53 protein-coding genes and 1 riboswitch (2 of these 54 only partly in view) are annotated in these 57,671 nt (G+C 45.5%); of the genes, 37 read left to right on the top strand and 16 right to left on the bottom strand.

Features of this window, described 5'->3' with window-relative positions:
* Positions 1-477, top strand: partial view of a multiple monosaccharide ABC transporter ATP-binding protein gene (mmsA, locus tag HFD99_RS07680; protein ID WP_019686346.1) — the 3' portion only. 1,074 nt of this gene lie to the left of the window's left edge; only the last 477 of its 1,551 coding nucleotides appear in the window; the start codon falls outside the window, past its left edge; the stop codon is at positions 475-477.
* The gene (mmsB, locus tag HFD99_RS07675) at positions 461-1,624 is read left to right on the top strand and encodes a multiple monosaccharide ABC transporter permease (RefSeq protein ID WP_016821349.1); all 1,164 of its coding nucleotides are present in this window, start codon (positions 461-463) and stop codon (positions 1,622-1,624) included. Before mmsA ends, mmsB begins: the two co-directional genes overlap by 17 nt.
* A gap of 104 nt (positions 1,625-1,728) precedes the next feature.
* On the opposite strand, the gene HFD99_RS07670 is transcribed toward mmsB, so the two are convergent.
* Complete coding sequence (locus HFD99_RS07670) at positions 1,729-2,634, bottom strand: glucose 1-dehydrogenase (protein WP_016821348.1); 906 nt, start codon at positions 2,632-2,634, stop codon at positions 1,729-1,731.
* A 79-nt stretch (positions 2,635-2,713) separates the two neighbouring features.
* On the bottom strand, positions 2,714-3,466 hold the full coding sequence (locus tag HFD99_RS07665; protein WP_031463033.1) for an MBL fold metallo-hydrolase: 753 nt from the start codon (positions 3,464-3,466) through the stop codon (positions 2,714-2,716).
* A 159-nt stretch (positions 3,467-3,625) separates the two neighbouring features.
* Here HFD99_RS07665 and HFD99_RS07660 point away from each other — a divergent pair, with 159 nt between their 5' ends.
* On the top strand, positions 3,626-4,051 hold the full coding sequence (locus tag HFD99_RS07660; RefSeq protein ID WP_123796852.1) for an Lrp/AsnC family transcriptional regulator: 426 nt from the start codon (positions 3,626-3,628) through the stop codon (positions 4,049-4,051).
* A 63-nt stretch (positions 4,052-4,114) separates the two neighbouring features.
* On the opposite strand, the gene HFD99_RS07655 is transcribed toward HFD99_RS07660, so the two are convergent.
* Complete coding sequence (locus HFD99_RS07655) at positions 4,115-4,591, bottom strand: GNAT family N-acetyltransferase (RefSeq protein ID WP_123796974.1); 477 nt, start codon at positions 4,589-4,591, stop codon at positions 4,115-4,117.
* Positions 4,592-4,722: 131 nt separating this feature from the next.
* Here HFD99_RS07655 and HFD99_RS07650 point away from each other — a divergent pair, with 131 nt between their 5' ends.
* Entirely contained in the window at positions 4,723-5,655 is a 933-nt protein-coding gene (locus HFD99_RS07650; RefSeq protein ID WP_123796853.1) for an EcsC family protein, read from the top strand.
* Between the two features lie 40 nt (positions 5,656-5,695).
* Here HFD99_RS07650 and HFD99_RS07645 read toward each other — a convergent pair whose 3' ends face one another.
* Entirely contained in the window at positions 5,696-6,964 is a 1,269-nt protein-coding gene (locus tag HFD99_RS07645; protein WP_123796854.1) for an MFS transporter, read from the bottom strand.
* 207 nt (positions 6,965-7,171) lie between these two features.
* Positions 7,172-7,858 (bottom strand): hypothetical protein, encoded by a 687-nt coding sequence (locus HFD99_RS07640; RefSeq protein ID WP_167440850.1) that lies wholly within the window; start codon positions 7,856-7,858, stop codon positions 7,172-7,174.
* 285 nt (positions 7,859-8,143) lie between these two features.
* Here HFD99_RS07640 and HFD99_RS07635 point away from each other — a divergent pair, with 285 nt between their 5' ends.
* From HFD99_RS07635 to HFD99_RS07615, 5 genes are all read left to right on the top strand, one after another.
* Positions 8,144-9,913, top strand: coding sequence for an acid phosphatase (locus HFD99_RS07635; RefSeq protein ID WP_123796975.1), 1,770 nt, complete (start codon positions 8,144-8,146; stop codon positions 9,911-9,913).
* Positions 9,914-10,191: 278 nt separating this feature from the next.
* Complete coding sequence (locus tag HFD99_RS07630; protein WP_017426394.1) at positions 10,192-11,598, top strand: sucrose-specific PTS transporter subunit IIBC; 1,407 nt, start codon at positions 10,192-10,194, stop codon at positions 11,596-11,598.
* Between the two features lie 29 nt (positions 11,599-11,627).
* The gene (gene bglX, locus HFD99_RS07625; protein WP_025364216.1) at positions 11,628-13,886 is read left to right on the top strand and encodes a beta-glucosidase BglX; all 2,259 of its coding nucleotides are present in this window, start codon (positions 11,628-11,630) and stop codon (positions 13,884-13,886) included.
* On the top strand, positions 13,879-15,270 hold the full coding sequence (locus HFD99_RS07620) for a glycoside hydrolase family 32 protein (protein WP_167440849.1): 1,392 nt from the start codon (positions 13,879-13,881) through the stop codon (positions 15,268-15,270). The genes bglX and HFD99_RS07620 overlap by 8 nt, the downstream gene beginning before the upstream one ends.
* Positions 15,271-15,484: 214 nt before the next feature.
* Positions 15,485-16,318: an AraC family transcriptional regulator gene (locus tag HFD99_RS07615; RefSeq protein ID WP_019686358.1), complete on the top strand. Its 834-nt coding sequence runs from the start codon at positions 15,485-15,487 to the stop codon at positions 16,316-16,318.
* Between the two features lie 134 nt (positions 16,319-16,452).
* Here HFD99_RS07615 and queF read toward each other — a convergent pair whose 3' ends face one another.
* The 6 genes from queF to HFD99_RS07585 form a co-directional block, all read right to left on the bottom strand.
* Positions 16,453-16,950 (bottom strand): preQ(1) synthase, encoded by a 498-nt coding sequence (queF, locus tag HFD99_RS07610; protein ID WP_017426398.1) that lies wholly within the window; start codon positions 16,948-16,950, stop codon positions 16,453-16,455.
* Between the two features lie 442 nt (positions 16,951-17,392).
* Entirely contained in the window at positions 17,393-18,271 is an 879-nt protein-coding gene (queE, locus tag HFD99_RS07605) for a 7-carboxy-7-deazaguanine synthase QueE (protein WP_123796855.1), read from the bottom strand.
* A complete protein-coding gene (queD, locus tag HFD99_RS07600; RefSeq protein ID WP_016821333.1) occupies positions 18,264-18,755 on the bottom strand; it encodes a 6-carboxytetrahydropterin synthase QueD in 492 nt (163 codons plus the stop codon). Before queD ends, queE begins: the two co-directional genes overlap by 8 nt.
* Positions 18,748-19,431, bottom strand: a complete 684-nt coding sequence (gene queC, locus HFD99_RS07595; RefSeq protein ID WP_016821332.1) for a 7-cyano-7-deazaguanine synthase QueC — start codon at positions 19,429-19,431, stop codon at positions 18,748-18,750. Before queC ends, queD begins: the two co-directional genes overlap by 8 nt.
* A gap of 135 nt (positions 19,432-19,566) precedes the next feature.
* Positions 19,567-19,610, bottom strand: a riboswitch (PreQ1 riboswitch).
* A gap of 85 nt (positions 19,611-19,695) precedes the next feature.
* Positions 19,696-20,400, bottom strand: coding sequence for an AIM24 family protein (locus HFD99_RS07590; protein ID WP_017426401.1), 705 nt, complete (start codon positions 20,398-20,400; stop codon positions 19,696-19,698).
* Between the two features lie 25 nt (positions 20,401-20,425).
* Positions 20,426-20,866 carry a hypothetical protein gene (locus HFD99_RS07585; RefSeq protein ID WP_017426402.1) on the bottom strand — a complete coding sequence of 147 codons (441 nt, stop codon included), beginning with the start codon at positions 20,864-20,866 and terminating at the stop codon, positions 20,426-20,428.
* Between the two features lie 309 nt (positions 20,867-21,175).
* Here HFD99_RS07585 and HFD99_RS07580 point away from each other — a divergent pair, with 309 nt between their 5' ends.
* From HFD99_RS07580 to HFD99_RS07570, 3 genes are all read left to right on the top strand, one after another.
* Positions 21,176-21,331, top strand: coding sequence for a hypothetical protein (locus HFD99_RS07580; protein WP_164964686.1), 156 nt, complete (start codon positions 21,176-21,178; stop codon positions 21,329-21,331).
* 223 nt (positions 21,332-21,554) lie between these two features.
* A complete protein-coding gene (locus tag HFD99_RS07575) occupies positions 21,555-22,322 on the top strand; it encodes a hypothetical protein (protein ID WP_016821328.1) in 768 nt (255 codons plus the stop codon).
* Between the two features lie 71 nt (positions 22,323-22,393).
* Positions 22,394-23,377, top strand: coding sequence for a helix-turn-helix transcriptional regulator (locus tag HFD99_RS07570; RefSeq protein WP_123796856.1), 984 nt, complete (start codon positions 22,394-22,396; stop codon positions 23,375-23,377).
* A 41-nt stretch (positions 23,378-23,418) separates the two neighbouring features.
* Here the strand turns inward: HFD99_RS07570 and HFD99_RS07565 are convergent, their stop codons facing one another.
* From HFD99_RS07565 to HFD99_RS07550, 4 genes are all read right to left on the bottom strand, one after another.
* Positions 23,419-24,090 (bottom strand): 3'-5' exonuclease, encoded by a 672-nt coding sequence (locus tag HFD99_RS07565; RefSeq protein WP_016821326.1) that lies wholly within the window; start codon positions 24,088-24,090, stop codon positions 23,419-23,421.
* A gap of 244 nt (positions 24,091-24,334) precedes the next feature.
* Positions 24,335-26,233, bottom strand: a complete 1,899-nt coding sequence (locus HFD99_RS07560) for a 5'-nucleotidase C-terminal domain-containing protein (protein WP_167440848.1) — start codon at positions 26,231-26,233, stop codon at positions 24,335-24,337.
* 194 nt (positions 26,234-26,427) lie between these two features.
* Entirely contained in the window at positions 26,428-26,853 is a 426-nt protein-coding gene (locus HFD99_RS07555; RefSeq protein ID WP_017426406.1) for an ImmA/IrrE family metallo-endopeptidase, read from the bottom strand.
* An 11-nt stretch (positions 26,854-26,864) separates the two neighbouring features.
* Positions 26,865-27,338 (bottom strand): helix-turn-helix domain-containing protein, encoded by a 474-nt coding sequence (locus tag HFD99_RS07550; protein ID WP_013369769.1) that lies wholly within the window; start codon positions 27,336-27,338, stop codon positions 26,865-26,867.
* 275 nt (positions 27,339-27,613) lie between these two features.
* On the opposite strand from HFD99_RS07550, the gene HFD99_RS07545 reads away from it, so the two are divergent.
* From HFD99_RS07545 to HFD99_RS07440, 23 genes are all read left to right on the top strand, one after another.
* Positions 27,614-28,090 (top strand): ArpU family phage packaging/lysis transcriptional regulator, encoded by a 477-nt coding sequence (locus HFD99_RS07545; protein ID WP_017426408.1) that lies wholly within the window; start codon positions 27,614-27,616, stop codon positions 28,088-28,090.
* A gap of 118 nt (positions 28,091-28,208) precedes the next feature.
* The gene (gene ant(6), locus HFD99_RS07540) at positions 28,209-29,063 is read left to right on the top strand and encodes an aminoglycoside 6-adenylyltransferase (protein WP_123796858.1); all 855 of its coding nucleotides are present in this window, start codon (positions 28,209-28,211) and stop codon (positions 29,061-29,063) included.
* A 344-nt stretch (positions 29,064-29,407) separates the two neighbouring features.
* Entirely contained in the window at positions 29,408-30,376 is a 969-nt protein-coding gene (locus HFD99_RS07535) for a hypothetical protein (RefSeq protein WP_017426411.1), read from the top strand.
* Between the two features lie 10 nt (positions 30,377-30,386).
* Positions 30,387-30,605: a hypothetical protein gene (locus HFD99_RS07530; RefSeq protein WP_016821321.1), complete on the top strand. Its 219-nt coding sequence runs from the start codon at positions 30,387-30,389 to the stop codon at positions 30,603-30,605.
* Positions 30,606-30,607: 2 nt separating this feature from the next.
* Complete coding sequence (locus HFD99_RS07525; protein ID WP_031463044.1) at positions 30,608-32,074, top strand: phage tail sheath family protein; 1,467 nt, start codon at positions 30,608-30,610, stop codon at positions 32,072-32,074.
* A 122-nt stretch (positions 32,075-32,196) separates the two neighbouring features.
* Positions 32,197-32,604, top strand: a complete 408-nt coding sequence (locus tag HFD99_RS07520; RefSeq protein ID WP_016821317.1) for a phage tail tube protein — start codon at positions 32,197-32,199, stop codon at positions 32,602-32,604.
* Between the two features lie 100 nt (positions 32,605-32,704).
* The gene (locus HFD99_RS07515; RefSeq protein ID WP_016821316.1) at positions 32,705-33,139 is read left to right on the top strand and encodes a phage tail assembly chaperone; all 435 of its coding nucleotides are present in this window, start codon (positions 32,705-32,707) and stop codon (positions 33,137-33,139) included.
* Between the two features lie 23 nt (positions 33,140-33,162).
* Positions 33,163-33,294: a hypothetical protein gene (locus HFD99_RS25920; RefSeq protein WP_016821314.1), complete on the top strand. Its 132-nt coding sequence runs from the start codon at positions 33,163-33,165 to the stop codon at positions 33,292-33,294.
* A gap of 21 nt (positions 33,295-33,315) precedes the next feature.
* A complete protein-coding gene (locus HFD99_RS07510) occupies positions 33,316-35,037 on the top strand; it encodes a hypothetical protein (protein WP_039276888.1) in 1,722 nt (573 codons plus the stop codon).
* 36 nt (positions 35,038-35,073) lie between these two features.
* The gene (locus HFD99_RS07505; RefSeq protein WP_025364227.1) at positions 35,074-35,715 is read left to right on the top strand and encodes a LysM peptidoglycan-binding domain-containing protein; all 642 of its coding nucleotides are present in this window, start codon (positions 35,074-35,076) and stop codon (positions 35,713-35,715) included.
* Positions 35,712-36,689 carry an XkdQ/YqbQ family protein gene (locus tag HFD99_RS07500; protein ID WP_045244110.1) on the top strand — a complete coding sequence of 326 codons (978 nt, stop codon included), beginning with the start codon at positions 35,712-35,714 and terminating at the stop codon, positions 36,687-36,689. The genes HFD99_RS07505 and HFD99_RS07500 overlap by 4 nt, the downstream gene beginning before the upstream one ends.
* The gene (locus HFD99_RS07495; protein WP_045244109.1) at positions 36,682-37,089 is read left to right on the top strand and encodes a hypothetical protein; all 408 of its coding nucleotides are present in this window, start codon (positions 36,682-36,684) and stop codon (positions 37,087-37,089) included. Before HFD99_RS07500 ends, HFD99_RS07495 begins: the two co-directional genes overlap by 8 nt.
* Entirely contained in the window at positions 37,076-37,546 is a 471-nt protein-coding gene (locus tag HFD99_RS07490; protein WP_016821304.1) for a DUF2634 domain-containing protein, read from the top strand. Before HFD99_RS07495 ends, HFD99_RS07490 begins: the two co-directional genes overlap by 14 nt.
* Entirely contained in the window at positions 37,546-38,697 is a 1,152-nt protein-coding gene (locus HFD99_RS07485) for a baseplate J/gp47 family protein (RefSeq protein ID WP_045244108.1), read from the top strand. The genes HFD99_RS07490 and HFD99_RS07485 overlap by 1 nt, the downstream gene beginning before the upstream one ends.
* Positions 38,690-39,364 carry a putative phage tail protein gene (locus tag HFD99_RS07480; protein ID WP_045244107.1) on the top strand — a complete coding sequence of 225 codons (675 nt, stop codon included), beginning with the start codon at positions 38,690-38,692 and terminating at the stop codon, positions 39,362-39,364. Before HFD99_RS07485 ends, HFD99_RS07480 begins: the two co-directional genes overlap by 8 nt.
* Position 39,365: 1 nt before the next feature.
* Positions 39,366-42,053 carry a hypothetical protein gene (locus HFD99_RS07475; protein WP_123796859.1) on the top strand — a complete coding sequence of 896 codons (2,688 nt, stop codon included), beginning with the start codon at positions 39,366-39,368 and terminating at the stop codon, positions 42,051-42,053.
* A gap of 14 nt (positions 42,054-42,067) precedes the next feature.
* A complete protein-coding gene (locus tag HFD99_RS07470; protein ID WP_045244105.1) occupies positions 42,068-42,616 on the top strand; it encodes a hypothetical protein in 549 nt (182 codons plus the stop codon).
* A gap of 59 nt (positions 42,617-42,675) precedes the next feature.
* Entirely contained in the window at positions 42,676-42,942 is a 267-nt protein-coding gene (locus HFD99_RS07465; RefSeq protein WP_017426422.1) for a hypothetical protein, read from the top strand.
* A 41-nt stretch (positions 42,943-42,983) separates the two neighbouring features.
* Positions 42,984-43,772, top strand: a complete 789-nt coding sequence (locus tag HFD99_RS07460) for a putative phage tail protein (protein ID WP_017426423.1) — start codon at positions 42,984-42,986, stop codon at positions 43,770-43,772.
* Between the two features lie 42 nt (positions 43,773-43,814).
* Positions 43,815-44,204 (top strand): phage tail-collar fiber domain-containing protein, encoded by a 390-nt coding sequence (locus tag HFD99_RS07455; RefSeq protein ID WP_017426424.1) that lies wholly within the window; start codon positions 43,815-43,817, stop codon positions 44,202-44,204.
* A gap of 15 nt (positions 44,205-44,219) precedes the next feature.
* Positions 44,220-45,098 carry a tail fiber protein gene (locus HFD99_RS07450; protein WP_045244103.1) on the top strand — a complete coding sequence of 293 codons (879 nt, stop codon included), beginning with the start codon at positions 44,220-44,222 and terminating at the stop codon, positions 45,096-45,098.
* Positions 45,099-45,207: 109 nt separating this feature from the next.
* Entirely contained in the window at positions 45,208-45,654 is a 447-nt protein-coding gene (locus HFD99_RS07445) for a phage holin family protein (RefSeq protein ID WP_016821295.1), read from the top strand.
* A gap of 154 nt (positions 45,655-45,808) precedes the next feature.
* The gene (locus HFD99_RS07440) at positions 45,809-46,774 is read left to right on the top strand and encodes a glycoside hydrolase family 25 protein (RefSeq protein WP_017426428.1); all 966 of its coding nucleotides are present in this window, start codon (positions 45,809-45,811) and stop codon (positions 46,772-46,774) included.
* Positions 46,775-46,954: 180 nt separating this feature from the next.
* Here HFD99_RS07440 and HFD99_RS07435 read toward each other — a convergent pair whose 3' ends face one another.
* Positions 46,955-51,445 carry a non-ribosomal peptide synthetase gene (locus tag HFD99_RS07435; protein ID WP_123796860.1) on the bottom strand — a complete coding sequence of 1,497 codons (4,491 nt, stop codon included), beginning with the start codon at positions 51,443-51,445 and terminating at the stop codon, positions 46,955-46,957.
* 584 nt (positions 51,446-52,029) lie between these two features.
* Here HFD99_RS07435 and HFD99_RS07430 point away from each other — a divergent pair.
* Together HFD99_RS07430 and uvrA are read left to right on the top strand one after the other, a co-directional pair.
* Complete coding sequence (locus tag HFD99_RS07430; protein ID WP_225164853.1) at positions 52,030-55,125, top strand: cyclic peptide export ABC transporter; 3,096 nt, start codon at positions 52,030-52,032, stop codon at positions 55,123-55,125.
* 39 nt (positions 55,126-55,164) lie between these two features.
* Positions 55,165-57,671, top strand: partial view of an excinuclease ABC subunit UvrA gene (gene uvrA / locus HFD99_RS07425; protein WP_123796862.1) — the 5' portion only. It continues 409 nt past the right edge of the window; only the first 2,507 of its 2,916 coding nucleotides appear in the window; the start codon lies at positions 55,165-55,167; the stop codon falls past the right edge of the window.

Raw genomic sequence — 57,671 nt, 5'->3', positions numbered from 1 at the left:
GATGATATCAAGCGCAATATTTCGCTGACCGGTCTGAACAAGCTGGCAAAGGGAGCTGTAGTTAATGAGCAGGAGGAAGTCGTCGTTGCAGAGGAAATGAAAAAAAGCATGAACATCAAAGCGCCAAGTATTTTGCAGAAAACGGGCAATCTGAGTGGCGGCAATCAGCAGAAGGTAGTACTGAGCAAATGGATTTTTGCCGGACCGGATATTCTGATTCTGGATGAGCCGACGCGCGGCATAGATGTGGGTGCCAAATACGAAATTTATACGATTATTCATCGTCTTGCCGCTGAAGGCAAGGGGGTACTGGTTATTTCGTCCGAGCTGCCAGAGGTACTAGGCTTGTGTGACCGGATTTATGTTATGAATGCCGGGCGGATCACCGGAGAGGTTAGCCGTGAGGACGCTTCGCAGGAAACGTTGATGAGATATATGACCAAGTCAGGAGGCGTGAAGCATGGAAACCATAACTAAACTATTTAAAAATAACATCCGCCAATATGGCATGATGATTGCGCTGGTCGTCATTATGATCTTGTTTGAGGTGCTGACAGGCGGCTTGCTATTGAAGCCGATTAATATTACCAATCTGATTCTGCAAAATAGCTACATTCTCGTACTGGCGATCGGGATGGTGCTGGTTATCATCACTGGACATATTGACTTGTCCGTCGGCTCCATAGCCGCTTTTGTCGGTGCGGTTGCCGCCATTATGATGGTCGATTGGCAGCTTCCAGCGTGGGTCGCTGTGATTGCAGCTTTGCTGGTCGGAGCGTTAATTGGGGCATGGCAAGGGTTCTGGGTCGCTTATGTACGGATTCCGGCATTTATCGTTACCTTGGCGGGAATGCTGCTCTTCCGCGGATTAACAATGATCGTGCTGGAAGGCCAATCGATCTCTCCTTTTCCGGGGGGATTCCAGAAAATCAGTTCAGGCTTCCTGCCGGATTTTTCATCTACCGGTTATAACCTGGTATCCATCATTGTCGGCATTGCACTTACGGTATGGTTTATCGTGAACGAAATTCGCGAACGCCGCTCTCAGCTTAAATATGGATTTGAGGTTCCGTCACAGGTGTTATTTGTACTCAAATTGATCGTGGTGGCTGCTGTGATTAATCTGTTCACCTTCATGCTCGCGAGCTATGCGGGGATTCCGAACATTCTCGTCCTGCTGTTCATCCTGATCGTGGTATACTCCTTCGTCATGAACCGCACGGTTATGGGGCGCCATGTGTATGCGCTGGGTGGAAATGAAAAGGCAGCGGGCCTGTCTGGTGTCAAAACGAAAAAAGTAACATTCTGGGTATTTGTCAACATGGGCGTACTGGCTGCTATTTCTGGTCTCATCTTTGCTGCACGTCTGAATGCGGCTACGCCGAGAGCAGGTACGAACTTTGAGCTGGATGCCATCGCAGCCTGCTTTATCGGTGGAGCTTCGGCGTCGGGCGGGATCGGAACGGTTTTTGGAGCCATTATCGGTGGCTTGGTTATGGGCGTATTGAATAACGGTATGTCTCTGATCGGTCTCGGTATTGACTGGCAGCAAGGGATCAAGGGCTTGGTACTGCTGCTGGCGGTTGCCTTCGATATTTACAACAAAAACAAAAGATCAGTTTAAGCTTATATTCAACATTGTAAAATAAGCAAACCTCCAGTCCCACTTGAAACTGTGGATGCTGGAGGTTTTTGCTTTGTTAGGTTTATGGCTATTAGCTAACCCAACTAAGTCGTCACCATTTGTCCGCCGTTCACATGCAGCGTCTGGCCGGTAATGTAGGAGCCATCATCTGAAGCCAACAGCACATAGGCCGGAGCCAATTCATAAGGCTGCCCGGCACGCTTCATCGGCGTATTGCTGCCAAAGGTGCGAATGACTTCAGTTGACTGTGTGGCCGGATTCAGCGGAGTCCAGATCGGACCGGGAGCAATGGCATTCACGCGAATACCCTGATCGACCAGATTATTAGCCAAAGCGCGCGTGAAGCTGACAATGGCTCCTTTGGTAGCTGAATAATCAATCATATTTTTTTGCCCAACATAGGCTGTAACCGATGCCGTATTGACGATGCTGGCCCCAGCCCGCATATACGGCAAGGCTTCTGTAGTCATATGGAAGAAGGAAATAATATTCGTATCAAACGTATCACGTAGCTGCTGTTCACTGATATCCAAATAGGATTCGCGCACAAACTGGATCCCCATATTATTAATGAGGATATCAATACGACCGAAGGTTTCCATCGTTTTTTGAACAACCAGACAGCAGTTGCTTCTAAGCCTTAGATCACCTGGAATTAGCAAGCAACGTCGGCCAAGCCGGTGAATGACATCACGGGTCTCCATCGCATCTCGATGCTCATCGAGATAGGCAATGACCACATCGGCCCCTTCCTTGGCAAATGCGACTGCAACCGCGCGACCAATGCCACTGTCCCCGCCGCTAATAATCGCCACCCGATCCTGAAGCTTTCCCGTACCGATATACTTTGGATTATCAAAGATAGGGCGTGGAACCACCAGGTATTCCAACCCCGGCTGTCTATATTGATGCTGGGGAGGAAAAGCAATCGGAACTTCTTTACATTGGGTTTCTGTACCATAATAAGGATGCTGATATTGCCAATTCATTGAATAATCCCTTCTTTTAGGCGTTTTGAAATCCAATATATTCGAAATAGGCGCAAACGGTGAATCGGGAGTTATCGCCTTATGTCGAAATCGTCGCTCCATCTGCCGGAATATGGACACGCTTCTCCAGACCTTCACGATGGATATGTTCCGTAAGCTCGGAGCGAGTCAGTACACAATGGTTGATGGCTTCCATATGGACAGCAACGACTTGGGTGTAAGGGGCATGCTGTGCAACAACTGTTACATCTTGGGCAGTCATAATAATGGGATCACCCACTGTAAACCGCGCTCCTCCAGCGTTCACGATCGTCCAGTCAGGACGGTATTTATCCAGTGCTTCCGCGACTTCACTGCACCAAATGGTATCCCCGGCCACGTAGACGACAGGCTCACCTGGAGCCTGAAATACAAAGCCGGATACGGGTCCCATCTGTTCCCCGATTTCTCCGGTACCGTGATGTCCAGCAGTACGGTTGATCTCAATTTCTCCCACAGAAACAGCCACTGAAATCGGAGTAACCTGTGTAAAACCGTCAGCCATGATTTGTTCTTCATTTCCGGGCTGGCAGAAGACGGGAAGCTGTTTGTCCAGCCAGCGTACTGCTGCCGGGTCCCAATGATCCAGATGCAAATGCGTGACGATGACAACGTCAGGCTGTCCAAGCGTTTGCCATTGTGGTGGCAAGGGAACCAGCGGATTGCGGAGAGTGTTTTCCGTATTGGGCACCGGCGGATTTATCCCAGCATCACTCAGCATCGGATCAATCAGAAATTTTACTCCAGCGTATTCGATCCATAAGGTTGCGTTGCGGATTAGTGTGATTTTCATATATGGAAGCTCCTTTGATCGTAAATGTTTTTTTGACCGAGTGTATTTTCGGCCGTTCTTTGTTTCTGCTACAATCATATCTGACGCAAGCAGATGCAGGCTACGGCCTGCTGAAAGGAAAACCAGCATTCTCGTTTCATCATGAAAGGAAAAATAACTATGGAACTATTCGTACCTGATGAGACCGACCTGCGTATTCTTCATCATTTAATTGAAGACAGCTCTTTAACGCATAAGGAGATCGGTCAGCTAGTTCATTTGACAGGCCAAGCAGTAGGGGCGCGTGTTCGAAAAATGCAGGATGCAGGCATTATTGAGGGCTATACACTACGCTGGAACCCGGAGAAAATTGGGCAGACGATTCATGCCTTTATTACGGTTTTTCTGAATTCAGGAACGACTCACAGTGCTTTTCAGACTTTTGCACGGGAGCATTCCTCTATTGTCGAAATCCATCGGGTAAGTGGGGAGGGCTGTTATTGGATGCGGGTGCGCATGTCATCACAGTCAGAGTTAAATGCTATGCTGGATGAACTTACGAAGTTTGGTAACTACAAATTGAGCTTTTCCATTGGCGAAATTTAATGATAAAAGCTTTCGGCATTTTGTGCCGAAAGCTTTTGTTTACGAGGGCTATTGAAGTCAGCGTTATAGGCTCATTTTAAAAATATGCTGCAAGCCGTGTTGTCCCATTTTAGTGTTACCTTCATCGATAAAGCCGCATTTGAGATATAGACTTTGGGCAGAAAGATTACGGGCATTGACGCCTAGTACAATCTCGCGAATATGTGGAAAGTGTGTAGAGATGAACTGTGGTAGCAGAAGCAGTCCTTGTTTAGCGAACCCTTGTCCCTGATCTGCATAATGAATAGAAAACGCACGCAGCAGCAGTGCCTCAGAAGTATTCGTATAGTCTGCTAATTCATCTCCATCGTATAAAATGAAAAATCCAACCGGCCTTCCAGTAGCCGTAATCACGACAGGATGGCGGTGTGGATCTTCCTTGGCCAGTGCCAGCATTTCAGCTGGCATTCCAGTAAATTGCTTCTGCTCCTCGGGCAAATAAAAGGTATGTAAAATCGCATCATGCTCACAATGGTAAGGGACAAGCACTACATTATTCATCATTACACTCCGATCTGTACAAATTTTAACTTACTATACATCTCGTTTGCTAAAAAAAGAAACCTGAACTCGCCTTACTTACGTATTATCCATACATAAACTAGCATAGTCAAAAGGAGACGTCTACGCTTATGAAGCCGCTTATAGAATATCGGGAAAGTCAGGATGTATTGCACCAAGAGCTGAAGCAGATTGAAAAGTGGGAGAAGGAGCAGAAGGATATTTTTTTCTGGGAAAAAATCGGCAGATGGCCCTTTATGCTGTTGGATCGGCTGACGCCCAAAATCATTAAGGACAAGCTGGAGCAGCTGCTTAACGAGATGGGTAGCTTCATTCAAAATGGTGGCAAATATTTGGTGAAAGAAGAAACAGTCCTGAGTAAGCTGAACAAGATGGCCCGTGAATATATGATTCAGCAAAATGGTGCAGCTTCCGCCTCGGATACGGAGAATCAGCCCCATTCCGGGGAAAATGCAGATGCAGAACATAGCGCCGAATCCACGTGGGATTTGAAGCAGGCGGCTGAGCTTCCGCTAACGATCATGGATCAGACTGCGGACGATATGACGTCGGGACGCATTACCTTTGCCACCGCTCAGGGAGCAACCACGGGAATTGGCGGTGTGTTTACAATTGCAGCGGATATCCCTATTTTGCTTGGCTTGTCACTCAAGGTGCTTCAGGAAATCGCTTTGTGTTATGGATTTAACCCCCATGATAAGCAGGAGCGCATTTTTATTATTAAATGTATGCAATTCGCTTCATCTGATATTGTGGGGAAGAAAGCTGTATTAGAGGAACTGGCCTTGTTCGATGATCCTTCACGTCAGGCACAGGTTTTTTCCCAGATGCAGGGTTGGAAAGAGGTCATTAACACCTATCGTGATCAGTTTGGATGGAAAAAGCTGCTGCAAATGGTCCCGATTGCGGGCATTTTGTTTGGCTCCATTGCCAATCGAAGCGCTATTAGTGACGTAGCTGAAGCAGGGAAAATGCTATATCGGAAGCGTCGTATTTTGATGCGTTTGGCAGAAGAAGAGAATGAATTGAAACCTTTGCTATAAAGGTGTGCAGCGGCCTAGTTGGCCGCCGCATGTCAGCTTATTACACTTCGGCTCCATTTTCTTCCGCCCAGCGATTCAGGGTTTTGTCTGTAGGAAGTAAGAAGGTTAAAATGCCGAGCAGTGGCAAAAAGCCGCACAGGAACATAATGTTGGTGATGCCTACTTTGTCGATCCAGTTGCCGAGCACGAGTGCACCCACACCGCCAAGGCCAAAGGCCAGGCCCGTAATGAGACCGGACACCGTCCCGATTTTGCCAGGCACGAGCATCTGTGCATATACGACTGTGACCGAAAAGCTGGACAACATAATAAATCCAATAATTGCCAGCAGGATCGCCGTCCAGAATTGGTTGGCATAAGGCAGCAGCAGCGCCAATGGTGCAGCTAATACCATGGACAAAAAAATCATATTGCGCTTGCCAAAACGGTCTGCCAGCGGACCACCAAAGAAGGTACCTAGCGCTCCAGCCCCGAGGAACAGGAAAATGTACAGCTGTGCATCCGCCAATGGCATTTTAAATACTTCCATCAGGTAAAACGAATAGTAGCTTCCCACCGAGGTCGAATACCACGAACGGACAAATACCAGCAGAATGAGGACAATCATGGCAAACATAATGCGGCTGCGCACTTCGGGCTTCATGCGGCGTGTCGCCACTTTTTTGCGTGCAATGCCTTCTGTACGCAGGACGTTACCGTACCAGCGGGCAATGAATGATTGCACTACAATCCCGGCTGCCGCAATACCTGTGAACCAGATGGCGCCAAATTGCCCCAACGGGATAAAAATCCAGCTTGTGAGCATCGGTGCCAGCGATTGGCCTGCATTGCCGCCAACCTGGAAAATGGATTGTGCCAATCCCCGGCGTGATCCTGCCGCCATATGGGACACGCGCGAGCCTTCCGGGTGAAAGGCAGCTGAGCCCAGACCTACGAAGATGACTGCGATTAGCACCGCTTTATAATCGGCAGCATAGGCGAGCAGCAGCATGCCGGTCAGCGTAAAGCCCATACCGATGGGAAGGATAGCGGGCGTAGGTCGTTTGTCCGAAAACAAGCCAATGACAGGCTGCATGATCGAAGCTGTAAAGTTGATGGCGAATGAAATCCAGCCGATCTGCGTGTAGCTCAGGCTCATAGATTCCTTCAGGATCGGAAAGATCGCTGGAATGACCGATTGAATCGAGTCATTGAACAGATGGACGAAACTGATCGCAATCAGAATCGCAAAAACGGTACCTTTCGCTTGCGGCCCCTGGAGGGGGAGCGATTGGCCCGTTTCTTTTTTTGTAGCAGATTTAGTAGTCATGGCAACCTCCGGGTATGTATGTATATTTTAAGATATAGGAAGCAATCCATTTGCAGCAAATGGCTGAAAGTGGGATAAAGACCCTATTTACTCATCGCTGCTTGCCCATCCTGCTGGATACTCTTTATTGCTCGATCCTTTAATTTACAACAGATTATCTCGCTCTGAGTGTATTGTATCTGTATAAGATATCCTTTACTTATCATTTTACTCTCTAACATGCATGAATTGGTTCAACTCGTCTTCAGGGATTATTAGATTTCCACAGTAGACTAAATTGGAATGAAATTCCCATTCGCCATATGCCACCAAATGGTTATCATCCTTAACTCTTTTAATTAATGCCCAAATCCCAAGATTACTTTGTGCGTTTGCATCAAGAAGAATCCAATCCTTATATTGCAATAGTTGAGCCTCTCCAAACATATGAAATGAATCCAGATATCCTGTTCCATCACGGGGTGGCATTTCATTACATACATTTTTCAATAACAGGACTTCCTCCACTCTGACAGTGATCCAAGCTCTTTTTTCATTTTTCGATATGATGTCTTCAAATCTACATTTAATAAACGCAGAGAAGTTGATCTCATCAGGCTGCTCTTCCCAACCATTAAAATGTGAATAAGCAGGTCTGAATAAAGTCCAAAAAGTTTCTCCAACGGACATATGAAAAGGAAAATATACTTGTACTTTTTTTGAATCACCTTTTACCGGAGGTATCAATGCTCTTTCCCATATTTCACTATTTAGATCTGGAGTATGATGTTTGAAATCCGCCCAGTCCATAGCATCTTCGATGGCTACAATCTCAAAATCTTTGTTTTCTAACAGGGGTTTATCTGGTATCTGTTTACACGCTCCACATTTGAAAGCAATAGTTTCCTCGCTCATAAGACAACCTACCTTAATTAGATTTTATGGTCCAATACACCAACTATATTGATCATAAGCACATATCAACATGGTGAAAGTATTACAAACAATAAAAACTATTCTATGTTGAATGTTGTTGATATTCCTCTTACATATAAATAAGCAAGAAGAATTTAACAAAACTAGGCTCTTTATTTAACAAACTTAAGATATGATTCTTTATGTCATACAACTTGTTGTATAGATAATAGCTCCGTAGAAACAGGATGAAGAGCACAAGAGAAGAGAGGATCTGATTTGAGAATGAAATTGCTAAGAAAACCACTATCAGTTGCATTATTATCTGTACCATTACTTCTAGGTTCTCTGGGTGGAAATTACGCGAGTGCAGCAACCTTGCCAACAACAGTAACTCCAACAGAACCGTCGTGGGGATATTTCGTAGATCATTACAAAAATAATAGTTCTGCTAATAAGACGGAAAGCTCCAATCCGACTCTCGGGTTGCTCTCTGAATTTAATAAGCTTTGGACTCCTGGCGCTACCTGGGACACAGGTACCAAACTAAACAGCAGTGTACTGGACGCTAATATTCAAAAAGTGATTGATATTGCTTCCCGTCGAACTTCCAGTGAGGCCGATGCGGCTTATTTGGACGACCGCCGAAATCAGAGCTACAGTGTAATCGACGGTCTGGGTTCGCTTACTGATATATATCGAAAGAAGGCAGGCGCGACGACAACAATCAACGACGTTCCGGCAGATGCCACAACTAAGAAATATGAAGATGAGGGAACGAATGCAGGGGATATAAGCTCCAGTCTCGGCAACGTTGTGAATCTGGTCAATACCTTGCGCGGGGAATACTCTACGACGAACCCGGCTAAGTCTTACTTTAGTTATCCTCGTCCGTTCCGTTGGAGCGATAATTCGGTGATTGTCCCAAGTCTGATCCCCGCTCTCAAATCTGATGCTACTAATGATGGCGGCTTTCCTAGCGGTCATACCAATGCTGCATATCTCAGTTCCATAGCTATGGCCTATGCCATGCCGGAGCGTTATCAGGAATTGCTGACACGAGCTTCGGAGCTGGGCAATAACCGTGTTGTTGCTGGCATGCATTCCCCGCTTGATGTTATGGGAGGACGCGTCATGGCAACGGCGATGGCTGCTGCCATCCTGTCTGATCCAGCCAATAGCAACTTGAAGAAAGCAGCTTACCAGGATGCTCATAAACAATTGCTGTCCCAAAAAGGTACTGCCCCAGATCGGTTCAGCAATTATGCTACGAACAAAAAAAATTATAATGAACGATTAACGTATGGATTCAGTCAGATTAATCCAGCTACGACGCCCATGACAGTACCTAAGGGAGCTGAAGTGCTGTTGGAGACACGTCAACCTTACCTTGACAGCACACAACGCCGTTGGGTATTGGCCACTACAGGCCTTCCATCCGGTTATCCTGTGCTTAACGATGCCGAAGGATGGGGACGCTTGAACCTGTTTTCCGCTGCGGACGGCTACGGTGCTTTTGCCAATAATGTTACGGTGAATATGGACGCTTCCAAAGGCGGTTTCAATGCATTGGATCGCTGGCGCAACCCTATTTCTGGTGTTGGAAAGCTGATTAAAAAGGGAACAGGTACGTTGAAGCTTATGGGTAGCAATACGTATTCCGGTGGTACACAGATCGATCAAGGTATACTTGAAGGTAATTCGGAGACAGCTTTCGGAAGTGGTACAGTTACAAATAACGGGGGAACTCTTCTTAAAAACAATGCTGGAAAGCTGATTGTTGGCAGCAATTACAAACAAACTGCCAAGGGAAAACTTGAACTCAACCTGGGCAGTAAAAATGACGTGCTCAAAATTAAGGGAACAGCCCAACTTAACGGAAAATTACGCCTGAATTTTTCTAACAAATATGTACCAGCTAGCGGTGCCACCATTTTAACCTACGGCAAACGCACTGGGGCATTCTCTTCTATTGAAGCAGCAGGTTTGCCAAGCAATTATAAAGTGAAGATTGTCTATACGGCTGATCGTGTTCAGTTGAAAGTCACGAAGTAACCAAATAGGACAATAAAAAGTGCACCTTTGGAATACACCGGATAAACCATGAAGTATTATCCAGTGCCCATTCTGAAGGTGCATTTTTTGTTCCAGTACAAAGCCTATTTTTCGGAGTTATTTATAGCCAAGGGTATAAAAAGGTCAAAATTTGACCTTAATGTAGTAAAATAATCGCACTGTTTGAAAGCGCAGTCATGTTATTCTTAAGAAGCATATTAGTCCAAGTTTTAAAGGTTCAGACTAACTAAGAGGAACAGAGGAAAGGAAGAAGACTGATGAGTCTTGAGAAAGAATACGTTAAAATAGCCCAGGATGTCATTAAAGGGCTTGGTGGAGAAGACAATATTATTTCCATGGCACATTGTGCTACACGGTTGAGATTGATTGTAAAAGACAGGGATATTATTGATGATGAATTTATTGAAAATATTGATAAGGCAAAAGGGGTCTTTTTTACCTCCGGACAATATCAGATTATTTTTGGAACCGGTACCGTGAACAAAGTTTACGAAGCGATGGTCGGCCAGAACGTATCTGCGACATCAAAGGCAGAGCTGAAAGAGAAGGCCTCCACGCAAGATGACAACTTTTTCAAAAGAATGATCCGGGTTTTCGGAGATGTATTCGTTCCCATTATCCCTGCATTGGTAGCTACCGGCTTGTTTATGGGAGTTAGGGGCTTGGTAACTCAGCCTGCACTGCTACAGTTATTTGGACTTACACCGGATGATATTTCTGCGAATTTCATATTATTTACGCAAATACTGACCGATACTGCTTTTGCCTTTTTACCCGTGCTGGTCTGCTGGTCTGCATTCAGAGTGTTTGGCGGGTCGCCGATCTTGGGAATTTTGCTCGGACTCATGCTGGTAAGTCCTTCTTTACCTACTTCCTGGGATGTCGCTCAACATGTGAAGGAGCCTCTTTTGTTTTTGGGCTTCATCAAAATCGCAGGCTATCAGGGCTCCGTTTTGCCGGCGTTCATTATAGGGATCGTGGGAGCGATGATGGAGAAAAGAATCAGGAAATCCGTTCCTGAGGCATTGGACTTGATTCTGACACCGTTTCTGACATTGTTGCTCACACTGGTACTGGGCTTGTTCGTGATTGGTCCCATCTTCCATGAAGTAGAGGTTTTAATATTATCGGCAGTGACAGCTATTTTGAAATTGCCATTTGGCATTGGCGGGTTTATTTATGGTGGCATTAATCAGATTATTGTCGTTACCGGACTGCACCATGCGCTCAACCTGATCGAAATACAGATGCTGGTGGATGGCGGCTGGAATATGGTTAACCCGATCAGCTCGGCCTCTATTTGTGCACAAGCAGGTGCAGCGTTAGCTGTCGGCCTGAAATCGAAAAGATTAAAAACCAAATCTATTGCCTATCCTTCTGCCGTGTCTGCACTGCTGGGCATTACAGAACCGGCAATTTTTGGGGTGAACATTCGGTATGGTAAACCATTCGTGATGGGCTTGATTGGAGGAGCGGTTGGAGGATTCTTCGCACGTATCTTTAATGTTCAAGCCACAGGCATGTCGATTACAGCTATACCTGGCTTGTTATTGTATCTGAATAATCAAATTTTTCTGTATGCTTTAGTTTGTTTAATCGGTTTTGGTGTAGCATTTGCGTTGACGTGGATCTTTGGATTTAAAGAAAAAATAGAGAACAAATAGAGAATAAATAAAATTTTGTGGAGAAAATCATGGACAACAAAACATTGCTTGAAAAATTGAACAGTCTTTCAATAGAAGAGAAGATCGGCCAGCTCATCCAACTGACTGGTGATTTTTTTGAAGGAGACATGGATACGGTTGTGACGGGCCCTTTGAAAAAATTGGGGCTAAACACGGACTATAATATTTATAACACGGGCTCCATATTAAACATTACCAACCCGGAAAAAATAATCCGGTTGCAAACCGATTATTTGGAAAAATCAGTTCATAAAATTCCACTGTTATTCATGGCGGATATTATCTATGGCTATCGAACCATTTTCCCAATTCCGATTGCTCAAGCATGTAGCTGGAACTATGAGGGGATAGAGAATGCGGCTTCGATTGCTGCTCAGGAGTGCTACGAGGAAGGCATTCATGTAACCTTTTCCCCCATGGTAGATATGGTTAGAGATCCTCGCTGGGGGCGGGTGATGGAATCGCCTGGAGAAGATACCTTGCTGGCGCAGAAATATGCGCAAAGCGTAGTTCTGGGAATCCAGGGCAGCAACTTGGAAGATGGAGCCGTACCAGCTAATAAAATTGCTGCTTGTGTCAAGCATTTTGCCGCTTATGGAGCACCTGTAGCGGGACGTGAATACAATGCCGTGGATCTATCGGAGCATGCATTGCGAGAATATTATTTACCTGGATATCAAGCAGCAATAGAAGCGGGTGCCAAGCTTGTCATGACGGCTTTTAATACGTTGAATGGTATCCCTGCGACTGGAAACGAGTGGCTTAACCGTGACGTACTAAGACAGGAAATGAAGTTTGACGGTGTATTGATCTCGGATTACGCCGCTATTGAAGAGTTAATCATGCATGGTTATGCCGAAGATGAGACTTCCGCCGCCAGGCTGGCACTGTTGGCGGGTGTGGATGTGGATATGAAGACGGCAGTGTACGCTAATCAATTAAAGAATGTAATATCTGGTAACGACTATATGCTGGAGCTTCTGAATGAAGCTGTATACCGTGTCTTACAGCTGAAAAATGATTTGGGGCTGTTTGAGGACCCGTTCCGCGGATTACAGGAAATCGTTAAACGTTCAACCAGCAGCATTCTGTCAGACGAACATAAACAAGCGGCACTGTCCTTGGTAGAAGAATCAGTTGTGCTGCTGAAAAATGAAAATAATGTATTGCCATTGTCAAAGGAAACGAAGGTAGCTTTAATGGGTCCCTATGCAGAAGAAAATTCCACCCTGGGTATGTGGGCGATCAAGGGAGAGCAGACAGACACTATTAATTTGAAAACGGGGTTGTTACAGCTTGTTGGCCCCGACAATCTCTCGGTATGTAGAGGAAGTTATCTGCTACCTCTTGATGCAAGGGAAACGTTCGATAAATATGCGGACAAACTGGCTATTGAAACAAGGTCCGAGGAAGATCTACTGCAAGAAGCCATTAGGCATGCAAATGAAGCAGAGGTCATAGTCCTTGCCTTGGGAGAAAGTATTTATCAGAGCGGAGAAGGTGGATCACGAACGAATCCGACGCTGCCAGAGCCGCAATTGAGATTACTTCATGAATTAAGCTTATTGGGCAAAAGGATCGTTCTGATCGTATATAGCGGAAGACCTTTGATCCTTACCAATGTTGTTGAAAAGGTTGACGCTATAGTTCAGGCCTGGTATCCAGGAACGATGGGCGGAAAAGCACTGGCTAATATATTGTATGGGAAAGTAAATCCGTCCGGGAAATTAGCAATGACCTTTCCACGTAGCGTCGGTCAGATTCCGGTCTACTACAATGAGCTGAATACAGGGAGACCGAATTTAAAGGAAAATGGATCTTACCGCTTTGCATCTCGATATATAGATGAAGTGAACGAACCCTTGTATCCGTTTGGCTATGGCCTATCCTATACCTCATTTGAATACAGTCTATTAGCCGTCAGTCAAAAGGAAATAAAAACAAATGAGTCAGTGGATATCCGTATTTCTGTATCCAACACTGGAACGTATGATGGAAAAGAAACGATTCAATTATATATTCGCGATAAATTTGCAAGTGTTGCAAGGCCAGTGAAAGAATTAAAAGACTTTAAAAAAATATTTTTACAAAGCGGCGAGACTACAGTTGTGGAATTTTCAATTGATGAAGACATGCTCAAATTTTATGGCCGTGAAATGGAATACAAGAGTGAGCCAGGTGAATTTGCGGTTTATATCGGTTCAAGCTCACAGGACATTTTGCTAAGCTTTAGTTTTACTTTGTTACCGGAGGATAAACATGAATAAAAGCGACGCTTATCATCTTAAATATCATATTACTCCTCCTTACGGGCTATTAAACGATCCTAATGGACTTGCCTTTTTCAATCAACAATATCATGTGTTCTATCAGTGGAACCCCAAAGGAACCGAACATCGAAATAAATGCTGGGGCCATGTAGTTTCGAGCGATCTGGTGAATTGGCAAAGAAAGGGTGTAGCGCTGGAGCCTTCGGAATGGTATGACAAGGACGGCATTTATTCCGGAGGCGCCATAGTCCATGATGAAAAGCTGTATCTGTTTTACACAGGAAATGTAATCAGGGATGATGGAGTCCGAGAAAGCTATCAATGCGTAGCCATTTCGGAAAATGGGGAGCATTTCGAGAAAATGGGTCCTTTGTTTGAACATCCACAAGGCTATACCAGACATGTCCGAGACCCGAAAGTATGGAGAGATCGGAACGGGAACTGGTGGCTGATCGTTGGCGCTCAAAGAGAGGATTTGACTGGAGATGCGCTTATCTACAAATCTATAGATTTGTCTGATTGGGAATGCCAAGGATCATTTTTGGACCATGATCATGAATTCGGATATATGTGGGAATGCCCTGATCTACTTCAATTTGCGGAAAATGATATTTTTGTGTTCTCTCCTCAGGGCTTACCAGAAGCAGGCGAATATTATAGAAACCCTAACCAATCGGGATATGTTGTTGGGAAATTAACGAGTACAGGAAAATTCAACGGAAACCTTACCCATTTTAAAGAGCTTGATCGGGGGTTTGATTTCTACGCACCACAATCATTCAAGGTGAATGATAGAACTATTATGTTCGGATGGATGAGCGCCATGAATGAAGAAGCGGAGAGGGCTGTTCCAACTATTCAGGAAGGCTGGATTCATGCACTGACTCTTCCTAGGGAAATAGTGCTGTCTAACGGTGTGCTCTACCAGAAACCATTGCCGGAATTACAATTGCTAAGAATGGATGGTGTACATTCCAAGGAGAACATTCACAAAAATAGGGTTTGGCTGCTGCCTTCCCTACAGGTGGAGTGCAATGTTCATTTTTCGAAGCTTACAGAGAACTTCAAAATGATAGTCAGAAATGCGGTGGAAATTGACTATGATTCGGAAGAAAACAGTTTAACCGTATGGAGAACCAACTGGTTGAAGAACCAGAGAGAGTACAGAAAAGCAACGTTAGCCAGTCAACTTGCAGGCATGCAAATATTTATAGAAAGCTCAAGTCTAGAGATCTTTGTGAACGAAGGCGAGGAAGTATTTTCTCTGCGTTATTTCCTGGAAGATACGGAACAACGCAGTATGGTGCTTGAAGCAGGAGACAATGAAGGAGAAATTGAGATTTATCAGTTGCAGGAATGTGATGCCATAATCAATCATTAAAACTTTATTCTTATCTTTTACCTGAGAGCTACAAGTAGGCAAGGAAAGGCTGTTCATTTCTCCGTTTGCGAGAAGAACTGCCTTTTTTTGTCTTAGTCGACTGAAGAGATTTCAGCTTGTGTAGGCATTTTACTATCGGTATAGTATGAGTATTAGAGTATATGACTGAATATAATTACTGTTGATTACTCATAGCTGGTTGATGAGGTGTCGTATGAAGAAAATATATGAACATATTGAAATAGACAGAAGAAAAATGATTAACCTCTTTATGTTTCAATCGACAGATACAGAAAGAGTCATCCCTATGCATTTTCACAGTAATATGGAATTAATCTACTGTACAAGTGGAAGTCTTAAGGTGTGGCATGAAGGAAAAATAACCATTTTGATGGAAAAGGATGCACTGTTCATTAATAGCAATGTACCGCACTCCACCCAAAGTATTACGGAAAACCAGGTCGTTGTATTGCAATTTCCAGCTACCTTTTTTGCCAATGAACAAGTATTCATCCAATTAAACACGCAAGAGCAACAAGTTGAACATACTATACTTTCTAAATTAAGAGAGTTATTTATGGATATATATAACCTGCATATTTCCAAAGGGAAATATGACTATATTTTAGAGCAAAGCCGAATTATTGAACTTAAGTATTTGCTTGTTAATCATTTTAGTCAGGCAGCAGACCTACAGCCGGAGGTATTTAGTGAAAAGCAGCAAAAGATAAAGACGATCATGGACTTTATTAAAGAACATTACGCTGAAAATATTAGCCTAGCGAAAACAGCTCGAATATGTGGCTATTCGGAGGCCTATTTGTCGAGAATGTTTCATGAATATACAGGTCAGACGTTTACGGAGTACAAGCAAATTCTTTGTTTGGAAAAGGCGATTGATTTATTGGAAACAACGAATAAGTCACTTACAGAAATTTCTTACGAGGCAGGCTTTCCCAACGAGAAGTCTTTTAGAAAAGCTTTTAAGGAAGTTATGGGTAAGACCCCTTATGAATATAAAAAATCAAAATTTGATCTGAGTGTGTAAACGACGCCACAAGCGCAAATTTTTTATGGATTATTTTGATAGACTAGAAACATAGGGGCTGTCCTTGAGTCATTTTATGACTATTGGGACAGCCCCTTATTTATATTTGTAGCGAATGAGTTGAGGGGATCAGCCTATCGATTATCCACCGTCTCTGGATACATATCATGGTTCATCATACGGTGTTCTGCGATTTGCTCATACTTCGTTCCCGGCTTGCCGTAGTTGGTGTACGGGTCGATAGAGATACCGCCGCGTGGCGTAAATTTGCCCCATACTTCAATGTAGCGAGGGTCCATCAGCTTAATCAAGTCATTCATGATGATATTGACGCAGTCTTCATGGAAATCACCGTGGTTGCGGAAGCTGAATAGGTACAGCTTAAGGGACTTGCTTTCAACCATTTTAATATCAGGAATGTAGCTGATGTAGATGGTCGCAAAATCAGGCTGTCCTGTAATCGGGCAAAGGCTGGTGAACTCTGGACAATTGAATTTTACAAAATAATCGCGGTACGGGTGTTTATTATCAAAGCTTTCGAGAATGGCGGGATCATAGGCAAATGTGTATTGTGTGCCTTGATTGCCAAGTAGGGTAACGTCGGTCATTTCTTCAGGTTTTCTTCCGGTCATGTTGAGTGAGGCTCCTTAAAGTTGGTTTAGTTTGGTAAAAGAGAGAGGGAGTTATGGTGGTGGGGAGGTTCGGTTCGGTTAGGCGACGCTTCGCGAAGGATTTGAGCTTCCGATCGCTGTTGAAATGGGATTCTTTCTGATAAAAGATCTATGGTTAGAATCCCATTTCAAAGGCGAACGCTAACGCTTCTCCAGCTTCAAATCCTCCGCTCCGCTGCTGACCGCCGTCAACACCATAAAGTCCCTACCCGTTTACATGTGGGTTGGGCAGAAGTGAAATTTCGCTCCTTATATTTAAGGAGCGTTATTTTGTTGAGAAACCCCGTCTCGCGGACGAGGGCTTCTCTTGATTTATAGTTATAGATGTTGAAAAGTACTACGGTGAATTTGGCGTATATTGTGTATCACATACAGACCATATGGAATATATTGCACATGAGTGTTATACACCGCGTTTGTTGCCCCATACGAGGGTGTGGAGCTGCGGGAGTACCCTTACATCGTTGAGCCGGGAATCGTCCATGACGCGGTCGATAAGCCATTCATAACGATGTAAAAGAGACTCTGCGATCTGCCCGGTGTTCTCCGTGTTCACATCTGGATTACCCGTCTGGAGGAACAACGGTACGTGTGGATAGCGCTCATGAACGGTGCGGGCATAGGCAAGATCGGTGTCATCGAAGATGACGACCTTCAGGCTGCATGCTCCAGCATATAGTCTGACCGATTCATTATTTGATTCCTGGGTGCACATTGTAACTGAGACGTTTGTTGTAGACTTGGACGCTCCAGCCATTTTCCGGTTGGTCAGACGGGCCACGATATCATCCAGCACGTCCCAGTTGGTCGTCATGCCAGAGCTGGGCGGCTTCGGGGATAAGGTCACCTCATCAATATCGTACAGCCATTCCTGCCAACGGGAGCCTTGTGTTTCGACAGCTGTAGCAATGCCTTGACTGCGTAACAGGGTAATTAGCGTCCCGAGCTGTGGCAGCAGGGCGGGATTGCCTCCGGAAAGGGTCACATGCGAGAACCGTTCGCCGCCGATGGACTGTAGTTCCTGCCAAATATCAGTGGCACTGAGACGACGGATTTGATCCTTGGCGCTGCCGTCCCAGGTAAAGGCGGAGTCGCACCATGAGCAATGGTAATCGCAGCCTGCGGTACGAACAAACATCGTTTTACGACCAATGACCATACCTTCGCCCTGCACGGTGGGACCAAACACCTCCAGCACAGGAATAGGGGCTGCTTTAGCCCTGTCGGGGGTTGCCATAGGTTGGTGAGTAGTTACAGTATTAGCAGTTACAGTATTACTCATCGTACATCCACTCCCGTCGGAATTCGGCGTAGCTGGTAGGTGTTTCGAACAGTCGTACAAATTCGGTACGTCCGCCTTCAACACGATTGCAGTATGCATCCGAGGTCAAGGCTGACTCCATTTGTTCAAAGATCCAGACGACCATATTTTCCGCCGTTGTATTCATTGGAGGAAGCGTTTCATTCAAGTAACGGTGGTCCAGAAAAGGCTCAATTCGCTCTTTCCAGATCGTTTTGATATCACCAAAATCCAGCGTTAGACCTATCTCGCTCGGGATACCGCTTATGCCAAATACGACGATATAAGTATGTCCGTGCAGATTTTTGCATTTGCCTTCGTAACAGTGCAAATGGTGGGCTGCATCGAACGTAAATTGTTTGCTTACGAGTACACGCTTGCGGTGATAACGCAACTGAGAGCGTTCAATGTCTGTCCCGAACTGCTGGAGCTTGTCGACAATACGAAAGGTACCTGGCTCACGCATGGCCTTCAGCTCCTTGGGACGAAGCGCCGCGAACTGCAAGATACTGCTCCAGTCCGGCACGACGAAGATTGCAAGCAGGACATTCGCCACAGCCATCGCCAATGATGCCGTTATAGCACGTTAGTGTACGGGTTCTTACAAATTCAAAAGCTTTCAGCTCATCGGCCATTTGCCAGGTTTCGGCCTTGTTCAACCACATGAGCGGGGTATGAATTACAAAGGGATAGTCCATCGAAAGGTTCAGTGTGACGTTCAGCGATTTAATAAAGGAATCCCGGCAATCGGGATAGCCGCTGAAATCTGTCTCGCAAACGCCTGTAATGATGTGGCGCGCTCCTTTTTGCTTGGCGAGAACCGCTGCGAAGCTTAGGAACAATAGATTACGACCGTCTACAAAGGTGCTAGGCAGTTCGCCTTCCTCTTGAGTAATGTCAATGTCGGTGCGTGTGAGGGCATTCGGGGCAAGTTGGTTGAGCAGGCTCATATCCAGTACCGTTTGCGGAACACCCAGCTCGCTGGCGATTCCGGCGGCAACTTCAATTTCCTGCTTGTGGCGCTGACCGTAATCGAACGTCACAGTTTCTACTTCGGCAAAATGTTTTTTTGCCCAAAATAAACAGGTTGTACTGTCTTGGCCGCCGCTGAATACGACGACTGCTTTTTCGTTTGTAAACATAAAAAAACCTCTCGATCTTCTTGGAATGGTGTAAGACACAGAGTCTTGTCACGTGGAAGAAGGAGAGTTCTTGAACCGGCTTCAACAAAAAACAGGCCTTGCCCCGCAAATTCATTTTTCAATGCGGAGGACAAAGCATCGTTAGTTTTTTATAGAGGGAGTTCGCGAACCTCTCCCATGCGTTATGCATGGATTTTCTTCATTAGCAGCTGCCACAAGGACAGACAGCTTCCTTGATAGCATTGCCATTATAGCATGGCAGGGCTATTTGATAAACACTCCACCAAATGGAATGACTTCCCTTAAAAATCGTTTGATCACGCCATCGTCGTTCATATCCTGCTGAAGTCGCCGATGATGCTCACCAGCATGAAATAGTACGGTACCGTGTCCCGTCATTTTAAAATGATAGTTCATATGCTGGCTGGCCAAATGGTTACCATATACGGTTAACTCCAGCTTGGCGTTTTCGGGATAGGCAATGACGCTGCTCGCATCGACGTAGATCGGCTCCGACGGATGAAGCTGTTCTTGACATACCAATCCCTGCGTCAAAATGCCAATGTGGCCGATACCGTCAAATTTCATTTTAATGACATCACGGCTAAACAACATGTTTTTCATGCTTAGCAGCTTGGTACGCATTTGGATGCCGGCGCTGTACCAGAACAGGTTGCGGAAATCGTATAGCAAATCGTCGCTTCCTTCCAGCTTGATCATCTTCAGACTAAAGCCAGGAGGAAGTGCGGCAATTAGCCGGCAAGCGCCTGTAAAATCGGCCTGAATCAGTTTGTGCTTGCGATACATGCCTTTAATATTCATCAGCTTATCACTGCGGCCTGAGCTGGGACCGCGATATGCGATGATTTGCTGCGGATGCAGAACGTGCAGCTTTTCCCCTTCAGCCAGGTCGAGCGTTACGACCGAACCGACACTTTCATCATGGTGTTGTCCTGCTTGTATGTCCATTCAGACCCTTCATCCTTTCAGGCAGTTAGTATCTTCCCGAGCGTCGACGCATCCCATAACGTAACAGTCGGATACCGATAAAATAACCGGCCAGCAGAATGACAGCCGTGAGGATGAGCATTTTATTTCGGTGTGAAGCCTGATCGCGCTGGGTTTGAAGATTTTTTAGTTCTGTAACGGTGTCGTTCAGCTTGCGATTTTGCTCCAGCAATTGGGCGTTTTGCTTCTGGTAGGTCTCGATGCTGGTACGGGCTTTTTCCAGGTCTTCCTGTGTTTGGCGGTAGCTTTCCTTGAGCTGATATACATCGCCTGGCAAACGTGAAAACTGCTCAAAGCCTTGATATACATCATCCCAATAAGCAGCATGAGCTTCGGGTACACGGGTTACTCCAAAAATAAACAAAAGCGCTATAGCAGCGCAGACAATGCGGCGATACAAAGCAAAGCGATAAGTTGCTCGTGCCAAGTGATGTTCCCCCTTTTGAGAAACCAAGATGTTAGATGTTACAGATCATTACCCATATCACATGGTTACGTACAATATAATGATTTGGATGCAGCTTTTAGAATATATAGACGACAAATACGGGAAAAGATTATCAAAAAAACTCGATTATTAGTTTAAGTGTAACCTAAAACGGGTATATCAAGGAAGCGGCAACATTCCGGCATTTTTCCCAACAAACGAGTCAAGAACCATCCGCACCTGATCAGGGCTTGAACAAAATATATGAACTAGAAATATTAAAATAGATATAGAAGGAGATTTTGAAAGATGAATGAGAGAGAACAAAACTATACAATTTTAAAAATCACTGTAAATGGCAAGCCATTATCGAAGGAGCTTATCGTGGATAGCACTACTTTTGCTCCAATATCCGATATTTGCACAAATACGAAAGCATCTTTAACAGAAACTACGATTTCATAATTTTAAATATAGAAGCAGACTATCATGTAGCCCGGCAAAAGCCGGGCTATTTTTGCGTATTTATGTAATTAGAATGGATGAAAATGTTATTTGCCGAATTAGGTCCCCTTTCATAAAGATTACCATGTATAATTTTCACAATCAAACATATGTTCCCTGACAATATAGTGTCAGATAACACTGTTAATTTAGAGTTACATGTTCTTTTAGGGGGAATTTACCAGTGGTGAAGTCAATGCTCAATGTAACGTACACATGGGACAAAGAGTCTATATCGGCGAATGGGTCCAAACAAGTAAATCTACTGATAGAATGGGGCTATGGGGCTATACGTAAAAGAAAAGGGAATCTAATACCGAAGGCAGCGGGATGTGACCTTCAACTTCAGTTCATTCCAGAAAACGGGGTAAATCTATTAAAAGCTGAAGGGGTGAGGCTCGGGTTTAAACAATCAGAAAACGGAGATTGCATGCTGGTTCACTGTGGTGATGTGCGACGGGGAAAATATAGACAAGCTATTTTAACGTTTTCTATACCGGCTCACGCGTCCGGAAGACATACGATTGGAATGATCGAGTGGAGCTGGCGCAAGCCATCGCAGGAAAAGCGAACGCTGATCCGCACAGACCAGCTTTATATCCATTACACGCATCATCTTGGTCTGCTGAGCATTCCATCCAACCCGAAGGTGGAAAAATACATAAAGCTGAATGAGACGTCCCCAATTGTAAAAAAGGCATTACGTATGTATGAGAAAGGGGAGCCTGAGCGAGGGGCGTTCATCCTTACGAGACAAGCAGATGAATTGCTTATATGTGCAGCTAGAAGCGAAGACATGGATTATCTTGAGGAAGCCGAGTTACTTCTATCCATACGCAATAAATGGAGTGGGTCTTTTGTATCGTTTACTGCGTATAGTTCTAAGGTCTTTTTTAATAAGGAAATATCGTTAGGAGATGTTCGTTTTACGAAGAATAATAGGTTGAGATAGGTAATTGTGCTAGTTTATTTGTGCAAATTAGTGAGTCTAATTTACTATCTTTTTGTAAAGGAGAGACTTCCTTGACTGATCGGTTGATACGTTTAATGCGGATTATTACTATTGTTCAGGCAAATCCAGGAATATTGGCAAGAGAGCTTGCCGAACGTTGTGAAACATCAGAACGTACCATATACCGAGATATGGAGGCGCTAAGCGCTATGCATATTCCGATCGCGAATATGGGGCATGGCAAGGGGTACATTTTTATTAGCAATTTTGCTTTGTATCCTCTGAATTGGACGGAAGAAGAGGCAGAGGCTTTTACCAAGCTGGGAGAGATGATGGAAACGATAAAGCCTCTTCTACCGCCAGCTTTTGAAAGTGCTTATGAGAAAGTGATGGCCTCTAGTCAGAAAAAAAAGATGGACCAGACGAGCTTCGCGCAGGAAATGAAAAATATCATCCGGCTCGGCTCGACACTTGATCGGGAAAACCAGCCCTATCTGCTCAGGCTGATTGTTTTGGCGAGTCTTACGCAGCAGACAATTGAAGCGGAATACAGCTCGCCTCAAAATGAAGATGTATCATTGGTGCAAGTAGATCCTTATTGTTTGGTTCCTCAAGATCGGCGATTCTATATGCTTGGTTTTTGTCATAAGCAATCCGCCATGAGAACCTTTCGGATCAGCCGTTTTCGGAATATGAGGATTTTGCCGTATACGTTTCAAAAAAATACATCTGAAATGGAGATGTTTTTTAAAGGCACCTGGTCGGTGACCAAAGGAAATCAAAATATTCGGTTTGTCGTACGTTTCTCTGCCGATTCTGTATATCGGGTCAAAGAAGAGGAGCTGTTCATCAAGCCTCTTCTCAAGGATTTGCCAGATGGAAGTTTGTTGTTTGAGGTGACGGTCAATCATGACCGTGAATTTCTGGATTGGCTCACATCCTATGGAGCTGAGGCCGAGATTCTGGAACCTTTACGGTACCGCAAACGTATGCAAGAAATGCTGCGAACCTGGGGGGCGTTTTACTTCGATAAAAAGGTAGGAAATCAAGAATAACAGGGGGGAGATCCCCCGGAACGGGCCGGGGAGCTATCTGCTTAACGGTCCTTAAACAGGTTGGCGAGATTGCCGAAGGGACTGTACTGCTCCTGTTCTTCTTCTGGTGAGGAGTAGACGAGCTTTGAGCCGCGACTTTCCTCATCGTCGGCAGCATTATGAACTAATGTAAGACGATCAAAATGGTACATGAAAACCTGAGCGGTGTTCACGGCATCATCCAGTGCCCGATGCTGTTGACCGTCAAAGTCAATGTTGCACAATTCCAACGCCTGAGACAGGCTCAACTGACGATACTTTCCATTGGAACTAAACAGACGGGAAATTTGCTTCTGTATATCATTTGTATTATGAATCCAACCGAGATCTACATGATGGGTACGACAATGGGATACCAGCTTCTGACGGTCATCCGGTCCCCATGCGCATAAATAATAGGGCGAATCTGTACCGAGCCAGGCAATAAATTGCTTCACAGCTTCAGGAAAGAGTGGAGCGGCATCAATGTCTCGTTGAGTAATACCCGTGAATTGAACGGTATCTGTAGAGATCACAGGTCGATTCGATGGTCTCACAAAACTGTGAAATGTATCCGCAACGAATAGGCCATCGTCTCCCTGAATAACTTTGACGGCACCGATATCAATAATTTCGGAGGAATATCTGGCGTTACGGCTAACGGTAAATTCAAGATCATAAATAATGTATTGCATATAATGGACTCCTTCCACACACATAACTGATCCCGATGGATACCGGGACAAATGTTCTCTGCCCGAATAACTCTTCTCCATCATACCTCTCGGTTCACAACTTGTCAGCGGTTAAAAGGCTTGCTTTCAAAAAAAATATGCGATGTCCAAATGAGCTTGGACTATCGCATATCTAAAAAATCCTGACATATAGCAGCATCCGAAACCACTTGGATTCCGAATGCTGTTTATGCTAGCTATTGAATTAGGCCGGGAGGTCCAACTTTTGACCCGGATAAATGCGGTGAGGATTCTTCAACTTATTCAACTGCTGAAGCTGTTGCCAGGTAGTACCGTGTTTGCGGGAAATGTCATACAGTGTATCCCCAGATTTTACAACATATACGTGGCTATTTGCAGCTTGTGCAGTAGCCGAAGCCTGCTGTGGCTTGCTAGTTTGAGACTTGGCAGGTGTCGATTTCACAGGTGCTGGTTTCGCAGCCGATGTGGAATCGGATTGCGGTATCTCCTGCAGAGGTGCTGGCGTCGTGGCTGGAGCAGACGGTACAGCTTGTGTGGCAGGGACAGAAGTTTTTCCGTCTGCCTTGGCTTCCTGAATACGGCCGGCCGCTTGTACTTGCAGGCTAGTAGACCCGGCCTTTTGTATATAGCGGATTAACGCTTCATCCAGCGATCCGAACATACCTGCCTGTGGATATTTAGCGAACATCGTATATTGGTCACCACCTACGGCAGTAAAATCATTGGTAGCCAGTGTGTATGTTGCCTCAGGATCAAGGGCTTTTCCACCGATCAGGATGGAGTGAACACGGTTGCCTTTGGCTGCTGAGGTGTCTATTTTGAACGAGATACCGGATACCTGAGGGAAGCCCCCGCTTGGTTCCGGGTAGGAGGCTGCGCCATTTTCCAGTGCGGCCTGAAGGTCAGAGCCTTTCACTTTCAGGGTAACGATTTGGTTGCCGAAAGGCAGTACGGTGATGATGTCTCCCTTGGTAACCGTTCCTGCTTTGATGGAAGCGCGGATGCCGCCACCGTTCGTTAAAGCCACGTCTGCTCCCGAAACGTCACGCATAGCATCAGTGAGCAGGTCGCCGAGATTAGTTTCACCCGCACGTACCTTTTCGCGCGCGCCTTCCAGATCTACACTGGTTTGTGCTACAACCTCTTTAAGAATTGGTTCTTGCTCCTTCTGAATGGAGGCGATTAATGCAGCAATTTCAGCGTTGGGCTGCACGTCAGCAGCTTGAGTCGAATCGATCAGCTTCGCTTGCTTTTGGATAACCTTGCCGCCATCGACCCACAGATCCACCACACCTAGATACTTGGTGTATTCACCTGCACTAGCGATTAACGTGCCATGGTCACCGACCAGGCCTTTTTCCAGCACGGTATGGCTGTGTCCATCGATGAAAATATCAATGCCAGGCACTTCCTTCACAACCTTGAGGCTGGTGTCTTTGCTGGATGCATCTTGTCCCAGGTGACCCAGAGCAACGACGACATCTACTTTGCTGCGGATTTCGTCTACTGCCGCTTTGGCTTCAGCCGCAGGGTCGGTGAATTGAATGCCCTCCACATTTTTAGGATTGGTTTTATATGCTGTTTCAGGCGTAGTTAGGCCGATAATACCGATTTTAACGCCATCGACTTCTTTAATAGTATACGGTTGGAACAAGCGTGTTCCGTCGGTTTGCTTAATGTTGGCGCTCAGTACAGGGAACTGAATCTCTTTACTCAGCTCAACCAGATGCTTCCAGCCGTAGTTAAACTCATGGTTACCTGGAACCATTGCATCATAGCGCAGCTTGTTGATTACTTTTACGATACTCTCACCATTGACCAAAGTAGCGAAGGTCGTCCCATGAACGGTATCCCCGTCATCCAGCAGCAATGTATTGGGGTTAGCGGCGCGATATTGGTCGATGATTCCCGCCAGCTTGGCGAACCCCATTTCCTTATCGTTGGCCACTACGTGAGCATGGGTATCATTCGTATGTAGGATGGTGATGTGTTTACCGCTGACTGGAGTCATTGTTGTCCCCGTTCCCGCAGTAGTAGCTGGGTCCGCTGCTGCTGTACCGAGACATCCGAACAGAAGCGCGGCGGTCGTCAAGATCGACGAGAGTTTTTTCCATGAGTTCATGTTGTTCCTTCAACCTCCCATAAAATGAATGAATTAGAGAAACCGCTTACGTCCACATTTTATCAGATGATTGTAAAAATAACTCTTATTTTATATCAAAGCACTACATTTTTTTGAGATATCGGTTGTTAAACACACCGTCTAGTTACCTATATTGTAGAGGCAGTAATAGACAGCAACTCATAGAATAGGAACTATTGTTCTGTTTTGTGATCAAAAAAAAGGGCAGTCTCTTTGGGCAGCCCGATTCGGGGTAAATAGTGATCCAATGTTTCGTCAGCCAGCGGCGGATTGCCTGCACTCAGCAAAAGCACGGCAAAGCGATTAGCCTGCTGTTCAAATTTTCCTGGAGAAAAGTAGGAATGCTCCTCCATAAAAAAGCGACTAATACCTTTATGCAGTCGGTCATGTCCCAATTCATGCGCACAGACGAACCGTTCCCACTCTGGTGTAAGGCCATTGTGAATGACGATAAATCTTCTGCGCAGCTTGTGATAATACAACCCTTTGGTTGTGGAGCCCAGATCGCAGTATCGGATATGGATGCCTAGGGCTTTCGCAATATCGAAGGGGCAATTAGTGCGGTATTTTCGGACAAGTTGGTGAATGAGTTCCTTCATACGATCACCTACTATCCCTGATCTTTGCTCGCACCGGGATCGGCGGGCTTTTTATGTTTGTTCATTTGCTTGGCTTCCCAGAACAGGCCTGTCAGTACGTCCTTGATTCGTTGCCGGTCTTTTTCATCCAGCGGAATGCCATCAAACATTAATTCGTCGTCTTCCTCCAGCATTTTTTTAAAATCCCGGCGGTCTTTGGAGTTTGCCCATTCTGGTACAGTAGAACGATAAAGTTCGTGTGGGTTTTGCTCTATTGAATCATCGTCCGCCCAATATCCGGCGGCCTTCATCATTTCGGTATAGGATACGCTGAGCGCGTCCGCTATTTTGCGGAGGGTGGAGGGTTTGGGCACTCCGCGCAGCCCATTTTCGATGCGGGAAATTTGTGAATTACTAATACCTGCGGCATCTGCTAATTGGTTGATGCTCAATTGCTTGTGCTCACGCTGCTGTTTTAGGTAAGTTCCGAATGCTGGCTGTTCCACAATGGAGCTCCTTTCTGCAATAGAATCATAGAATTAGCTTTATTATACCATTAGGCAAATAGTAAAAGCACGTAATATGCCAAAAGGCATAGAAAAGTAGAGCGAATATCCTGTTTTTGGGGCTATATTGCTTTTTTTCACGATGGATACCTATCCTAAATAATGTTATGTTATACTCAAGATACGAACAAAAGGGGAACAAAATGTAAACAAGTGCGTTTTTATTTGAAAATACATCATTGTCAAAAGGCATAATATAAGGAGTGTTGCTTTTCATGAGAAATAACTTACCCGAATTAGACCGTCGCAAAACGCAGAATGCATTGGAGGGTGTATTTGAGAAATACCGGATTTATAAAACAATAACCTTTATGGATCGGGAAAGCTTTATTACTGCTGGCTATACGGATCGCCCGAACGGACCCACGAATGTGACAAGCGACCCAACGGCCCGGACTGCTGTATATAATGTAGATGCTCCTGCCGCCCGCTTGGCCTATTGCCAAATGGTGGATGCCGTAGTGAGCCGCTTGAATGAACGTGAACAGTTGCTGATCCGTGAACGTTATTTAAAGGATGATGATGTGTTCGATTACAAGGTTTACAATTATGTGCTGGACCCGCCAGTCAGCAAAGATACGTATACGAAGCTTCGCACACGTGCTTTTTACAAAATGGCGCTAGCGCTGGCAGACCAAGGCGTTCTGAATCTGGCAAACTTGCAAAAGGGTGCGGATCGCAGACTGGGGTAGGTAAATGCATAGGGGTCACAACCTGTGGCTCTATTAACCTAGACAGCAAGGAGTATGAACCGCAACGGTGAATAAGAAGCATAGGTCTCAATTAAAATAGGAACGGAGGACGGATGTATTGAGAAGTGAACCAGAAATGATGAATATCCTTATAAAGTTTGCTATGAACGATAAAAGAATACGATTGGTCACGATGGAAGGATCACGTACAAACTTCAATATTCCTCCTGATTCATTTCAAGATTATGATATTTCTTACTTTGTAACAGATATGGATTCTTTCAAGGAAAGTGATCAATGGCTCCACGTGTTTGGGGATAGGCTTATGATGCAAAAACCCGAGGATATGGAACTTTTTCCATCAGAACTAGGTAACTGGTTTTCATATATCATTCTTTTTGAGGATGGAAATAAATTAGATCTGACACTGATCCCTATAAACGAGGTAGAGGATTATTTTACGAATAGCGATGGTTTAGTTGAGGTTCTGCTCGACAAGGATGTGCTGATCCAAGAGGAAGTGATCGCAAATGACCATCAATATTGGATTAAAGAGCCCACGGCAAAGGAATTTGATGATTGCTGTAATGAGTTTTGGATGGTTTCAACTTATATCGTAAAAGGATTGGCGAGAAAAGAAATCCTGTTTGCTATTGACCATTTGCACGAGATAGCACGACCTAATTTGCTGCGAATGATGGCTTGGAAGATTGGCTCAGAGCAAGGGTACACCTTTAGCGTAGGAAAAAACTATAAATTTATAAATCAGTACCTTCCTAATGAAGATTGGGAAAGTTTACTATCCAGTTACTCTGAAAATGGCTATCGAGAAATGTGGGAGTCTTTACTTACTTGCTATGCATTGTTTAGAAAATACGCTAAGGCTGTGGCCAGAAGTTTGGAGTATGAGTATCCAGATTACGATGAAGCCATCACTAGGTATACTGCAAATATTTATAATTCATTGAATTGAACGATGTAATAACCGCCTTTTTAAAGGGCGGTTATTTTTTTGTTTGCACATCAACAATGAGATTAAACGCATTTTTAATATAAGAACAAACGTTCGCAAAATACCGCCTAACTTCATCCCTAGTCTCTACTTTTATCGTCCATTTCCCCGGCAACGCATTCGTTATAAGGGTGTAAGATTATATCATCGGGAATCAAGACAAGAGGACATACCGAAGACACACACCGTCAAACGTTAGCCGGCCAATAGGGCCGGTTTTTTCATGCGGTCATCGTCTTTGTCACTTCCCGGGAATTCGATGTATAGAAAGGAGGAGTCGTGTTGCCTAAGCAAGGGATGCTGCAATGCATGAGTACAAGGCTACGCCGGCTGAGAGCATGGAAGTGGAAAAAAGCCTGGCTAAACAGCCACAGCATGCGAGCACAGGATACGCAAGGGTGGCATGCCACAGGATGAGACAAGCCTTTAAGCAAAAGCTCATAGACATTATTCCGGCGCTGCAAGGGCGTGTATACGATGTTCAACCCCCGTCGCAGACGGCAGAGGAGCCGTATGCGGTTATGGTGCTGGGCGAGGAAATCTGGAAGTCTTCCTGGGCCGGTTACCGGCAGGTTGTCCGCATCAAGCTGTACGCAGGACAAGCGGGGCTGGCGCAGGCCGATGTATGGGCGAATACCCTGATTGCCGGACTGCACCGAGCATCGGTGACAGGTAAAGGTGAGGACACGTCTGCTTTTACCGCGCACTATTTGGGCGTGCGGGATGCAGAAATGCTGGACACGGTTACGGGCAAGGCCTATAGAACGCTGCGTTTTGGCGTGTATGTGCCTGAAACAGAAGGTGGATCGGCCGCTTCAGCACCTGATGCAGCACAGCCGGAAGAATGGCTGGCAGCACTGGTCGGCTGGACGCAGAAGCAACTGGGCGAATTGTGGTCGGTATACGCCGACGCATGGCCCGCACAGCCGGGAAGCCACGCGGTATTATGGCGGCTGAGCGGCTGTGAAACCCGGATGGCAGGAGCCTCCATGTATGAGCTCCGCAAACGGTTCATCGGGCATATCACTGCCCCGGTCACCACCGAAGAGAACCGCGCAGCTTCCGCGCTGGTCGAAGGCTTTGCCGCTCAAATCCAGCTTCCTCTGGAGCAGGACAAGGGCCGTTATATGTCTACGGCTGAAGCCTCAGCCGATTTGCAGGCGGATGCCATTTTAGACGGTCAGCTTCGGCTGACGCTGGTACAGCGGCGTATGCGTCCGGCTGAGGAAGCGGCATTGATTCGCAGAGTGGAAATTCATCCTATTTTGAAATGAGGTGGTCCGAGTGACCTTGGAAAGCCATGAGAAGACCCCGCTACATAGCGGGCAGGAAGCAAGTGGCCCACGCTATACGCTAGAGGAACTAAAGGAACACGCAGAACAATTGTTTTCTGTAAAAGTAGAAGTGCTGGCAGGCGCCTTTTTTGGCACACAGGACAAGCTGTTTACGGTAGCAGAAGCACACACTAAAATCGAACAATTTATGAAAGCGAAGGTGGATTAATTATGGCAGGCGGAACATGGGAAAACACGAATAAACCGGTATTACCGGGTTTGTATATGAATTTTCAGGCAGCAGCAGCTTCAGCGATTCAAGGTGGATCACGTGGTACGGTCGTTGTACCCATCAAGGCGAATTGGGGCCCTGTACGTGAGTTTGTAGAGGTGGGCAGCGAAACGGCTATTAGCCAAATCTTCTCCGGCGACAGTGAGAACGGTGCGACAGCATATTCCACATTGTATCTGGCTTTGCTGGGCGGTCCGAAAAAACTGCTCGCTTATCGCTTGGCAGATGACACGGCTGCTGAAGCGTCTGTAACACTGAAAAGCGGTGGCGAGACCCCGACCGACGTGCTGCGTTTGAAGGCTTTGTACACAGGTAGCCGCGGTAATGGTTTTGCCGTAACGGTACAGCCAACTTTGGGCGACGAGCAAGCTCGTGAGGTGCGCCTCTATGAAGGAACCAAACTGCTGGGTACGTACAAAGGCAGCGACGGTACGGCTGCTTCAATTGCCAAAGCGCTGAACGAAAACAGCGAAAACGTATGGGTGAAAGCTGAGGTTGTCGGCGAAGGCGGCATTCCAGCGGATGTCAGCGGAGTACATCTGACAGGTGGCAATAGCGGCAATAGCAAGCTGGTTAATGCCGATTACATCGCCATGCAGGAAGCATTGGAAGGACAGGAGTTTAATGTGCTGGCCCTGGATTATGCAGCCGATCTGGCTTTGCTGCAAAGCTTTGCTGCCTGGATCAAACGTGTCCGGAATGAAGGCAAAGGCGTCATCGCTGTATTCGGCGGTTCTGCGGCAGATGATGTGTCCAAAACGGCTGTCAGCTTGGCTTCTGCACGTTCTTTGGCACTGAACCATGAAGGCATCGTAAACGTGGGCACAGGCGTACGTCTGGCAGGTACGGACTACAGCTCCGCCCAAACGGCTGCCTATGTAGCCGGACTGATCGCAGGCCAACGGTTGAACCAATCCGCAACGTATGCGGTTACGCCTTTTGAGGATGTAACCCGCCGCTGGACACGTTCCGAGCAGGAACAGGCTGTCCGTAACGGGGTGTTCCTCCTGTTCTTCGATGGCCGTCAGGTCAAAGCGCTGCGTGGAATCAACAGCTTGGTGAACCCGTCTGCCGGACAAAACAATGCGTGGAAGAAAATCCGTTCCATCCGTGTCATGGATGCCATTAACGCTGACTTGCAGCGTGCAGCCGAAGAGACTTACATTGGCAAAATCAACAACACAGTAGAAGGCCGTCTGGCACTCATCGGTGCGATCAAAGAATACCTGGCACAGCTGTCGCTGAGCAACGTGATCGAGGCGGATGGCTACGATGTCATTCTCGATCCGGCTTACTACGGTGATGCGCCAGTCATCAAACCGGAGCCGGATCAAGTGTTCCTGCAATGGAATGTGAAGCTCACCGACGTGATGGAGCAGCTGTTCGGCACATTTTACGTGCAATAAATAAGCATTTTACGCGCCTAAGCATTTCGGTGGCGATCAGTAGGATTAAGGTAGCTTTTTAACAACGAGGATTTTGTGGAATCCCGAACTATATTATGAATTATTTTGAGGAGGAAAAAGAAATGTTGGATGCTTCAAGAGTTATTTTAGGTACGTTTGGTCAGGCGCATGTGGATGGGGTGTGGCAGACGAATATCAATAAGCTGGAAGCCAGCGTGGAAATGGAAAAACGCGAGCTGAATCTCGTGGGCAATGAGTGGAAGGTGCATAAGCGCGGCATCAAAAAAGGGACGGGGACGATGAGTGGCTACAAAGTTACGTCCGATATGATTCGTCGTGGTTTTAATCGTTTTGAGATTATTACGAAGCTGGATGATCCAGAAGCTTTTGGACATGAAAGTATTCGTCTCATCCGTTGCACTGCTGACAAAATCCAGCTAGCCAACTGGACAGCAGGCGAGGAAGTACAGGAAGAAACGACCTTCACCTTCGAAGGCTATGAGCTGCTGGATCCGATTGTAGCGAACTAAATTGGTTAACGGGGAATTGGGATGCTGTCAGGTGTCCCGTTCCCCAAATGAAAATAAGAATTTGTGAAAATCTGAAATTAACAATAAGGGAGAATGACCTATGAGTTTGAATGAGAATATGACAGAAGAACAAATTTTGGACAGTCTGTTTGAAGCCGCTGAGAAACTACCGGAAGAAACGGTTCGTATCAAGCGCCTCGATATGAAAATTGTACTGCACGGACTGACCTCTAGTAAGGTGGACAGCATTCGTGAGCGTTGCATGATTCGCCGAACCGTGAAGGGTGCTGTAGACGAAAAGGTAGATACCGAAACGTTCAACGCCTTGTTGATTTCGGAAGCCACCGGAAAGTTGGAAGTGAAGGGCCTGTCCCTTAATGGTTGGGGAGATCCCCGGATTACAAGCCGCTTGAAGCTGTCCGGTGGCGAACAGTCTGTCCGCCGTATGCTGCTGGCGGGTGAACTGGATGCAGTGGGAGATAAAGTGCTGGAACTGTCCGGTTTTGGCGTTGAGATTGCTGATCTAAAAAACTAATCGGCTCCGGGGGAATGACGACGATGCTGTACCACTTGTGGGTCCGGCACCACCTTCGTCCCGGAGACTTTTGGCGGCTTCCCCGCGGTGAGCGCATGCTGCTGCTGGCGTTTGCCGAACAGGAAATGGATAACATAGCAGCTTCAAAAGTATAAACAAGGAGGTGAACATGATAGATGGCAGAAGCATTAAATTACCGCATGAACCTTGTGATTGATCCTAAAAACGTCATTAAGGCGAACAGAGAATTGCGCGCAATGGAACGCTATTTTGAGCGAATTCAAGGACGTGTTTTGAAAATCGGCCGCACTCGCATGGCCCCGGAAATTGTGCTGAACGATATGGCTTCCAAAGGCTTGGATAATCTGTTGAACAAGATTAACCGGGTTAAATCTCAGATTATTAATGCCTCTGGGAATGTGAATGTGAAGGTAAATAGCGGCACTGCTAAAGCAGACCCGGTCAAGTCTGATAACAATCTGAGTACGGTTTTGAAAGCAAATACTACTGCTGTAGAGGCCAATACGAAGGCTATTGCGGATTTGAGTACTAAGTTGGGATCTGTGACACCAGCTGCAGAGAAAAAAGAAGAGCCTAAGACGGTTTGGGGGAAAACAAAGGATTTTTTTGGTAATCTCAAAAAAATTGGTGGGGGAATAAAAAACTTATCTGAAGCACCTTCAACGGGTAAAAAAGCATTGAAAGCAGGGAAAAAATTATTTACTCGACCTGTTGGAGCAACTACTGGAGATAAGATTAAAGATGTTGCCAAAAAGGCTTATTCTTTTGGGAAAAATAGTGGGGACTTCATGGAAAAAGTAGGTGGAGGATTCTCAGATCTCTTTGAAGGTGGAGAGGGGATGTTTGGAATCTTTAAAGGTGGTGGTAGTACTGCCACAGCCGCTTCTAGTGCCGCTTCCAGCCTTGTAAACCCTAGCACAGTAGCTGGTGCAGCAGAAGAAGCAGGATCAGGCTTGTTCAAAAACCTTTTAAAAGGCGGTGCGAAAAAGCTACTGGGTCCTTTAAGCTATGGGATGGATATTATGAACATCGCACAGGCTACCTCTGGTAAAGAACGTGCAGAAGCTATTGGTTCTACTGTAGGCGGGACTGCTGGTTCTGCAATAGGCGGTGCTATAGGTTCATTTTTGCTTCCGGGTATTGGTACTGTAGTTGGTTCTCAACTTGGAAGCATGGCGGGAGATTTTGTTGGAGGAAAAATTGGCGGCTTAGTCTCAGATTATGGTCCAGCTATGATGGAAAAGGCAAAGTCCGCTGGTAAACTTCTTGGAGAAAAGGCTTCCCAGGTCAAAGGTTGGCTTTCAGATAAGGCTGGAGACTTTGGTAAGAGCTTTTCTGATTTCTTTTCTTTCGGTAAAAAAGACGAACCTAAAAAAGAGCCAACTAAGCCACCTGAAGTTCATAAACCTTCAATCCCACCTAATTCAAATATAGGTGCGTCTCTTAAGCCCTTAGCAACTATGCCGCCTTTATATAGTGCATCCGCATTCGTGCCTCCACAACCGGGCGCCAAAGGCGTTCCTAATCCTTACGGACCGATGGCTATCGCTAACCAAGGGGTAAACCCAAGCCCAATGTTGAATACTGCGGCGCATGCTAACAATGGCGCCAAAGCTAAAGGTAAGGCCAACGGTAATCCCACTCCTCAAGTAGTACAGATCAGTCCTGAACAAATGGGAACATTGTCTGGCTTTTTGAAGGATTTTAAAACCGAAACCACCAATCAATTTAATCTTCCTGCGGGGGCTGTACAGGTCACTGTGCATGAGAACAAGCTGGATGTGGATGGTCTTATTACGCAGATTGGCTACCGCCTCAAAGCTGAAATTTTGCGTGCAACGCAGAATACCAAACCAACGGGCGCTGGAGCTATGTAATGCAGTAAATGGTAGCAGTAGGGAAGGAGGATAAAGATGGAATTTAGTTTGACGGATGGTAAGGGAAAAAAGTTTCAGTTTCCAGTAAATCCTGAGGAAGTAACGATTTCACGACAAAAGGGATTTGATACAACGACGATTTTATCCTATGGGGAGTTTGACTTTCCACAAGGGGAGAAGGTGAAGGAAATCTCCTTCTCTTCTTTTTTTCCGAAAGAATACAATCCAGCATATTGCACATATGAAGACATCCCTGATCCGCAGGAGGCCATGAACACGTTGAATGGCTTTTTGTTATCCAAGAGTCCGCTACGTTTTATCATTACGGAGACAGCTGTGAACGTACCCGTAATTGTAGCTTCTCATAATTCGACCTTTCGGGGCGGGGAATATGGGGATGTGAATTTTGATTTGTCACTGCGAACCTGGAGCGAAATGAAAGTAGCCAAAAAATCTGGTACCGGTTCGAAGTCTGTGACAGTCAACAAAAAGCCTCGCACGGATATGAAAGAAAAAAAGAAAACTTACACGGTTAAATCGGGAGATTCCTTGTCCAAAATTGCCAAGCTGGAGCTGGGAGACAGCTCGCAATGGAGTCGCATTTATCAGCTTAACAAAAAGACCATCGGGAAAAATCCGAATGCGATTAAACCGGGGCAAAAGCTGGTGCTGTCATGAGCTATAAAGTCATTTTACAGGATAAATATGATCTTTCGCCACTTGTGGAGAACATTAATTTAAGAGATTCGCTGGAGCAAATCGCCTATCAGGGGACGGTCAATTTGGTCGTTACGTCCGATATGCCGGTCATTTCTCCAGGGATGTCAATCCGGGTTAGTGGTATTCCTTATGGTAAAAAAGACTATGTTCCTTTGTTATCTCCAGCGGTGATCTGGGAAGTGGAAACCTCCAACAACGGGCTTAAACGTATGACGCTGACGCTATATGACCGTACGGTATATTTGGACAAGTCGGAGGATGAATATTTACTTCCTGCCAAGCAGACGGCTACCCAGCGTTTTCAGAAATATGCGAGGGATTGGAAGCTGAAAATCGCTTCTTTGCCAGACACAAAAAAGCAGCTTGGGCGCGCCGTATACCGGACGCAGTCCATTTATTCCATGATGCTGGGCGATCTGCGGGAGACGGCCAAGGCGGGCGGCAAGCTGTATCATCCACGTATGATTTCTTCCGGCTTGGAGCTGTACGAACTGGGCACGAACAAAGATGTATATGTTTTGGAGAAAGTGACCGATACGACACAATCCCGTACATTGGAAGGCGCAGCCACGAGAGTGAAGGTGCTGGCTACGGCGGCCAGTGAAACGGGGAAAGAGGTTCCTTCCAAGGTGATGGCGCTTGAGGAAAAGGATATTGCCAAATATGGAACACTTCAGGTGATCGTACAGGATGACGAGGTGAAATCGGGTGCGGCGGCACGTGAGTTGGCCAAAAGTAAGCTGAGAGGCATACAACAAACGATATCGGTAAATGCACCAGATATGAATACGATTCGAGCAGGAGACGCGGTAATGTTAGGGACCATGAAGCTGTTGGTGATTTCAGTAAGCAGGGAATTGGGCAACCCTGGAAGTATGTCGCTGGAGCTCGGAACGTATGACGATGTAAAAAGGAGGTTTTACCTTGAATAAGGACCCCTACGGGCATTTAGCCACTGCGCTGCAATCTTCATTTCATAAACACACCAAGCAAGCGCTTAGTGGAGTAGGTGCAGTATTAGGTACCATCACCTCCACAGGACTCAAGCTGGATGATTTTAAACATGAGCTTCAGGATTATCTAGTCGCCGAGCTGCCGGGGCTGCTATCTGTACCACGCCATATGTACAAAGGTACCTCAACCTCGGTGGAACCCGAAAATTGGGAGGGCAAAGAGCTGAAAACTTCCTTTTATATCGGGGAGGATGAGCTGGAGGATGTAAATCTGAGCCTGAACAAAGGACTTAAGCCCGGGGATCGTGTACTGGCGGTACGGGTGAATAGTGGTAACGATGTGGTGGTCGTGTGCAAGGTGGTGAATGGACGTGGCTAATTTGTTTCCCGAAACAGATGATATGATCTGGACAGACACAGATGTGACTGACCCGGATGTACTGGAGGATAACCGTGCTGTATTTGGGCGAAGCTGGAGATTTGATTTTGAAGCTGGGGAGTTTGTAATGAGCCCTAGCCGTAAAATCGTGACTACAGGCGAGAAAGAAGCTTGGGTACAGTGGTGTGAAAAAGCCATACGCACTCCTCGCTATCGTCATGTGATCTATTCGCCTGACTATGGAAGTGAGCTGGAGGAGCTGATTGGCAGCAGCTATGGGCACGGTGTGCAAGAAAGTGAAATTAAGCGCATGGTCACAGAGGCGTTGCTAGCAGATGCACGTACGGCTAGTGTGGATCAGTTCACGTTTCGCTGGGAAGGTGAGGCATGCTATTTTAGCTGCCAGATTACGAACGTGCGGGATGAGACAGAAATTGTGGAAAGTGTGGTGATCTAATGGCAGACTTGCCGGAATATTTGGTAGACCAGACGGAAGAGTCAATTTTAAATCGAATGCTGGAAAAAGTGCCTTCGGACATAGATAAGTCCGAGGGCTCTTTTATTTGGGATGCGCAGGCTCCAGTAGCATTTATGCTCTCTGAAGCGGCAATCTGGGCGCAGGAGCTGCTGCGTCGGGGGTTTGCCAGCACAGCAGCCAGTGATAACCCGGATTTTCGCTCGCCGGAACTGGATTTGCGGACAGCAGAGCATGGAGTGAAACGGCGGGAAGCCGTTGCTGCATCAGGTAAGGTTATGTTCAAGGGCACAGCGGGAACAACCGTCCCGTCAGGAACGTTGGTGGCGACTCCGGCAGATGATGTATCTGGGGAAGCCTCCATTGAATATGCGACTACGGCATCGGTCACGCTGGATGAACAGGGTACCGGGGAAGCGGTAATTCGGGCGGTCAATCCTGGACGCAGCGGCAACGTGCCAGCGGGTGTCATTCAGGTGATGGCTACTCCGATTAGCGGGGTTTCCTCCGTGATCAATACGGAGGAAACCAAAAGCGGCACAGACATTGAAAGCGACCAGCTGTTGCTGGAGCGTTTTTATGCCAAGGTGCGGAACCAGGGTACAAGCGGTAACAAGGCGCAGTATACCCAGTGGGCGAATGAAATTGCTGGAGTGGGTGGCGTGGAAGTTGTTCCACTCTGGAAAGGGCCAGGAACAGTGGGGTTATATGTGCTGGATACGGACAAACGAGCTGCCAGTCCGGATATCGTGGCTGCGGTGCAGAAGTATATTGATCCGACTCAGGATGGGCAAGGGGAAGGGCTGGCACCAGCAGGTCCCGTGGTGACGATCATGCCAGCGACAGAAGTGGAGATTAACATTTCGGTCAAGGTACAGCGCACCAAAGAGAAGCCGTCCACACTGGATGAAATCAAAAAGCTGATCGAAAACGGTGTGCGGACGTATTTGAAGCAGCTTGCTTTTTACAAGGCAGATCCATTGGTACGGTATACCCGGATTTCTGCTGTGCTGCTGGACATTCCGATTATTATTGATTTCTCTGAGCTGAAAATCAACGGACAGAGCAATCAGAATATTGAGATTGGATCAGGTCAGGTAGCCGTGCTGGGGACGGTGAGCGTCAGTGAGTAACAACGGAATAGACAGTTTTGAAGAGTTTTTGAATAACCCTGACGAGGGAAAACGTGTAAACCGTGGTGACACCTTTGCTAACCGGGTAGCAATAGCGAGAGATACAGTAAGCCAAATGAGCAGCGAGCGGGGACGCAAGCTGCTTTCCTATTTGCCTGCCTATTATGAAACCTCACGTGTGATGCGCTCCGATATGGATGCTAAAGGAAGCGAACTGGACGCCTTGTATCTTGCAATGGATGCAACGGTGGGACAGTTTTTCGTACGTACCGCCACCTGGGGGCTGGAACGCTGGGAAACGGAGCTAGGGATCGAAACCGATCTGGGGAAGCCGTTGGATCAGCGGCGCGCAGTGGTGGAATCGAAGCTGCGGGGGGCAGGGACTTTTTCAGGCAAGCTTGCCAAAAATGTAGCTGAGGCGTATGACGGAGGCACGGTAGATGTTACTTTTCACCCTACCGAATGGGGATTTACGGTCAAATTTATGGATACCATTGGGATTCCCCCCAACGTGGAGGACCTGAAAGCAGCCATTGAGGAGATCAAGCCCGCTCACATGGCAGTGGAGTACAAATTACGCTACCTGACCATTGCCGAAGTGGAGTCCATGACCTTCTATGAAAATGAACTTACAACACAGGATAGGTATTTAGGAGGTGGCGCATAACATGGCAAGCGAAAAAACACCGAATCTTGGTTTAAATCAAATTGACCGCACATCGCCCAAAACAACGTATTTTGATCTAGAGAAGTACTTGGATCAAAACTGGGGGGCTGTAGATGATTTTGCTGGTGACGTGAATGACGGTGTGAATGAGATTAGGAAGCGTTTGAATACAACAGAGCGTAAGGCGGTAACTTTGGAACCTGGGGTACAGATTGTTCATACGGAAAAGGCTGCGCCATTTTCGTTGACGGGGCTGAGCGGGCGTACGTTAGTGAATTTGTTGGGGCGGGCAGGCTCTTGTGACCGAATCGGCAGCCTTTTAGGTTGGGAAGCTGATCTTGCAGTTGAAACATCTAATAAGGCGCAGGGTGCAGGATCTATCAAGGTTACTGCAAAGAATGCCTCCGGTGTGTATAACGTGTATAGTACCGGATTGAAGTTTACTGGTGGAAGATACTATATCGCCCTAGCTGATGTTAAAAACATCAATGCTTCAAACAATATCTATGTAAACTTTTCAACAGGTGGTAATAAGGCCCTCAAGCAGTCAAAAGATCAAAGTCGATTCGTAACGATCTATACAAAATGTGCACCGACAAATGATACTGCGATAAACCTGGAAGTTTCATCGATTTCAACAGCAACTGGTCAAGCTTTTTATGCAGATGCTATTCGTCTTTATGAGGTCAGCGCTTCAGAATATGCTACCCTAGATAGCATGTCACCTGAACAAGTATCTACTAAATATCCATATGTAGACAGCATTATGCCTGTGCGTAATCCGTATGCGATTCGGTATGGCGAGAATTTATTGCCTAGCATTTATGAAGCTGAAAACAGCGTGACTGCAGGTTCAAAAAAAATTACTGCTCCATATGTCGCCACTATCACTAAAAGTACGGCGGGATATAGCTTGTATGCTTGGAACCTTCCTGCTACAGCTGGTAAAATTTATACTCTATCTATGAAAGTGTCAGTATCTAATATCGGCGGAGTCATTGGTGCAGGTGGATACTATAATATTCACGCGCTAGATGCTTACGGGAGTTACGTTGGAGAACCCTTAGACACTGGTCCATATGCAGTCGCTAACGGTGAGCATATTTTGTCACAGACGTTTACAACTCCTGCGGGGACATATGGATTGCGTATTATAGTTGGAGCGGACACAGGTGTTTTTGGTACGTTTGTCTTTTCAGAAATGATGCTTAACATCGGAAGCATTGCCAAACCATTCAAACCCCGTGAAGACTCCATGCTGGCATTACAAGCAGACCTGCATGCCGATCCTGTTACGGGCGAAAATGCTGATACGGTATTTGAGCGGGAGGGCCAATATTTTAAGTCTAAGAAGTGGAAAACCCTAGTGCTGGATGATAATCGGGAGTATGCATTTTACACATCGGTAATAGGGATTAAAACGGTAGGCTCACCAAACAACGGAATAATACCAGCCATAAATGGTACTGGGATATTTGTCAAGTTTGACGGCAAGGTTATTAAAGAATCGGATTATGCAACTGTAACTAGTCAATCTGACAGCCTCAATATAGGTTCATCGAGTAATAATGGCACGTACGATAATTTTCAAATAGGGGTGTCGGTTGCAGATAGCGGATGGGGAGACAGCTATATACCGACATCGGACGAAATTAAGGCGTATTTTAATGGTTGGAAGATGTATCTTGCGGGACAAGGGGATGTAAGCAAACCCTTTAATAACGAAGCAGCAGGCAAGGCGTGGTGCCCAATAGATTCAATTTATGTGGCTAACGGTACGCCATCTGCAACGTTTTTCGTTACAACATTACCAACAACAGATATAGCTTCCTTGGCATACACAAGGTATGGAAATTGGACAACGCAACAACTCACTTATCAGCTTGAGGCGCCTACTGTTGAACCTATCGTTAGCGAGGGACAGTTAACCTTTATGGAGGGTGAGAATCAGGTTGAAATCGGTACGGGAATTATACTACGTGAACGGTCAAAGGCTGTTTACACAAACGGGGCCTATTATATTAACGGTCGTACAGATGATCCGAGTATTTTAAAAAATAAAGTAAATAAAATCCTATCCGTCTATAAAGATGGTAAAAAAGATTTGTCATGGAGAACTGCTGCAGTTTCAGATCAATACCAATCCACCTATGGTAAAGAGCAAGTGTATACATTAGCTGCTAATTTCGATTTATCGTCGTCTTATAAAACTACCTACTTAATGTTTGATCGTTCACCCGTTGCCACCTTTATCGGAACTTACACAGCCAACGAAAAAACGCTTTTGCTTGACTTGGTGGATAGTGTTCAACAGAATAGTGCACTTTTATCGGTCGTTGAAAATGAGAGGAGAGAGCAAAAAAACACTTTAAAATGGATAGCACCTACGTTACTTAACGGATGGGTTAACTATGATAATACTCGTAGACCATTAGGCTACTGTAAGGATTCTCAGGGCTGGGTACATGTACAGGGATTTATTCGCGGAGGTGTCACTGCTTTTGGAACAAAGATATTTATGTTACCAGCCGGTTATGAGGCAGAAAGACCTATGGAGGTTGCGGCACTTTCTGCTGAAGGTAGTGTCCCTTATCCCTCAACTATATATGTAGGCGAGACCAGTATACAATGCGATAACGCAGTACACAATTCTTATTTGATACTTGATTTTAAATACCGTGCAAAATAAGGGGAGTGACCGAATTGAGAGCGGTTCCTAAAGTAAATCCAAACGGCCTCTATCTAGAGGATGAACTTGTGGACGATGCCTTTGTGGGAGTCGTCCCTTTTTATGCTTCATTAGAAACCATGAATCAGACTATGAAGGAAAAAAAACTTACTGGTTATATCGTAGGTATTCCAGTTCCACCGGGATTATACCAGCCCCATTTTGACATTCAATCCTGGCTAACCCATGAAGCGGAATATGATGAAAAATTGTTAGAAGCCCAGAAGATGAATGAGCAACTCAGCAAGGAATCTCAAGCTGCATTTCAGAAGCTACATGATGAATGGCAGAACATGCTGGAAAATGAACGTGGTGACGAGCCGGGATATCTTGCTCAGACATTTACAGCCCCAGAACGAAGAGATCCAACGACATTCTGGAGTGAAGGATTAAGTGGGGCAGCGATTAAAGAACTGACGCAAAAATCGGAACAACAGCTAAGTGAGACAGATCTATTGAAGCAGCGTATAGCAGATCTTGAATTAACTTTGACTCAGCTCATGCTTGGTAACACAGGAAATTAAACAAGTACTTACTCCTATTTAACTTCAAAAGACCTATTGAAAGAGGTGAAGTCATAACTATGACCGTTTTAACAGAGGCTCAGTTACGCATTTGTGCTCATGCCTGTATTACCCGCTATGATCGGGGAGAAGACCATGTAGCATCTATTATTGGAAGCTATGCTTTAAATGAACAACAACGTAAACAAGTGTTGGAAATGATTTTATCCCATCGTTCTGATCTGGAATTGGATAACGTAGAGAATTTACCATCTATGGAGGGTTCTAGTGCACAGCGAGAAACGGTTAAATGGTATAGCTCTATTTTCCGTAAGAAGACGGTATAGAGCACAGAGCAAAAATGCCTGTACTCAAAGGAGGAGTGAGTATGTATGAAAGAATGGATCTAATGTCCAGTTCGCGTGGACAAGAGCTATTCTCCTGTCTGCCAGCCTATTACGAAACCTCTCGCGTAATGTATGCAGATATGGATGCAAAGGGTAGCGAACTAGATGCTCTATATCTCGCGCTGGATGAAACATTGGCGCAATTTTTTGTTCGCACAGCCACTTGGGCGCTGGAAAGCTGGGAGATGGAGTTAGGTATCCCGGTCGATTTGGAAAAGCCGTTGGAACAGCGACGTTCTGTTGTGGAGTCGAAACTCCGTGGAAGCGGTAAATTTTCAGGAGACTTAGTACGGAAAATCATGAACTCTTTTGGTGTGGAAGGGAAAGTAGACTTTCATCCGATGGAATATAAGTTTGGTATAAGTTTTGAAAACCGTATTCCTGAAAATATGATTGATTTCAAAAAGATCATCGAGGATATTAAGCCTGCTCATCTTGCATTTTATATGAATAACAAAACTAGGCTTGCATTTCTTCATGAGAATGAAATGGTTTCTCGTATTCGATTACGTTCGAGAGCCCGCTTTTTTGGTGGGAAGCCATGGTACTTAGATGGTGTCGAGCTACTGGACGGGATAGCCTCTTTGTCCGGATGGACAGAGGAACCTATGCGATATTTCAACCGTACGAGACTAGTCATCAAGCATCGAATGGATCATCATCAGGAAGCCAACGTGAAAATTCGAAACCATTATTGGACATTAGATGGCAGCATGATGCTGGATGGGAGTCAGATGTTAAGCTCAACCGAGGAAGTCATTTCAATTTAAATATATAAAGAAATTATCTTAAAGATAGAAGGGATGATAAGTATGGCAGAACAAGTTCTGACAGTTACAACTGCTTACGCAAGGGAACAGATGGCACGTGCCCGCGCTGAAGGAGGAACACTGACAAAAGTGGTAAAAATGGCGTTTGGTAGTGGGGGTGTGGATCAAGCAGGGAAGCCACTGCCATTGGAGGGAACAGAACAGGTGTTGAGAAAGGAATTGGTTCAGAAGGATATTACCAATTCAGAATTCATTGCTCCTGCAACCATTCGGTATACCTGCTCACTGGCAGAAAATGAATTGGTGGGTGAGACTATTAATGAGCTTGCGTTGGTAGATTCGGCTGGTAAATTAACAGCTGTCCGTACGATGACTAATAAGGTCAAGGACAGTGATATGGAGTTTGTTTTCGAAATTGATGATATTTATTAAGGAGGATGAAGAAATATGAGCATACAACAACCACGCAGATTTGTTACTACCGACCAAGGACATGCGGACGTTCTGAATGTCCCCATTGATACTCTTTATGCAAACGATCAGGAATTGGCCGCGCAGGTTGAAAATATCAAAAAGGACCCGGCTGGAAACGGGATTGCTTCCAAGGAAGCGCTAGACAATCATGCCAGCAATACAGAGATCCATGTTACGGCAGCCAAACAAGCGGCCTGGAGCGCAGCAGAGGGAAATGCCAAGAAGTATACAGAGCAATATGCAGCTCCTAAGCAGCATAGTCACCCTGCATCAGATTTGCCTTCTGCGTCAACACAGGCGAGAGGGATTGTGCAGCTTAATACTTCCACAGGGAGTACAGCTACAGATCAGGCAGCTACGCCTAGTGCGGTAAAAGCTGCTAATGATCGAGCGAATGAAGCTTACAATCGGGCAGACCAAGCTTTTACACAAGCCAGTGATCTTAAATCAAAGATCGCTAACGCTATCACTGGCAAAGGCGGTAATGCCAACTCTGGTATGACCGGAGATCAGTTAGCGGCGGTAATAAGTGGATTATCCACCAAAAAATCTGCAAGTGGGAATTTTAATGGTCAGGTATCCGCAACATCTACTAATCCTTTGTTATCTTTAGCAATCTCAGGATTATCGTTTACACCTAGCATCGTATTGGTTAACATATCTATTTCCAGTAGTACTAGTGATTATAACGGTTATATCAGCAATCTTGCAGGTATTCGCACTTATAGAGGTGCAGATGCTTCTGTTTCTTATTCAGGAGTACCGGGTGGGTTTAATTTTAATATCAGTGCAACTGTTTATATATCTAACAATGTTAAAATACAAGCTTATCAATGGTATGCTTTCGAATAAGAACAGAGCTAAGTAACAACTAAATAATGCCACGCACCGCGTGTTTTAAATGCCCTTGGATTAACCGAGGGCATTCATTTTAAACCTAGATTCAAAAGGGGGAACAAACATGCATGAAAAGATCGATCAGATTTGGCTGGGGTTTTCCACGGGGACCTTGATCGGTTATTTTTTCGGGGGGTGGACTACAATGCTGACGTTGCTGTGGTGGATGGTCGTGATCGACTTTTTCACCGGATGGGCAGCGGCCTGGATTAATGGGGAGCTGAAAAGCCGCCAAGGATATTACGGTATTTTTCGCAAGGTTACCGTGTTTTTGCTCATTACGGTAGCCCATCTAATCGACGGTATTCTCGGGGATGCACACTATTTCCGGGATGCCGTCGTTTTCTTTTATTTAGCGAACGAGCTGTTGTCCATTATAGAAAATGTGGGCAGAATGGGAGTGCCGATGCCGGATATTTTGCGAAATGCGGTAGCCATTTTTGAGTCCAAGTCGAGTGGGGAAAAAATAAAGCCAACCGATCCTTCTGACAAGCAAAATAAAGCTTTATAAAGTGCTGACTGTCGCCATTACAAAAAAGGAAGACTACCTTTTCGCCCTTTTTCGGCGTAAAAATGGAAAAGCCCAGACCGTTTACTTGGTCCAAGCATATGGATAACAGAGACAGCGTGCTACAACATTATGAATGACAAGGAGGGAGCGCCTTATGCAAAATCGCATCCCTAATGCTGCCGAAGGCATTGACGTGTCCCGATATCAGGGAACGATTGATTGGAAACGCGTACGAGCCGATGGTAAATCGTTTGCATTTATTAAAGCAAGTCAAGGACAGCGTTACGTTGATCCAACATTTATCATGAATGCAAAAGGGATCAAGGCAGCCGGGCTTCTGCTGGGAGCTTACCATTTTGTAGATGCAACCAGTGTAAACGCAGCCAAAGGGGAAGCCAGACATTTCGCCGAGGTACTGGATCAGGTGGGAGGCGCGAAAGCGCTCGGCTTACCAGCGGTGATGGATTATGAAAACAATCCGGGAAAGCTTAGCTCGGCCGCGATTCATGAGATTGCGCTGGCATTTTTGACGGAATTTGAACGAGTAAGCGGCCGCAAGCCGATGGTATATACAGGCAATGCTTTTGCTGCCCATTTTAAAGACCCGCTGGGTAGTTATAATCTGTGGATTGCACGTTATAGTACACGACTCCCTAGTGATACCACAGCATGGAAGCGCTGGGATTTCTGGCAATACAGCGATAGTGGACGGGTTGATGGCATTCAAGGGCCTGTGGATCTGAATGTATATGCCGGAACAGAGGCCGAGCTACGCCAAGCATTTGCAGGAGAAGAGGGGGATGAGCCAATGACAGCAGAGGAAAAAGCGGCATTTAAGGCCCTGCAGCAGCAGATAGACGCCCTTGAAAACAGCAAAGATGTGCTCAAGCAAACTTTAAATGAACAGAGCGCGTATATTAAAAAGGTGGATCAGCGAGTAGCTGAACTGGAGGCGCGTCAGGCTATGCCTGTACCGGTCTGGGCCAAGGAAGCGGTAGCTGCCGCCGTTGCAGTTAATCCGGCAAGTCCGATTGTGGATGCGAAGCTGCCAAGCAGTTATGATTTTTATCGCTTACTGGTCGTGTTGAACCGTCTGGGTGTGTTTAAAAAAGCCAAATGATCTTCGAAAGAACTTATACACTGCCCATCCCACTTTTATATGAAATGAGTAAAGAAACTACGAGCGAAGCCTAAATAGACAGGCGGTTAAATGCAGCCGCCTGCCCTTATGGTTAAGTGATGTTTTTTATGACCTCTGAATAGGTTGAATCCCAAAAAAAGGTAAATGGAAAATGCATCTTTACTCGAAAAGTAATTCAATATCCTCCTGACTAATCTGAGCGGTTTCAAAGTCCGAAGGAGTGAAATGAACATTCTGCTGACGAACGGTAAAATCAATGATCCGAATAATTGCTTGGACATACATATGCATAAATTCAGTTATACTTTCCTCTTCAAACATTTCTGTGCTGTACATCATATCGATCACCAATTGGTCGTTAACAATCAGGCTATTGACCTCGATGGCGGCTGTTAGATGATTGGCGTTGTCTACATTTTGACGGTCTGAAGTATCCCTATATACATAGTCTGAACTTTGACTTTCGTGATCGAATTGTCCCAGATAATTGAAGCGTATAGGACGAATGTCTGTATGCTTTTCAATAGCCCCTAGCATATATTTTAAGATGCCATAACCTATACCCTGATGGGGGACACGTCTTCGCAGGTCCTTGACATGTGCAAGGATACTGCCTATTTCTGTGCCCGGCATTTGAATACGTAAGGGATATAACGCAGTAAACCAGCCAACCGTTCTGGATACATCTATGTGATCTAGACTCCTTCCGTGATGCTCAACCTCATAAGTGAAATCGTCCAATCCGGTCCATTCCTTTACACTTAACGCCAAGGCAGCCAGCAGTAAATCTACAGGTTCGGTATGGTAAGCCTGAGACATCTCATGGAGCAGTTTGTGCGTTTGGACAGGAGACAGATGTTCTTCAACCACAGCGCATGAAGCATAGTTTACGGTAGCGGTTGGTAGGCTTGTGATAGATGCTGGAAAATAGCGGACTCCACCCTCCATTTCGCGCCAAAACTCTAGCTCTTTCCGTAGATCCGCAGTCGTGGAATAGTGATGGAGTTCTTGAGCAAAGGCTTGAACTGAGGCTGTTTTTCTTGGGAAATTTACCTCCTCATCTTCTTTTATAGCATGGTATGCATTCAATAAATCCTCCAATATAATTCTCCAGGAAACTCCGTCTACAACCAGATGATGGGCAGTGATGAACAGTTCCCGAGTTTCCTGTCCGTGATCGAATAGAGCTGCGCGGATAGGAAGACGGTGGGACAGATCGAAACCGGATTGCAGGTTATGCACCAGGTTATTGAATTCATGTTGCCGGGCCTCGGCTGAAATATGCATCATATCGTAACAATCCAGCTTGAACGAGACGGTGGCCAGTTCTGGATTATAAAATAACTTGCCATCAGGCTCCATGCTCATCCTTAAAGCATCGTGATGCTCGATCACCTTCTGAAAGGCCTTTTCCAAAGCGGAACGATCCATTTCGTTTTTCAGCAGAAGCATGATCGATTGATTATAGTGATGAGGATTGTGAAATGTCTGCGCCATAAACCAACTGGAGATAGGAGTGGGCAGAATTTCTCCGCTGGCTGGAGCTGAATCGTATAGCTGACGCTTTGGACGTGTATAATGAGCAAGCTCCGCGATATTGGGATGCGCTAAAATATCCTGTACGCCTATCTCCAGATCATAGTTATTTAATTTGGATGTCATTTGGATCGCCTTAATAGAGTCTCCGCCCAGTGCGAAGAAATTATCATGGATACCTATGTTAGCCATCTGGAATAGCTCTCCCCAAACCTGTACGAGAATATTTTCAACCTCATTATGAGCTTCCTCATATATGCTCGTTAATCCAGAGGACAAGTCTGGTACAGGAAGTTTACGCTTGTCGACCTTACCATTTGACGTAAGTGGTACGGTCTCGAGCCGGATTATATGGCTAGGCACCATGTAATGGGGAAGACAAGCATGTAAATAATTTTTGAGAAGCTCGGGAGAGACAGCAGCATCTGATACATAGTAGGCATACAACATAGGCTGGCTATTGTCTTCGTCCGATTCCACTACATTCACAACAACGTGCTGAATACCTTGATATGAGGATAGCGCGCCTTCAATTTCCCCCAGTTCGATACGAAAGCCTTTGATTTTGACTTGGTGATCTTTCCGGCCAAGGTATTCAATCAGGCCATTTTCCAGCCGTATTCCCAAGTCTCCGGTTTTATACATTCGTTCTCCTGGAACAAAAGGATTATCGAGAAATCTTTCTTTTGTGAGTTCAGGTCTATTCAAATATCCTCTCGCCACTCCGGGACCGGAAATGTAAATTTCTCCTTTTACCTGCATAGGAACAGGCTTTAAGTACGCATCCAGCACATATATAGCCACGTTATCAGAAGGTACGCCGATAGGAACGGATCTTCGGATATCTCGGTTCGAATCATAAATATGGATCATGCAGCCTACAACGGTTTCTGTCGGTCCGTACTCATTGTACAGAGTAACATTGCCACCAAATATGTCATGAACGTTCCGGGCAAGACTGACTTTGAAATCTTCTCCACCTACAATGAATTTGCGGACGTTCGATGTACGAATATTCGACTCTTGAAGAAGGGACAAATGGGCGGGAGTAAGCTTCACAATGGTTGTACGCTGGTCTTTCAGAATGCGAAACAATACAAATTCGCTGTAATCGTCATCCCTGTAGAGGCTCATGGCATGACCGCTGATTAATGGGGTGAATATGGAAGTGACGGTCAAGTCAAAGGCTATTGACGAATAACAGGCAAAGACCTCACGTGCGGCGGTAAAGTAGGTTTTATTCGCCCAATATATGTAATTCACAAGTCCCTTGTGGTGGACTGCGACTCCTTTAGGTTTGCCTGTAGAACCAGAGGTATAAATGACATAAGCGAGCTGGTCCGATCCGATTTTCGGCTCCAGATTGGAGTCATCACCATCGTACAGGGATGCATCATCCATACGATAGACTTCTCTGGAAAAAGAGATATCATCATCCAATGGTGCGTCGGTGAGCAGCAAGGCAGCCCCGGAATCCTCCAGCATAAAGCTAACACGGTCAGCTGGATAGTGTGGATCTATCGGCAGGTAGGCCCCGCCTGATTTCAATACAGCTAAGATCGAAATGATAAGTTCAAACGAATGCCCCGCCATGATTCCGACGATACTCTCTTGGCCAATCCCCCTACTTTTTAAAAACCTCGCCAGTTGGTTAGCTCGTTCGTTTAACTCACGATAGGTTAACGTTTGCTCTTCAAAGTAACAGGCAATTTCATTAGCTTTTTCAACGACCTGCTGTTCAAATAACTGAGTAATGGTTAGGGACGAAGGATAGGGGGAGTGAGTTTGATTCAGCTCATAGATTAGCTCATTGTGTTCCTGCGTAGACAGCATTTCAATTTCCGCAATCGGAGTGTATGGCTGCTCGATCATCTCGCGAATCATATGCATGAGATGCTCAAACATTTTGGCAATCTGCAGCTCGCTGAAAGTCTTCACTCTATAGTCAAAATCCAGCGTAATTTTTCCGCTCCCCTCCCAATCACGTATAACTAGCTGCAGGGCATAAGGCTGATAACCACTGAATACCTCCTGAACTTCATAGGGGCATCCATCAAATTGGGGACTAAATTTCATATTGTAATAATTAACACACATATCAAACAGACCGTTATATCCTTTTTGGGCAAGCTCCAAACCACCAGCCAGAAGATCATACGGATATTTTTGATGAAAGTAAAAATTCATTAGCTCTGTTCCCACCTGCTTCATCCAGGAGTAGGCATCTAAAGCTTCATCCACTTGGATACGAAACGGCATTGTGCTGGTGAACATGCCAAACGTATTTTTTTGTTTTTTTCCTGATCTGTTCAGGACAGGTGTCCCGATGACTACATCGGTTTCTTGAGTCGTTCGGTAGATGTAAAGCAGAAGGGCGGATACGAATAACACATTTACAGAAAGCTTGGAGCTTTGGATAAAATTCTGGATGATGCGAGAGGTTTCGCTATCGATGGCAAAGGATGAGCGAACGGCCGAAATATCTTTACTTTTGTTGATGGGTATCATATCAGGTAAGGTTTGAAACTTTTCATTCCAGAACATTTTATTTTTGATAAAACGTTCAGATGCTAGATAGGCTTGTTCTTGATCAATGATAGGTATGTAGGAATATTCTTCATCAGCAGGGAGAGGACGGTGGTTGACTAGTAGAGTATAATACTGCGAAATTCGTTCCGACACGATATGTAAAGCCCAACCGTCTGCAATAATATGATGAAATTTACCCAAATAACCAACATCATCAGGTCCCAGCCGAAAGATAACAAAAGAATATAGTTTGGAGTTCAACAGAGGCATCGCTTGTCCGCTCACGACCTTCAGCCATTGTTCAAAATGCTGTAAAGGATCAGTCTCATGACTAAAATCAAGATATTCGATATTCTCCTTTTCATAGGGCTTAACGTATTGTACGGGTTCTCCATCTTGCTCTTCGATCCGGATACGGAGGCCTTCAGTTTTGGAAATGAAGAGCTGAATCGCATTCTCCAGTGCATCAAGCTCGAGTTCCTTTTGAATGCGTACTAGTCCGGTCAGATTATGCATGGCCGTCGTGCCATGTATTTTTTCGTTATACCAAATTCTTTTTTGAGCATGCGTTAATGCATAGAACATACATTAGCCTCCTTATACATGCAGATTTTGAAAAACGTAGAGTCTACATAAAAATGATGCTATCCGACCAAATAAAAACAATCAAGCAGAAAAAATGTATTTTTATGAGGAAAATAAAACGGATTTTCGACAATTGTATACCAATTTAAACATACGAGTTCCCTTTAAAAGGTTTTTGTAGGTTTACTAGGGAATTTCGAAAAAGTGTGAATTAACTCACTACATCCGAACGGGATGAAATGTTAAGGTGTTAATACAAATTCAATTAAATTGATAATTATTAGTTTATTACGTATTTCTGGCAATTGACTCTCCGAATTAAGATCAATACCTGGTAATCTCCCGATTTTTCGTCACATAAACCCATTCCTGTTTAATATATATTCATTATAAATTGCTTAAATATCCATAAAATAAATATAAAATTACGCATATTTATACGCCATATTGAATGCTTCGTTTTGAATACTATTTATCCTAGTGTTTTTATATAATTACTAGATAATTAGTCTTACATATATTGGTCAAGCATGCTTTGATTACATATTACAAAGAAAGCTGGAGCGATTATGGAATGTAAAAAGATGATCATGAGAAAAATGGCAGCGGTTATTCTGATTTTCGCTTTAGTGGCAGCATGTATTCTGCCCAATCACGCGGAAGCCGCAGCAGGTTTGGATCAAGCCACGACTCAACGTCTAGAAGCATTTATTCATGAGAAAATGCAGGAAGGTCATATCCCCGGAATGACAGTAGTGGTGGTTCGGGGAAAAGAAACGGCTTACCTCAAAAGTTTTGGGTATGCAAATGTGGACAAGCAAGCTCCTGTTACACCTGAGACAAGCTTTGAAATTGCCTCTTGTTCTAAAGGATTCACAGCACTTGCTGTACTGCAGCTACAGCAGCAGGGTTTGTTGAAGCTGGATGATCCTGTTTCGAAGTATTTTCCATGGTTCCAAGCCAAGTACAAACACCAAAATGTCGAGATTACACTGCGACAGTTGCTACACCACTCCAGCGGCATTCCATGGTATACGATTACCGACATTCCGATCTCCAACCGCGTCGATTCACTCGAACAGGTTGTGAGGAATGTGAATGGCTTAGAATTACATAACCGTCCTGGCGAACGCTTTGAATATGCCACCATTAACTATGCCATCGTGGGGGCTGTCATTCAAAAGGTCACGGGGCAGCCTTACGAAGATTATATGAAGGCCCATATTTTTCAGCCATTGGGTCTGCATAAGACCACTCTTTACCCCACAGAAGCCGCACCCACACTGGCAACAGGCTACAAGAACGGCTTTTTTCAAGCACGTGAATATCAATCCCCTGTCTTTAGGGGAAATCGTCCTGCTGGTTATATCATGATGGACGGTAATGACCTGGCTACCTGGCTCAAATATCAACTGGGCAGCCTGAAATCTCCCATGACTCCATTAATTATGGAAACGCATGCGCCTGACCGCACTGTGGCTCCCAGCAAGTTTGATATGTCGTCTTATGCTATGGGCTGGGCTGATTATCAAAGCGGAAATGGAGAGGTGTCGAAGGCTGGATTAAATCCGAATTTTTCTGCATATATGGTTTTTCGCCCTCAAGATCAGCTCGCTGTAGGGATTATGGCGAATAACGGTACCACTTTAACGTATATTACGGGTCACGGTCTGATGGATATTTTACGAGATCGTCAACCTGTGTCTCCGTATGAGCCGGATCAGAAAACAGATAATGCATGGTCCGTCATTACGATTATGCTGGCATGTTATGTGCTGGCTGTAGGAGTTCTGCTGATTACAGTTGTACGGGACATCATCCGCAAACAACGTGTTTATAAGTCTTTGAATCCAAAAAAGCTGCTTACATGGCTGGTGTTTTTACTTTGCAGTACACCGTTTTTGTATGGAGTTTATCTGGTTCCTACTGCGATGCAGGGGGTTTCCTGGACAACCGCGATTGTCTGGTCTCCGTTTAGCTTTCCGTTTGCGATTGGGGCCTTGGGCCTAGGATTGCTCTTGAGCTTTGTCTACTTGGTGCTGGGTACGCTTTTCCCTAACGCAGATGAAACTAGACGTTCGCTTCCTTTGTTGGTGATGATGAGCTTGCTGAGCGGTGCGGCGAATGCCTTTGTCATTTTTATCGTCAATTTCTCGATTGGCAGCGAGATTCCGCTCAAATACCTGCTGTATTATTTCGGGCTGGCGCTGGCAGTATATATTTTCGGCCGCAAGCTGATTGAAACCAAATTAGTGAAGATCACCTATAACATGATTTATCGAAAACGGATGGAACTCATTCAACGAGTGCTGCACAGCTCTTATGACAAATTAGAACGCATGGACAATGGCAAAATTTTAGCCACTTTAAATAATGATACGGAGATGGTCGGCTTCTCGGCTAATGTGGCGGTCGGGTTCGCAACCAGCTTGCTGACTGTCATCTGCTGCTTTGTTTATCTCGGTACGATTTCGTTTTGGGGAACAATTCTCTCGCTGGTCGTGATTGCGGTGATTGCCGCATTTTATAGCCTTGTCAGCGGTACGGCTAACCGTTATTGGGAAGAGGCGAGGGATACCCAAAACGTATATTTGGGGTTTATCGATCACATGCTCAAAGGCTTTAAAGAGCTTAGTATGCATGGTCGCAAAAAGGCGGAGTTCGGGAGCGATATTCAGGATAGCTGTGAACAGTATCGGCAAAAACGCTCGGTGTCCCGTATTAAATTTACCAATGCGCTGGTGCTGGGCGAAACGCTGCTGATTTTAATTTTAGGTGTAGTAACCTTTGTGTTCCCGACGATTTTCCCGAACATAAAGGATTACACATTAATTCAATTTGTTGTCGTGTTTCTTTATTTGATTGGACCGATCAACGGCTTGTTGCAGGCTGTGCCGGAGTTGTTCCAGATTCGGACTTCCTGGCGAAGAATTAAAACCTTTATTGCGGAAATGCCAACTAATGACAGTGGAGAATTGCATGATACTGCGAGTGTGGTGGATGAAGAGGTTGCTGTGGAACGCATTGGTTTTCACAATCTTAGCTTTGAGTACAGCAACGTGACTGGAGAGTCCAGCTTTGTGGTCGGACCTATTACGCTGGAGGCCGCTAAAGGACAGATCATTTTTATTACAGGCGGCAACGGCAGTGGTAAAACAACGCTTGCCAAGCTAATGACCGCTCTTTACCCGCCACAAACGGGATACATCACGATCAATAGAGAAGTCATTGACCCACGTACCTCGGGCGAGTATTTCTCCACCGTGTTCTCTGATTTCCATTTGTTTGAGCGTTTGTACGACATTGATTATAAGGAAAAGCAATCTGACATTGAGCGTTATCTGAAAAGGCTGGGATTGGAGGATAAAGTAACGGTTAAGGATGGATATTTCAGCACGCTCAAGCTTTCTGGCGGCCAGCGGAAGCGGCTTGCGCTATTGATCTGTTATCTGGAGGATCGACCTGTATATTTGTTTGACGAATGGGCTGCGGATCAAGATCCAGAGTTCCGAAAGTTCTTTTACCATACACTTCTGCCTGAAATGAAGGCGGCAGGCAAAATTGTTTTCGCCATCACGCATGATGACCATTATTTTCATACCGCAGACCGCCTGTTGAAGATGGAAATGGGACAGATGAAGGAACTGGAAGTACTGAGTGCTGAAGTCAGTGGCTCATAACCAATCCATTCAAATTTATAAAAAAGTGTGGGCTTAAACATGCAAAACTACATTGTTGTCAAAGGCGCTAGACAGCATAACCTGAAAAATATCTCTATGCGGATTCCGCGGGATCAATTGGTTGTTTTCACGGGAGTAAGCGGCTCAGGGAAATCGTCACTAGTGTTCAATACACTATATGCAGAAGGACGGCGACGCTTAATGGAGTCGCTGTCCGCATATGAGCGAATGGGCTTGCGAAAAACGGAAGAAGCGGATGTGGACTTGATCGAAGGACTGTCTCCGGCAATTGCGATGGAGCAAAAGACGTTGTCGCGGAATCCAAGGTCTACGGTGGGAACATTGACCGAGCTTTCTTCTTATGTGCGGCTATTGTTTTCACGAACAAGTCAGGCCGTTTGTCCCTATTGCCAGGAAGCATTGCCTGTTCAAAGCAGAAAGAAAATCACAGAGCAGGTGCTCCAATATCCATCTGATACATCTATTGATGTATATGCGCCAATTCTTTCCATGCCACATGGCGGGCCTGTAGCGTTGCTGAAGGAAATACGAAAAAAGGGCTATACCCAGTTAAATTGGAACCGAAAATTGCTGGATGTACAGCAAGCAGAAGTTTTGTTCTCCAGTATGTCTCCACAGGTAGTACACCTAGGAAAAGAGTACAACCGGCTGGAGGTACTGGTTGGTCGAGTGACGATTTCAAATTCCGTGGAGCAAGTCAAAGATATTCAAGTTCTGGTAGACAAGGCGCTGGATGTGGGAGACGGATGGATGCAAATTCGACCTATGGTCGATAAACGATCTGCATGTACTCCAAACTCCGGGTGTTGCCGTTGCGGAATGATGGTCAGTGAAATCTCGGCAGGAGCTTTTTCATCCAATAGTCCTCTGGGTGCTTGTCCGACATGTACAGGACTTGGCACACATTATGAAGTGAATCTCGAACGTGTGATTCCTGATCGATCCAAAAGTGTGGCCGAAGGAGCGATTCACCTGCTTGGCTGGCAATGCGAGAAAGAGAAATTTCATAAAAATCGAAAAATTCTAGAAGGACTGGCGAGCCGGTATCATTTTGATCTGAATACGGCGGTAAAGGATCTGTCGAATGAGGCGTTATACGCTGTGCTATACGGTACTCAAGGGGAAAAGATTGCCATTGAGAATCCTGCTACAGGTGGCAAGCCAATGCATGAAAAATTTGCAGGCATTGTAAATCTCATTTATGAGCGCTTCAACGCTAATGCCAAGGACGATATGAGCGCTATGAAGGCGGAAGATAAGGAAGTCATGAGAGAACAAGTGTGTCCGAGCTGCGGAGGAGCCCGTTTGAAGGCAGAACGTCTTCTGTATCGTGTAGGGGATCAAACGATCCGTGATTTTTCGAATATGCCGTTAGTTGAGCTGCATGCATACTGCGATGAACTACTGCGAACGGCCCCCCGATTTTTCCAGAGTCTTGCGGCTGTCGCACAGCCTATTTTACAGGAAATGAAGACTCGTCTGGCGTTGCTGCTCGACATGGGACTGGACTATTTAAGTCTGAACCGTCCGGTGACGATGCTCTCGGGTGGTGAATCGCAGCGCGTACGCTTAACGACTCAACTAAGCTCAGGACTGATGGGGATGATCTACATTTTGGATGAACCCAGTGTCGGATTGCACCCGAAGGATACCGGCAAAATGATAGCCATGCTTCACAGGCTACGGGATTTGGGAAACACCATCTTGGTCGTCGAACATGATGAAGAGATTATGGCCCAAGCGGATTATCTTGTGGATATTGGACCTGGTGCAGGAGCGCTTGGTGGTGAAATTGTTGCACAGGGTACAGTGGAACAAGTCATGAGCAATCCTAATTCTTTGACGGGACAATATTTGGCCGGCCGGCGAGGTATTCCATTGCCCTCAAGGCGGAGAAAGGCTCGTGACGGGAAGTATCTGGAGGTGCTGGGAGCGAGGGAAAATAATCTGCAGAACCTGAACATACGCATACCGCTTGGTTGCTTGGTTTGTGTCACAGGGGTATCCGGATCAGGAAAAACCACGCTGGTTCATAACGTTATATATGAAAAATTGCGTGCTCATCTGGATGGTAAGCCTGCATATCTGAAGCACGATGTAGAGATGAAAGGAGAAGCGTCGATTGATCAGGTGATTTGTATCGATCAGAAGCCAATTGGACGAACATCGCGATCCACTCCGGCTACCTATGTGGGGGTGTTTGACGCTATCCGTAAGTTGTTTGCCAGGACTGAAAGAGCCAGACAGCTGCAACGGAAGGATGCACATTTTAGCTTCAATTCACCAGGTGGACGCTGTGAAGTTTGTTCAGGACTCGGGGTGATCGTCACTGAAATGCAGTTTATGTCTGACGTTGAAATGATGTGCGAGACGTGCCGGGGCAGACGCTACAGCGAAGATATACTGGCCATTACATATCAAGAGAAGAATATTGCGGATGTATTGGAGATGAGTATTGAAGAAGCTGCAGTTTTCTTTGCTGACCAGCCTGTTATTTACAGCAAGCTAAAGCTTATGAACCAACT

This window comes from Paenibacillus sp. EKM301P (assembly GCF_011800295.1).
GTDB lineage: Bacteria > Bacillota > Bacilli > Paenibacillales > Paenibacillaceae > Paenibacillus > Paenibacillus polymyxa.
The sequence above is the reverse complement of the archived record's forward strand: the minus strand, read 5'-3'. Positions and strand labels throughout refer to the sequence as shown.

Coding starts and splice junctions, on each gene's coding strand:
- HFD99_RS07455 (WP_017426424.1), top strand. CDS start 43,815: ATGGCAGAACAAGTTCTGACAGTTACAACTGCTTACGCAAGGGAACAG.
- HFD99_RS07645 (WP_123796854.1), bottom strand. CDS start 6,964: ATGACTACTAAATCTGCTACAAAAAAAGAAACGGGCCAATCGCTCCCC.
- HFD99_RS07440 (WP_017426428.1), top strand. CDS start 45,809: ATGCAAAATCGCATCCCTAATGCTGCCGAAGGCATTGACGTGTCCCGA.
- HFD99_RS07500 (WP_045244110.1), top strand. CDS start 35,712: ATGAGCTATAAAGTCATTTTACAGGATAAATATGATCTTTCGCCACTT.
- HFD99_RS07490 (WP_016821304.1), top strand. CDS start 37,076: ATGGACGTGGCTAATTTGTTTCCCGAAACAGATGATATGATCTGGACA.
- HFD99_RS07590 (WP_017426401.1), bottom strand. CDS start 20,400: ATGGACATACAAGCAGGACAACACCATGATGAAAGTGTCGGTTCGGTC.
- HFD99_RS07615 (WP_019686358.1), top strand. CDS start 15,485: ATGAAGAAAATATATGAACATATTGAAATAGACAGAAGAAAAATGATT.
- HFD99_RS07445 (WP_016821295.1), top strand. CDS start 45,208: ATGCATGAAAAGATCGATCAGATTTGGCTGGGGTTTTCCACGGGGACC.
- HFD99_RS07545 (WP_017426408.1), top strand. CDS start 27,614: ATGAGAAATAACTTACCCGAATTAGACCGTCGCAAAACGCAGAATGCA.
- HFD99_RS07630 (WP_017426394.1), top strand. CDS start 10,192: ATGAGTCTTGAGAAAGAATACGTTAAAATAGCCCAGGATGTCATTAAA.
- queC (WP_016821332.1), bottom strand. CDS start 19,431: ATGTTTACAAACGAAAAAGCAGTCGTCGTATTCAGCGGCGGCCAAGAC.
- HFD99_RS07515 (WP_016821316.1), top strand. CDS start 32,705: ATGAGTTTGAATGAGAATATGACAGAAGAACAAATTTTGGACAGTCTG.
- HFD99_RS07485 (WP_045244108.1), top strand. CDS start 37,546: ATGGCAGACTTGCCGGAATATTTGGTAGACCAGACGGAAGAGTCAATT.
- HFD99_RS25920 (WP_016821314.1), top strand. CDS start 33,163: ATGCTGTACCACTTGTGGGTCCGGCACCACCTTCGTCCCGGAGACTTT.
- HFD99_RS07660 (WP_123796852.1), top strand. CDS start 3,626: ATGGAACTATTCGTACCTGATGAGACCGACCTGCGTATTCTTCATCAT.
- HFD99_RS07565 (WP_016821326.1), bottom strand. CDS start 24,090: ATGCAATACATTATTTATGATCTTGAATTTACCGTTAGCCGTAACGCC.
- bglX (WP_025364216.1), top strand. CDS start 11,628: ATGGACAACAAAACATTGCTTGAAAAATTGAACAGTCTTTCAATAGAA.
- HFD99_RS07525 (WP_031463044.1), top strand. CDS start 30,608: ATGGCAGGCGGAACATGGGAAAACACGAATAAACCGGTATTACCGGGT.
- queD (WP_016821333.1), bottom strand. CDS start 18,755: ATGCGTGAGCCAGGTACCTTTCGTATTGTCGACAAGCTCCAGCAGTTC.
- HFD99_RS07450 (WP_045244103.1), top strand. CDS start 44,220: ATGAGCATACAACAACCACGCAGATTTGTTACTACCGACCAAGGACAT.
- queF (WP_017426398.1), bottom strand. CDS start 16,950: ATGACCGGAAGAAAACCTGAAGAAATGACCGACGTTACCCTACTTGGC.
- queE (WP_123796855.1), bottom strand. CDS start 18,271: ATGAGTAATACTGTAACTGCTAATACTGTAACTACTCACCAACCTATG.
- HFD99_RS07640 (WP_167440850.1), bottom strand. CDS start 7,858: ATGAGCGAGGAAACTATTGCTTTCAAATGTGGAGCGTGTAAACAGATA.
- HFD99_RS07655 (WP_123796974.1), bottom strand. CDS start 4,591: ATGAATAATGTAGTGCTTGTCCCTTACCATTGTGAGCATGATGCGATT.
- HFD99_RS07435 (WP_123796860.1), bottom strand. CDS start 51,445: ATGTTCTATGCATTAACGCATGCTCAAAAAAGAATTTGGTATAACGAA.
- HFD99_RS07670 (WP_016821348.1), bottom strand. CDS start 2,634: ATGAATTGGCAATATCAGCATCCTTATTATGGTACAGAAACCCAATGT.
- HFD99_RS07430 (WP_225164853.1), top strand. CDS start 52,030: ATGATCATGAGAAAAATGGCAGCGGTTATTCTGATTTTCGCTTTAGTG.
- HFD99_RS07620 (WP_167440849.1), top strand. CDS start 13,879: ATGAATAAAAGCGACGCTTATCATCTTAAATATCATATTACTCCTCCT.
- HFD99_RS07475 (WP_123796859.1), top strand. CDS start 39,366: ATGGCAAGCGAAAAAACACCGAATCTTGGTTTAAATCAAATTGACCGC.
- HFD99_RS07510 (WP_039276888.1), top strand. CDS start 33,316: ATGGCAGAAGCATTAAATTACCGCATGAACCTTGTGATTGATCCTAAA.
- HFD99_RS07560 (WP_167440848.1), bottom strand. CDS start 26,233: ATGAACTCATGGAAAAAACTCTCGTCGATCTTGACGACCGCCGCGCTT.
- mmsB (WP_016821349.1), top strand. CDS start 461: ATGGAAACCATAACTAAACTATTTAAAAATAACATCCGCCAATATGGC.
- HFD99_RS07520 (WP_016821317.1), top strand. CDS start 32,197: ATGTTGGATGCTTCAAGAGTTATTTTAGGTACGTTTGGTCAGGCGCAT.
- HFD99_RS07665 (WP_031463033.1), bottom strand. CDS start 3,466: ATGAAAATCACACTAATCCGCAACGCAACCTTATGGATCGAATACGCT.
- HFD99_RS07535 (WP_017426411.1), top strand. CDS start 29,408: ATGCATGAGTACAAGGCTACGCCGGCTGAGAGCATGGAAGTGGAAAAA.
- HFD99_RS07580 (WP_164964686.1), top strand. CDS start 21,176: ATGAATGAGAGAGAACAAAACTATACAATTTTAAAAATCACTGTAAAT.
- HFD99_RS07555 (WP_017426406.1), bottom strand. CDS start 26,853: ATGAAGGAACTCATTCACCAACTTGTCCGAAAATACCGCACTAATTGC.
- HFD99_RS07465 (WP_017426422.1), top strand. CDS start 42,676: ATGACCGTTTTAACAGAGGCTCAGTTACGCATTTGTGCTCATGCCTGT.
- HFD99_RS07635 (WP_123796975.1), top strand. CDS start 8,144: ATGAAATTGCTAAGAAAACCACTATCAGTTGCATTATTATCTGTACCA.
- HFD99_RS07650 (WP_123796853.1), top strand. CDS start 4,723: ATGAAGCCGCTTATAGAATATCGGGAAAGTCAGGATGTATTGCACCAA.
- HFD99_RS07505 (WP_025364227.1), top strand. CDS start 35,074: ATGGAATTTAGTTTGACGGATGGTAAGGGAAAAAAGTTTCAGTTTCCA.
- HFD99_RS07460 (WP_017426423.1), top strand. CDS start 42,984: ATGTATGAAAGAATGGATCTAATGTCCAGTTCGCGTGGACAAGAGCTA.